General features: G+C 73.3%; 45 protein-coding genes and 12 pseudogenes (1 of these 57 running past the window's edge). 30 read left to right on the top strand and 27 right to left on the bottom strand.

Annotated features, from left to right (window positions below; all coding sequences use genetic code 11):
- Positions 1-931: 931 nt before the first annotated feature.
- The gene (locus ABD946_RS30155) at positions 932-1,144 is read left to right on the top strand and encodes a hypothetical protein (RefSeq protein ID WP_345288724.1); all 213 of its coding nucleotides are present in this window, start codon (positions 932-934) and stop codon (positions 1,142-1,144) included.
- Positions 1,145-2,624: 1,480 nt separating this feature from the next.
- Here ABD946_RS30155 and ABD946_RS30160 read toward each other — a convergent pair.
- Entirely contained in the window at positions 2,625-3,095 is a 471-nt protein-coding gene (locus ABD946_RS30160) for a hypothetical protein (protein WP_345288725.1), read from the bottom strand.
- Between the two features lie 2,883 nt (positions 3,096-5,978).
- Here ABD946_RS30160 and ABD946_RS30165 point away from each other — a divergent pair.
- The 10 genes and pseudogenes from ABD946_RS30165 (at position 5,979) to ABD946_RS30200 (ending at position 11,456) form a co-directional block, all read left to right on the top strand.
- Positions 5,979-6,125, top strand: a complete 147-nt coding sequence (locus tag ABD946_RS30165; protein WP_345288726.1) for a hypothetical protein — start codon at positions 5,979-5,981, stop codon at positions 6,123-6,125.
- A 119-nt stretch (positions 6,126-6,244) separates the two neighbouring features.
- Entirely contained in the window at positions 6,245-6,589 is a 345-nt protein-coding gene (locus ABD946_RS30170) for a PAS domain-containing protein (protein ID WP_345288727.1), read from the top strand.
- A 44-nt stretch (positions 6,590-6,633) separates the two neighbouring features.
- A pseudogene (locus ABD946_RS43045) lies at positions 6,634-6,804 on the top strand (diguanylate cyclase domain-containing protein); the annotation flags it as partial.
- Between the two features lie 509 nt (positions 6,805-7,313).
- Positions 7,314-7,469: a hypothetical protein gene (locus ABD946_RS30175; RefSeq protein WP_345288728.1), complete on the top strand. Its 156-nt coding sequence runs from the start codon at positions 7,314-7,316 to the stop codon at positions 7,467-7,469.
- Between the two features lie 99 nt (positions 7,470-7,568).
- Positions 7,569-7,841 (top strand): annotated as a pseudogene (locus ABD946_RS43050) (EAL domain-containing protein); the annotation flags it as partial.
- Between the two features lie 1,248 nt (positions 7,842-9,089).
- The gene (locus ABD946_RS30180) at positions 9,090-9,344 is read left to right on the top strand and encodes a hypothetical protein (protein ID WP_345288729.1); all 255 of its coding nucleotides are present in this window, start codon (positions 9,090-9,092) and stop codon (positions 9,342-9,344) included.
- A 71-nt stretch (positions 9,345-9,415) separates the two neighbouring features.
- Positions 9,416-9,894: pseudogene (locus ABD946_RS30185) on the top strand (DUF4396 domain-containing protein); the annotation flags it as partial.
- A gap of 142 nt (positions 9,895-10,036) precedes the next feature.
- Positions 10,037-10,402, top strand: coding sequence for a DUF6153 family protein (locus ABD946_RS30190; protein WP_345288730.1), 366 nt, complete (start codon positions 10,037-10,039; stop codon positions 10,400-10,402).
- A gap of 56 nt (positions 10,403-10,458) precedes the next feature.
- On the top strand, positions 10,459-11,091 hold the full coding sequence (locus ABD946_RS30195) for a DUF305 domain-containing protein (RefSeq protein WP_345288731.1): 633 nt from the start codon (positions 10,459-10,461) through the stop codon (positions 11,089-11,091).
- Between the two features lie 156 nt (positions 11,092-11,247).
- A pseudogene (locus ABD946_RS30200) lies at positions 11,248-11,456 on the top strand (DUF4287 domain-containing protein).
- Positions 11,457-11,464: 8 nt separating this feature from the next.
- On the opposite strand, the gene ABD946_RS30205 reads toward ABD946_RS30200, so the two are convergent.
- Positions 11,465-12,061, bottom strand: coding sequence for a histidine phosphatase family protein (locus ABD946_RS30205; RefSeq protein WP_345288732.1), 597 nt, complete (start codon positions 12,059-12,061; stop codon positions 11,465-11,467).
- Between the two features lie 353 nt (positions 12,062-12,414).
- Between ABD946_RS30205 and ABD946_RS30210 the strand changes: the two are divergent.
- Positions 12,415-12,571, top strand: a pseudogene (locus tag ABD946_RS30210) (CbtB domain-containing protein); the annotation flags it as partial.
- Between the two features lie 77 nt (positions 12,572-12,648).
- The gene (locus tag ABD946_RS30215; RefSeq protein WP_345288733.1) at positions 12,649-13,389 is read left to right on the top strand and encodes a CbtA family protein; all 741 of its coding nucleotides are present in this window, start codon (positions 12,649-12,651) and stop codon (positions 13,387-13,389) included.
- A gap of 360 nt (positions 13,390-13,749) precedes the next feature.
- Here the strand turns inward: ABD946_RS30215 and cutA (ABD946_RS30220) are convergent, their stop codons facing one another.
- Positions 13,750-14,091 carry a divalent cation tolerance protein CutA gene (gene cutA, locus ABD946_RS30220; RefSeq protein ID WP_345288734.1) on the bottom strand — a complete coding sequence of 114 codons (342 nt, stop codon included), beginning with the start codon at positions 14,089-14,091 and terminating at the stop codon, positions 13,750-13,752.
- Between the two features lie 1,578 nt (positions 14,092-15,669).
- The gene (locus tag ABD946_RS30225; RefSeq protein ID WP_425558731.1) at positions 15,670-16,527 is read right to left on the bottom strand and encodes a PepSY-associated TM helix domain-containing protein; all 858 of its coding nucleotides are present in this window, start codon (positions 16,525-16,527) and stop codon (positions 15,670-15,672) included.
- A gap of 986 nt (positions 16,528-17,513) precedes the next feature.
- Here ABD946_RS30225 and efeO (ABD946_RS43325) point away from each other — a divergent pair.
- The 8 genes and pseudogenes from efeO (ABD946_RS43325) (at position 17,514) to ABD946_RS30255 (ending at position 23,392) form a co-directional block, all read left to right on the top strand.
- Positions 17,514-18,767 (top strand): annotated as a pseudogene (gene efeO, locus ABD946_RS43325) (iron uptake system protein EfeO).
- Between the two features lie 49 nt (positions 18,768-18,816).
- Positions 18,817-19,119 (top strand): Dyp-type peroxidase domain-containing protein, encoded by a 303-nt coding sequence (locus tag ABD946_RS43060; RefSeq protein WP_425558734.1) that lies wholly within the window; start codon positions 18,817-18,819, stop codon positions 19,117-19,119.
- On the top strand, positions 19,116-19,415 hold the full coding sequence (locus tag ABD946_RS43065; RefSeq protein WP_425558737.1) for a Dyp-type peroxidase domain-containing protein: 300 nt from the start codon (positions 19,116-19,118) through the stop codon (positions 19,413-19,415). The genes ABD946_RS43060 and ABD946_RS43065 overlap by 4 nt, the downstream gene beginning before the upstream one ends.
- Positions 19,415-19,966, top strand: coding sequence for a Dyp-type peroxidase (locus ABD946_RS43070; protein ID WP_425558735.1), 552 nt, complete (start codon positions 19,415-19,417; stop codon positions 19,964-19,966). Before ABD946_RS43065 ends, ABD946_RS43070 begins: the two co-directional genes overlap by 1 nt.
- A gap of 43 nt (positions 19,967-20,009) precedes the next feature.
- Positions 20,010-20,838, top strand: a pseudogene (efeU, locus tag ABD946_RS30240) (iron uptake transporter permease EfeU).
- Positions 20,839-21,533: 695 nt separating this feature from the next.
- Positions 21,534-21,986 (top strand): annotated as a pseudogene (locus ABD946_RS30245) (CorA family divalent cation transporter); the annotation flags it as partial.
- A 125-nt stretch (positions 21,987-22,111) separates the two neighbouring features.
- A pseudogene (locus ABD946_RS30250) lies at positions 22,112-22,891 on the top strand (GntR family transcriptional regulator).
- A gap of 261 nt (positions 22,892-23,152) precedes the next feature.
- On the top strand, positions 23,153-23,392 hold the full coding sequence (locus tag ABD946_RS30255; RefSeq protein ID WP_345288735.1) for an alkaline phosphatase family protein: 240 nt from the start codon (positions 23,153-23,155) through the stop codon (positions 23,390-23,392).
- Positions 23,393-24,508: 1,116 nt separating this feature from the next.
- Here ABD946_RS30255 and ABD946_RS30265 read toward each other — a convergent pair.
- Positions 24,509-25,035: pseudogene (locus tag ABD946_RS30265) on the bottom strand (GNAT family N-acetyltransferase).
- Positions 25,036-25,131: 96 nt separating this feature from the next.
- On the bottom strand, positions 25,132-25,542 hold the full coding sequence (locus ABD946_RS30270; RefSeq protein ID WP_345288737.1) for a scabin-related ADP-ribosyltransferase: 411 nt from the start codon (positions 25,540-25,542) through the stop codon (positions 25,132-25,134).
- A 462-nt stretch (positions 25,543-26,004) separates the two neighbouring features.
- Between ABD946_RS30270 and ABD946_RS30275 the strand changes: the two genes are divergently transcribed.
- Positions 26,005-27,036: an aminoglycoside phosphotransferase family protein gene (locus ABD946_RS30275; RefSeq protein ID WP_345288738.1), complete on the top strand. Its 1,032-nt coding sequence runs from the start codon at positions 26,005-26,007 to the stop codon at positions 27,034-27,036.
- On the opposite strand, the gene ABD946_RS30280 is transcribed toward ABD946_RS30275, so the two are convergent.
- Positions 26,990-28,207, bottom strand: coding sequence for an aminoglycoside phosphotransferase family protein (locus tag ABD946_RS30280; protein WP_345288739.1), 1,218 nt, complete (start codon positions 28,205-28,207; stop codon positions 26,990-26,992). The genes ABD946_RS30275 and ABD946_RS30280 overlap by 47 nt on opposite strands.
- A gap of 199 nt (positions 28,208-28,406) precedes the next feature.
- Here ABD946_RS30280 and ABD946_RS30285 point away from each other — a divergent pair, with 199 nt between their 5' ends.
- Complete coding sequence (locus ABD946_RS30285; RefSeq protein ID WP_345288740.1) at positions 28,407-29,081, top strand: scabin-related ADP-ribosyltransferase; 675 nt, start codon at positions 28,407-28,409, stop codon at positions 29,079-29,081.
- Between the two features lie 99 nt (positions 29,082-29,180).
- On the top strand, positions 29,181-29,690 hold the full coding sequence (locus tag ABD946_RS30290) for a GNAT family N-acetyltransferase (RefSeq protein WP_345288741.1): 510 nt from the start codon (positions 29,181-29,183) through the stop codon (positions 29,688-29,690).
- A 4-nt stretch (positions 29,691-29,694) separates the two neighbouring features.
- Here ABD946_RS30290 and ABD946_RS30295 read toward each other — a convergent pair whose 3' ends face one another.
- The 6 genes from ABD946_RS30295 to efeO (ABD946_RS30320) all read right to left on the bottom strand — a co-directional run bounded on the left by ABD946_RS30295 (position 29,695) and on the right by efeO (ABD946_RS30320) (position 36,745).
- On the bottom strand, positions 29,695-31,197 hold the full coding sequence (locus ABD946_RS30295) for an alkaline phosphatase family protein (RefSeq protein WP_345288742.1): 1,503 nt from the start codon (positions 31,195-31,197) through the stop codon (positions 29,695-29,697).
- A 174-nt stretch (positions 31,198-31,371) separates the two neighbouring features.
- Positions 31,372-32,124 (bottom strand): GntR family transcriptional regulator, encoded by a 753-nt coding sequence (locus ABD946_RS30300; protein ID WP_345288743.1) that lies wholly within the window; start codon positions 32,122-32,124, stop codon positions 31,372-31,374.
- Positions 32,125-32,155: 31 nt separating this feature from the next.
- Positions 32,156-33,319, bottom strand: coding sequence for a magnesium and cobalt transport protein CorA (locus ABD946_RS30305; protein ID WP_345288744.1), 1,164 nt, complete (start codon positions 33,317-33,319; stop codon positions 32,156-32,158).
- A gap of 86 nt (positions 33,320-33,405) precedes the next feature.
- Positions 33,406-34,236 carry an iron uptake transporter permease EfeU gene (gene efeU, locus ABD946_RS30310; protein ID WP_345288746.1) on the bottom strand — a complete coding sequence of 277 codons (831 nt, stop codon included), beginning with the start codon at positions 34,234-34,236 and terminating at the stop codon, positions 33,406-33,408.
- Between the two features lie 44 nt (positions 34,237-34,280).
- Positions 34,281-35,576 carry an iron uptake transporter deferrochelatase/peroxidase subunit gene (efeB, locus tag ABD946_RS30315; protein WP_345288747.1) on the bottom strand — a complete coding sequence of 432 codons (1,296 nt, stop codon included), beginning with the start codon at positions 35,574-35,576 and terminating at the stop codon, positions 34,281-34,283.
- A gap of 32 nt (positions 35,577-35,608) precedes the next feature.
- Complete coding sequence (gene efeO, locus ABD946_RS30320; RefSeq protein WP_345288748.1) at positions 35,609-36,745, bottom strand: iron uptake system protein EfeO; 1,137 nt, start codon at positions 36,743-36,745, stop codon at positions 35,609-35,611.
- Positions 36,746-37,206: 461 nt separating this feature from the next.
- On the opposite strand from efeO (ABD946_RS30320), the gene ABD946_RS30325 reads away from it, so the two are divergent.
- The 3 genes from ABD946_RS30325 (at position 37,207) to cutA (ABD946_RS30335) (ending at position 40,407) form a co-directional block, all read left to right on the top strand.
- Complete coding sequence (locus ABD946_RS30325) at positions 37,207-38,574, top strand: PepSY-associated TM helix domain-containing protein (protein WP_345288750.1); 1,368 nt, start codon at positions 37,207-37,209, stop codon at positions 38,572-38,574.
- Between the two features lie 148 nt (positions 38,575-38,722).
- The gene (locus ABD946_RS30330) at positions 38,723-40,072 is read left to right on the top strand and encodes a carboxypeptidase regulatory-like domain-containing protein (protein ID WP_345288751.1); all 1,350 of its coding nucleotides are present in this window, start codon (positions 38,723-38,725) and stop codon (positions 40,070-40,072) included.
- A 20-nt stretch (positions 40,073-40,092) separates the two neighbouring features.
- Positions 40,093-40,407 carry a divalent-cation tolerance protein CutA gene (gene cutA, locus ABD946_RS30335; protein WP_345288752.1) on the top strand — a complete coding sequence of 105 codons (315 nt, stop codon included), beginning with the start codon at positions 40,093-40,095 and terminating at the stop codon, positions 40,405-40,407.
- A gap of 19 nt (positions 40,408-40,426) precedes the next feature.
- Here the strand turns inward: cutA (ABD946_RS30335) and ABD946_RS30340 are convergent, their stop codons facing one another.
- The 3 genes from ABD946_RS30340 to ABD946_RS30350 form a co-directional block, all read right to left on the bottom strand.
- Positions 40,427-40,717 carry a DUF2695 domain-containing protein gene (locus tag ABD946_RS30340; RefSeq protein ID WP_345288753.1) on the bottom strand — a complete coding sequence of 97 codons (291 nt, stop codon included), beginning with the start codon at positions 40,715-40,717 and terminating at the stop codon, positions 40,427-40,429.
- A 114-nt stretch (positions 40,718-40,831) separates the two neighbouring features.
- Positions 40,832-41,638 carry a CbtA family protein gene (locus ABD946_RS30345; RefSeq protein WP_345288754.1) on the bottom strand — a complete coding sequence of 269 codons (807 nt, stop codon included), beginning with the start codon at positions 41,636-41,638 and terminating at the stop codon, positions 40,832-40,834.
- A gap of 16 nt (positions 41,639-41,654) precedes the next feature.
- Positions 41,655-41,867, bottom strand: coding sequence for a CbtB domain-containing protein (locus tag ABD946_RS30350; RefSeq protein ID WP_345288756.1), 213 nt, complete (start codon positions 41,865-41,867; stop codon positions 41,655-41,657).
- A 295-nt stretch (positions 41,868-42,162) separates the two neighbouring features.
- On the opposite strand from ABD946_RS30350, the pseudogene ABD946_RS30355 reads away from it, so the two are divergent.
- Positions 42,163-42,760 (top strand): annotated as a pseudogene (locus ABD946_RS30355) (histidine phosphatase family protein).
- Positions 42,761-42,768: 8 nt separating this feature from the next.
- Here ABD946_RS30355 and ABD946_RS30360 read toward each other — a convergent pair.
- From ABD946_RS30360 to ABD946_RS30390, 7 genes and pseudogenes are all read right to left on the bottom strand, one after another.
- Positions 42,769-42,978 (bottom strand): DUF4287 domain-containing protein, encoded by a 210-nt coding sequence (locus ABD946_RS30360; protein WP_345288757.1) that lies wholly within the window; start codon positions 42,976-42,978, stop codon positions 42,769-42,771.
- Between the two features lie 156 nt (positions 42,979-43,134).
- Positions 43,135-43,767, bottom strand: coding sequence for a DUF305 domain-containing protein (locus tag ABD946_RS30365; RefSeq protein ID WP_345288731.1), 633 nt, complete (start codon positions 43,765-43,767; stop codon positions 43,135-43,137).
- Positions 43,768-43,823: 56 nt separating this feature from the next.
- The gene (locus tag ABD946_RS30370) at positions 43,824-44,189 is read right to left on the bottom strand and encodes a DUF6153 family protein (protein ID WP_345288730.1); all 366 of its coding nucleotides are present in this window, start codon (positions 44,187-44,189) and stop codon (positions 43,824-43,826) included.
- A 141-nt stretch (positions 44,190-44,330) separates the two neighbouring features.
- Positions 44,331-44,807, bottom strand: a pseudogene (locus ABD946_RS30375) (DUF4396 domain-containing protein); the annotation flags it as partial.
- A gap of 71 nt (positions 44,808-44,878) precedes the next feature.
- Complete coding sequence (locus ABD946_RS30380; RefSeq protein WP_345288758.1) at positions 44,879-45,670, bottom strand: hypothetical protein; 792 nt, start codon at positions 45,668-45,670, stop codon at positions 44,879-44,881.
- A 122-nt stretch (positions 45,671-45,792) separates the two neighbouring features.
- Positions 45,793-46,248, bottom strand: coding sequence for a hypothetical protein (locus ABD946_RS30385; RefSeq protein WP_345288759.1), 456 nt, complete (start codon positions 46,246-46,248; stop codon positions 45,793-45,795).
- A 33-nt stretch (positions 46,249-46,281) separates the two neighbouring features.
- Complete coding sequence (locus ABD946_RS30390) at positions 46,282-49,395, bottom strand: putative bifunctional diguanylate cyclase/phosphodiesterase (protein WP_345288761.1); 3,114 nt, start codon at positions 49,393-49,395, stop codon at positions 46,282-46,284.
- 194 nt (positions 49,396-49,589) lie between these two features.
- Between ABD946_RS30390 and ABD946_RS30395 the strand changes: the two genes are divergently transcribed.
- Positions 49,590-52,802: an amino acid adenylation domain-containing protein gene (locus ABD946_RS30395; RefSeq protein ID WP_425558738.1), complete on the top strand. Its 3,213-nt coding sequence runs from the start codon at positions 49,590-49,592 to the stop codon at positions 52,800-52,802.
- 17 nt (positions 52,803-52,819) lie between these two features.
- On the top strand, positions 52,820-53,521 hold the full coding sequence (locus ABD946_RS30400; protein WP_345288762.1) for a leucyl/phenylalanyl-tRNA--protein transferase: 702 nt from the start codon (positions 52,820-52,822) through the stop codon (positions 53,519-53,521).
- On the opposite strand, the gene ABD946_RS30405 is transcribed toward ABD946_RS30400, so the two are convergent.
- The 4 genes in view from ABD946_RS30405 to ABD946_RS30420 are tightly spaced (each overlapping or abutting the next) and all read right to left on the bottom strand, a layout consistent with a single transcriptional unit that may run on beyond the window.
- Positions 53,498-54,982: an ABC transporter ATP-binding protein gene (locus ABD946_RS30405; protein WP_345288763.1), complete on the bottom strand. Its 1,485-nt coding sequence runs from the start codon at positions 54,980-54,982 to the stop codon at positions 53,498-53,500. The two genes, ABD946_RS30400 and ABD946_RS30405, sit on opposite strands and share 24 nt — an antisense overlap.
- Positions 54,979-55,842: an ABC transporter permease gene (locus ABD946_RS30410; RefSeq protein ID WP_345288765.1), complete on the bottom strand. Its 864-nt coding sequence runs from the start codon at positions 55,840-55,842 to the stop codon at positions 54,979-54,981. The genes ABD946_RS30405 and ABD946_RS30410 overlap by 4 nt, the downstream gene beginning before the upstream one ends.
- Positions 55,839-56,789 (bottom strand): ABC transporter permease, encoded by a 951-nt coding sequence (locus ABD946_RS30415; RefSeq protein WP_345288766.1) that lies wholly within the window; start codon positions 56,787-56,789, stop codon positions 55,839-55,841. The genes ABD946_RS30410 and ABD946_RS30415 overlap by 4 nt, the downstream gene beginning before the upstream one ends.
- Positions 56,786-57,131 carry the end of an ABC transporter substrate-binding protein gene (locus ABD946_RS30420; protein WP_345288767.1) on the bottom strand. It continues 1,202 nt past the right edge of the window, so only the last 346 of its 1,548 coding nucleotides appear in the window; the start codon falls outside the window, past its right edge; the stop codon is at positions 56,786-56,788. The genes ABD946_RS30415 and ABD946_RS30420 overlap by 4 nt, the downstream gene beginning before the upstream one ends.

A 57,131-nucleotide genomic window follows, 5' to 3' on the forward strand; every position in this document is an offset into this window, starting at 1 on the left:
AGGGAGCGCGACGCGACGGGCCAGGGGGCTGATCGCCGGGTCGGCCGGGCATCACCGCGAGGTCGCGCTCGCCGCTGGACCGCTGTCCCGGTCGCGCCGCTACTACCTTCGCCAACACGCTGATCAGAGCGTCACTGCCACCACCGCGCGCACATGACCGTCCGCGTCCACTTCTGGAACCCGCCCGACCTGGCGGCTGGCCTTCGAACCGATGCTGCACGGCTGCTGCACGAGGACCCGTGGCGACCGTCCGGCTGCAACGGCACGGCCACGCCTGGCTGGTCACGGCCGCGTGTACGAGGAGTCAAGTTCGTCTCCTGCGATCCGCGGTTCAGCCGCCAGGCGGTCGGTCTGGGGGCGGACGTCACCAGCGGTGGCATCCGCACTTCATCCTCGTGGAGCGGGCGCTCGCTTCGTGCCGACCGCCGACCACAAGTGACACCCGGTATGCCGCGCGGGTGCCGCCAAGGCCACTTACACCGCCCGTGCGAGTGCGCCCGGCTGCTGCGAGCGCGCGCAGGAGGGATTGATGGACGGCCTGCTCGACACGATGGCACCGGAACGGGCCCGGCACGCGACGGCCGGGCCCTGGACCTGATGCGACCCACCTCAACGCCCCTTCCTCGCTGGCCATGATGGGCGAGCTGATGTGGCGTGCCGCGCCGACACACCAGCTGATCGCCGACTGGACCGACAATCCCGGTGATCTCCAGCCGTGCTCGCCGGGCCGAGGCCAGCGAGCGGGCCAAGAGGAGGAGTTCGCCGTACTTCACCGAACTCCTGGGCGGCGCCGCCTGGAGCCGAGGGACGACTGTGCCGGCGGGCTGCCGAGGCGGTCGAGGAGTCCGTCCTGACGCCTGCGCGAGGCGTGTCGGCCTGGCGGTGCTGATCCGCTCGGCGCGGCCACGCCGTCGCAACAACAGCGGACAACATGTCGTTCGCCCATGCTCACGCCACCCGAGCGCTGCCCGGGCGTGCCGGGGCCGAACCCGACCTGCTGCCACGGGCGGTGGAGGAACTGCTGCGCTACATCCGCGACCGCAACGCGGTCGGCCTGTCCTCCCGGATCGCGCTGGAGACGTCGAGAGGTCGGCGGCGTCCCGATCCCGGCCGGGGATCCGGTGATTTGTACGTCTCTACCTGACGCCACCGCGACCCTCTGGTCTTCGCCGACCGGACGTCCTCGACCTCGGCCGACTCCGAGAAGCCCGCACGTCTCCTTCGGCCCGAGCGCGCCACTACTGCCCGGGCGGCGCCTTCGATGCGCCCGGCTGGAGTCCGAGCTGCATCCTCACTCCCTCTGGGACCGCTTCCACGACACGCTGCGGCTGGCCGTCCGCGTCGATCAACGTGAGTCGCTCCCGCCGAAGCGCAGGTGCGCCGGAAGTACATCTCGCTGAATCGTCAGTTCGGGCCGCCCGGCGCTAGGGGTCCACGAACAGCGGCAGGTACACGCGTCCGGGCCGGGTGGGTCGGGTCGGTGTGCCGGCGGCGTGTGGACGTCCGGCGTAGGCGGCTGACGCCAGTCCCGGTAGGGGAGTTCCTCCCCGGCGGTACCCGAAGGTCCGCAGCCGGGCGGCCAGTTCGCCGATCAGCGTGGTGCCCGGGGTCGTGGTCGTGTACGCCTGCGCCGGCTCGCCTCCTGCGTGGTGGCCGAGTGGACCAGGGCGCGGCGCGACAGCAGTCCGCGCGGTGCAGGAAGTCCAGCGGCGGGTCGACGTCGGGGCGCACCCGGCGTCGCGAACAGCCGGATGCAGCGCGCACAATCTCGGCTGCCGGGGTTCGCATCACGCGCGCGTGTCCTAGGGCCCCGGTGACGTCGTTCACCGGGTGCACCGTCGACCCCGGAGTCCGGCCTCGGTGGGCCTGCGAGCCGCACACGCTCCTCGTGCCACCCACTGTCTCCGTGCGTAACCCACCGAGACGGGTTGCTCGGGCGACAGCCCAGCGGGCACTGTCCTGGCGACCTGCGGACACGAGCCGCGCCCTGGCCGCGCAGCACCGCACATGCTAGAGAGACGTGTGCTCAGCGGGGATCCCGCGCGACCACGCCGGCCACCGGAATCATTTTCGTCGCACCCCGGCCACGTTCGCGGCGCTCAACTTCGCCCGTACGGATAGACGAAGTTGACCCGGCCCGTGCAGTTGACGACCAGGTCCAGGGTGTCGCCGAGCTCGGGACGAACTCCGTCGTGAGCCCGAGCATTGGCTGCCCGAGGTCCCGCGTCAGCACCTGCACCAACCCCCGGTCGGCCGCGGCCGACCGCGGATCGCGCAGTCAGGTGCCGCAGCCCGGCCGCGCGCAGCCGGCCAGCGCGGCCCCTGGTTCCGTCTCCCGCAGCAGGCATTGCACCCGGCGTACGGTGCCGTCAACAGCTCGTCCAGCAGGGTGGATGCCGCAGAAGCCGGTGGCGCCGGTGGCAGGACCTCGCGCGGGTGGGCGCCCAGTCCGGCGGCGGTTCCGCCGTCCAGGCGGACCGGGACGTCGAGGCACCGACTCGGCGGCGAAGTCGTCGGCCGGTCGCCCGATGTGCGAGGGGCCCCAGGCCCGGGCGCCATGGGTGGTGCCGTGAACGCGGCCATCGTCGCTCCTGGAGCAACGCCCTTGTGACGATCGGAGTTGCTTACGCCGAATGCGAATACATGATCCGCGCCCGGGCACAGCATCGTCGGTGTCCAGCAGCGAGTCGCCGCCGATCACGAAGAAGTCGTCCCTCGGGGGCCCGCGACCGACCTGATCCCAACTGGGGAGGAGCTGTGGCCCAGAGTTTCGGCCACGCGTGCCCAGCGGAGGCCTGGTCCGGCTCGCGACCGGCCAGCGGCGGGGTGGAGAGCAGCAGGCCGCGGCGGTCCAGCTTCCCGTTGTGGTCCAGCGGCAGCTCGGCCAGCTCGGCCAGCCGCGGCGGGACCATGTAGCGGGGGAGCGCTGTCGTACGGGTGGGATGCGGGCTCCTGCTCGGTCCCGGTGCGCGGGTGGTGTAGAAGGCGGCCAGCGCGCCGTCCTCGGGCACCGCCACCGCCTGGTCCACCGCCTGGTGGGCGGCCAGTGCGGCGTCCAGTTCGGCCGGGTCCACCCGGTAGCCGCGGATCTTCACCTGCCGTCCTGCCCCGGCCGAGGTACTCCGCTCGCCGTCGGGCCGCGCCCGCGAGGTCCCCGTGCGGTCTCCGCGCCCCGGGGGCGGTCGTGAGGAACGGGTTCGGGCAGAAGGAGCCCGGCGGTCCGCCCCGGCTGGTGCCCACAAGCCCGATCGCCACCGGCCTGCCCCGCCCACGTACAGCTCCCCGGTTCTCCCCGTCCGGGACGGGCCGCAGACGCACCTCTCGTCCAGCAGTGCAGCGGTGGCGCCGGCCACGGGTGCCCGATCGCACCGGGCGTCCTCCTGGCCGGGTCAGGAGGGGCGGGGGAGAGTGCTTCAGCGAGCGCGTGGAGGTGATGCGTCGTATCGGTCAGCCCGTATCGTTTTCACTCGTCGCACCCCGGGCGCCGGCGGAACCAGCGGCGCAGTCCTCGGCCGCGACCGCCTCGCCGGGTCGAGCGATCATCAGCGCGGCATCCGAACGGGCTCGCGGTCGTCCCGCTCGAGGCGTTCTGGTGAGTGCCAGTACGCGGGCGTCAGCGTTCGGGCGCACCGTGATCCGGTGCGCGGCAGCCGTCCCCATATTCGCTCGGAGCGCACCTCGCGGCGTCCGCCAGCACCACCGTTGGCCCCTGCGGTGAGTGGTGCGAACAGCTTGCTCCCAGCGAGGTGTCGAAGCCGAGCGCGCGCCAGTCTGGAACACCCGTCCCCGGGCCCAGCCCGTAACGCCTCGACCAGGTCCGAGCGAGCACGGTGGCCACGAGCGGTGACTGACCACACCCCCTTCGGGGCGGACCGCGTGGAAGCGGAGGTGTAGATCAGGTAGGCCGGGGTGGTGCCCTCCCGCCCCCCGGCGGCTCCGCTCCGGCGACCGGTCGGGGTCTCCTCCTCGGGCCGTCCACCGCGAGGGAGTGCGGCACCAGCCAGGTGTGCGCCGAGTCGGTGAGCACCAGGCCCGAGCCCGAGTCCTCAGATCAGCGCTGGTCCAGAGAGCGCGCCGGGCAGGCCCGTGATCCATGCGGCACCGGAATGCCGCGGCGCGCGCAGCACGGCGCAGCAGCGCGACCGTCCTGTTCGGGCTCCGGTCATGACAGGACCCGTACGCGCTGCGCTCTCAAAGGTCCGTGCCTCGGGTCCGTGGTGCCCGTGCCCGTGGCCGTGGGCGGGATGGCCCGTGGGCGCGCAAGCCAGCCGGCGGCCAGCATGTCCGCCCTGCCGTCCAACTCGTAATCGAGCGACCGTGTTCTCGAAATCACCGCCGGTGGTCCGGCATTTCCGCGCGCGCGCTGTCCGTGCGACGAGTTCCGGTACCGTACGCGGCTGTCGGCCCGAGCCGGGAATTGCGCCGATATCCGTCCGCAGGCCCCATGGGCTCGCCGTGTCTCGCGCCAGCGCACACTCCTCGGGGCCGACCCGGCGCGGGCGCCACTCTGTCGCCAGCCCTGCGGATTTCCGACGGTGCGGGCAGAGGGCGTACTGCCCTTGGTCGTTGACGCACCGTCTACCCGCGATTTCACGTCTGCCACACAGTCACTGGCCTCCCGAGTGTGTCTCCGGAGCCCCTGGTGCTCTGTTTTACGATATACGCGCTGAATAACGCGACAGGGATCCTGGTCGGAATTCCATTCGCTCCTCCGTGCCCAGAGTGCTCGCGATGACACGATGCGTTGGCCCTGTACCCGGCGCTCGTCCTCAACTCGTCTGGATGGCGTTCCTGACGTGTGTCGATGTACTACGCGCACCCGGATTGCAGCGATCAGTCCTGTGGACTGGCATCAGGCCTGAGCGCGTGACGTGCCATCGTGATCGTACGAACGCTCCGCAACCGCCGCGACCCACCCCGCTCCCGTGTTACCTGCTCAGCGGCGTGCCAACCTCTCCTTCACCGCCGGTGAGGTCGCGCGAGGTGTGGTGCAGACCGAACTGCTCGGGTGCAGGGTCAACCCGTTCCCCTCGCTCTCAGCGGCTTCTACCGTTGCTCACGCTACCCGCTCTACGCGGCGGGGCCTGCTGGTCTTCGTCCGCCGTCCGGAGCGCCGGCCGGGGCACACCGCGCAGGCCTGCTGCTGCGACGCGCTCACGCATCACCGTACGCCGCGCTGGGGCTGCTGCTCTGGATCTCACTGGTGCTGCCTCCGCACAGAACTCCGAACTCACCTGGACCCAGAAGGTCGTTCTCGATCGCCTACCCGCGTGTTCGCGCCATCCTGTGCTGGCCCTGCTGCTGCGGCTGGCTGTGTGCCGCACGGACCGCGCAGCTGGTCGCTGCTGCTGCTCACCGTCGGCACCGTCGGATGCTGACCTCCGACATCGCCTTCGGGCTTGATCCAGCTGCACGGCATGTGGCGGATCGGCACGCCGGTGGACCTCGGCTGGGCGCGCGTTTCTACACCGCCTGGGCGTGGCCGCGCTGCACCCGTCGATGGTCACCATGCCAGGCCCGCGCTCCGCGCCCGCACCCCGGACGTGGCCCGCGGCGTGTCGTGCTGCTCACCGCCGGCCGCCCTGGTCGCCCCGGCGATCCTGATGGTGGACGCCTTCGCCGGGACATCAGCAACGTCGGCGTGGTTGGCCGCCTTCTCCGGCCTGCTCTACCTGCCTGGTGCTGGCCGCTGGCCCTGGTGGTCTCCACCCACCGCGAGGCGGTGGCCCGTGAGCGGGTGCTGCGGGTGGCGGTCACTCGCTGGCCTCCTGCACCCGGTGGTGTGAGTAGGTCGCGGCCGCGCTGCGGGCCGCGGTGGCCGCGCTGCCCCGGCCGACCCGCGCCGCCGGGTGCTGCTCGTGTTGAGCGCCACGGCCGGGCTCCGGTTCCAGCTCGCGCCACCGCCGGGACGGAGACGTGCCCCTGCTCCAAGTGCCGCGCGCCGTCCACCTGTTTGCCGCCACCAAACGCACTCACCAGTGCCGGGCCGCGACCTCGGCGCCCAGCCTCTCCGGCGAGCTGCCGCGCCCCGCCGCGCCCTGGTCTGCCCGCTGGCCCTCCAGGACCGCCCCACCGGTGACCCGCTGATCGGCGTGCTGATCGTCGGCGGTGCGGAACAGAGCTGACCGCCCTCAACACCGACACCCTCGGCGCCCTCACCTCGCAGGCCGCGCTGCCCTGGAGCTGATCACCCTGAGTCAGAGGTCAACCGCCGCAACAGCGAGGCCTACTGTCCTGCAGCCTGGTGCAGAACGCCTCCGACGTGATCCTGATCCTCGACGAGGACGACCGGGTCCGGTACGCCTCCACCTCGGCCGACCGGGTGCTTGCCACCCGCCTGGTGGGCACCCCGATCGTCTCCCTGGTGCCCCCCGAGGAGGCGCCTCGCGGTGGTCGGCGCGCTGGAGCAGATGCGCGGTCCGGGCACCCGGAGCGTCAGGAGCACTGGCGGATGCTGGCGCCCCCACGGCGTGCTGATCGAGGTCGAGGTCCGGCACAGTCGACCTTCGGCGCCGACCCGACCGTGGCCGGCCTGGTGCTGACCCTGGCGCGACGTCACCGAGCAGCGCCAGCTGGAGCGGGGAGCTGAGCCACCGGGCCCTTCCACGACTCGCTCACCGGCCTGGCCAACCGGTGGCTCTTCCACACCGGGTCACCCAGGCGTTCCGGCGCGGCGAGCGCGGCGGGCAGGCCGCCGGCGTGCTGCTGATCGCATCGGACGACTTCAAGGTGGTCAACGACACCATGGGCGCACAGCGTCGCGACGAGCTGCTGTTCGCCGTCTCGCTCCGGCTGGCGAGCATGGCCCGGGCCTCCAACCGCCGCCCGGCTCGGCGGCGACGATTCCCGTCCTGCTGGAGGACGCCCGCGGCCCGGAGGACGCCGAGGCTTCGCCGAGCACGTGATCCGGGCCTTCGACGAGCCGTTTCCGGCTCAGCGGCGGCGCCCGCTGACGTCTCGATCAGCCTGGGCGTGGGCCACGCGACCGAGGACAGCGGCGCTCGACCGAGCTGCTCCCCACGCCGACCTGGCAGTGTACGCGGCCAAGGCGCCGGCAAGCGGCAGTGGCGGCGGTTCCAGCCGTCCTACCAGGAGGCAATGATCGAGCGCCACGAGCTCCAGGAGAGCCTGCACAGCGCCGTCGCCGACGTCCTCGTTCAACCTGCTCTACCACCGTCGTGGCGCTCGACACCGGAGCCTGGTGGGCTTCGAGGCCCTGTGCGCTGGCCGCACGCGAAGCGCGGGCAGGTGCCGCCGGAACAGTTCATCAACCTGGCGGAGGAGAGCGGGCAGATCGTCCCGCTGGGGCCTGGGTGCTCGGCCGGGCCACCGCCGAGGCGGCCCGCTGGCGGCTGGCCGGGCCGGTGGCCGGGCGGGCCCCGGTGCCGCTCCGTGCGATCGGTACGTCAGCGTCCAACGTCTCGGCCCGCCAGTTTCCGCGATCCGGCTTCGTGGACGTGGTCCGGTGAGACCCTCTGACCGGTCGGCATGGAACCTGACTCGCTGGTGGCTCGAGTTGACGGAGAGCGTGCTGATGCGCCGTGACGACCGGGTCCGCTGCGGACCTGATGACGCTCAGCGAGCTCGGCGTCCGCCTGGCCATCGACGACTTCGGCACCGGGTACTCCTCGCTGAGCTACCTGCGGGAGTTCCCGATCACCATCCTGAAGATCGACAAGTCCTTCATCGACGGCCTGGACGACTCGCCGCAGCAGTACGCCCTGGTGGGAGGCATCACCCGGATCGCCGAGACCGCTGGGCGTGCGGGTGATCGCCGAGGGCATCGAGACCGCCCGCAGCGCGAACTGCTGGCCAAGATGGGCTGCCCGCTCGGCCAGGGCTACCTCTTCGACCGCCGATGGAGCCGGAGCAGGTGGAGGCCCTGGTGCGCAGGCGGCACCGACTACCGCTCGCTGACGGATTCGCCACCCCCTGAGCCCCGGGCCCGCTCGGCTAGGATCGCGCCCATGCCAGCCCCCAGCCAGTCACCGAGACCGCGGCCGCCGCCGCGGCAGCGCGTGTGGGTTGGTGGGCGGCGCTGCTCCTGGTCCTCACCGTCCGCGTCTCTCGCACGGGCTGGGCGCCGAGGGCCCCTCGGGCCACCACCTGAGCCGAGGCGGTCGCCCGGGCCGAGACGCGCACTGGCTAGGCCGCAGGCCGCGTCCGCGTCCGACGATCACGTCACGGCCGTGATCACGGCCATGCCCCCGACGGCGACCAGGGCGGTGACTCCTCGGAGACGGGCACGGCATGCACGCCTGCCTGTCGGACAGCCCGACCAGCGATCGACCTGCCGGTGCCGGGCGCGTGCCGTCGCCCTCGCCCTGCCGGAGCCGGCCGGGCACCGCTGCGCCGCCGGACGGCCGGACGGGCCGAGGCCCGGCCACCTCCGGCTGACGGGCCGTCACCGGGCAGGCTGCGGATTTAGCGGGGCCCACCCGCGCGCGTTCCACCGACGGACGCCGTGCGGGTCACGCCCCTGCTCCGCCGTGCCCGCATGCCGTTCCTCGCCGTGGGCAGCGGCTCCGCCACGCGCCCGAAGGCCGGCCCATGTCCTCCTCCGCCCCACCAGTCCGCTCCTCCGTCGGTACGCGTGGCCGTTCGCGTCCCGGCCCGCCCCCACCGTCCGGTCCGTCCGGCTCGCACGCCCCGGCGAGGTCGGGAGGCCGCCGCCGGGCCAGACCCAGGCAGCCCGGGCTGCTCGGCCGCTACCTCGGGTACGTCGGCTACTTCGTCGGCGCCGGGCTGATCAGCGGGGCCGTGGTGCACCACCCGCTCGACCCGGCCCGCTACACCGTGATCGGCCTGGCCGGGGCCGCCGTGTTCCTCTGCGCGGCCGTCCTCGCCGAGGTGCAGGGCCCGGGCCGGACCTCGCCCGGGCGGCTGGTGCTGGTGCTGGGCAGTTCGCTCGCGCTCTCCTTCGGGATCGGGATGCTGAGCGGCGGCCTCCAGCACTTCGAGGACTTCCCGGCGCGCGCCGCCGTGCTGATCCCGCTGGGTTCTGCTGCTCTCCTTCCTCGCCTACACCGCCAAGGAGGCCGAGCGCCCCGCCCGCCGGATCCTCGGCCTGCCTGGCCTCGCGGTGGCTGGTGGTCGCCCTGGTGGCGTACGCCGGGCTGCGCCAGGTCGCGGCCGGACTCGACGTCCCGTCGGGCGGCCACAGCCACGGGAGCGGTGGCGAGGAGCACGAGGAGGCCCCGGCGGCGCCCGCGTCCGCACCGGCCTCGGCACCGGCCCCGGCGCCGTCCGCGGTGGCGCCCACCTCCGTACCACCGGTGTCACCCCCGCCGGCGAGCCCGAAGCCGAGCGGCACCGGGCACTTCGCCGACGGGCACAAGCACTGATTGCCAGATACCCCCAGGGGGTATATCTTCTGAGGCGTCCGAGAGGGCGAACGAGAGCACGGGGAGAGCTCATGAACCAGCACCAGCACCACATGCACCACGGGCACGGGTCGAGCGGCGGAAGCTGGCGCGGCGCGGCGCAGGCGACCCTGCACTGCCTCACCGGCTGCGCCATCGGCGAGGTGCTCGGCATGATCATCGGAACCGCCCTCGGGCTCCACAACGGTGCGACCGTGGTCATCTCGATCGCCCTGGCCTTCGTCTTCGGCTACGCGCTCACCATGAGGGGCGTCCTGAAGGCGGGGCTCGACCTGGGCAGCGCCCTGCAGGTCGCGCTGGCGGCCGACACCGTCTCGATCATCGTGATGGAGATCGTGGACAACTCGGTCATGGTCGGCGTGCCGGGGGCGATGGACGCGGGTCTGGACAGCGTGCTGTTCTGGGTCTCGCTGGCCTTCTCGCTGGTGGTCGCCTTCCTGCCTGACCGTCCCCGGTGAACCGCTGGCTGATCGCCCGGGGCAAGGGCCACGCGGTGGTGCACGCCTACCACGGCGGGGGCCACGAGGGTCACGCCGGACACGAAGGCCACCACGACCACGAGGGTCACCCACGGCCACGAAGGCCACGAGGGTCACCAGCACCACCAGCACCACTGATCCGGCAACGAACCACGATCCGCTGAGGACATCACCGTGCACCCCGAGCACCGCCGACGCCGAGCCCCCGCGAGGGTGCTGCTCGTCCTGGTCGCGCTGCTCGGGGTGCTCGGCATGCACGGGCTCGGCGCGGTTCCGGGCCCACCCGCTCCCGTGGTCGCGACGGCGGCGGGGGAGCACCACCACGAGGCCCCCGGGAGCGGTGGCGGGCACGACCTGCACGCCGGGCCGATGTGCCTGGCGGGGGCGGTGGCCGCGCCGTTCGCCCCGCCGCCGCCCGGGCCGGCGCCGTTGGGGGTGGCGGTCCGGACGGCCTGCCCGGTGGGCGGGTTGACGGGTGGTCGGCCGGAGGGCGGCCGGGCTCCGCCCGACCTGACGGAGTTGCAGGTCCTGCGCAGATAGGGGAGGCCGGTCGACCCAGCCCCCCGAACGATCCAGTCGCAGGAGAACCAACACCCATGAACAGCAAGCTGATCCGTCGTACCTCGCTCGCCACCGCCGCGCTCCTCGCGGGTGGTCTGCTGCTGACCGCCTGCGGCAGCGGCGGCTCCGAGCACGCCGGCGGCCACTCCGGTGCCCCGGCCACCGCCTCGGCGTCCGCCTCGGCGGTCGCCGGCGCCAAGCCGTACAACGCGACCGACCTGGCCTTCGTGCAGGGGATGATCCCGCACCACCGGCAGGCGTTGGAGATGGCCGAGCTGGCCGGCTCGCGGGCCGCCGCGCCGGAGGTGAAGCAGCTCGCCGAGCAGATCCGCAAGGCGCAGGATCCGGAGATCGCCACCATGTCCGGCTGGCTGACCACCTGGGGCGAGCAGGTGCCCCAGGCGGGCGGGGGCCACTCCGGCCACGGCGGCGGGGCGAGCGGCATGATGAGCGAGGCCGAGATGGCCTCGCTCGGGGAGGCCACCGGGGCGGCCTTCGACAAGGCCTTCCTCAAGCTGATGGTGGCTCACCACACCGGTGCGGTCACGATGGCCGAGGAGGAGAAGGCCGAGGGCGCGTTCGGCCCGGCCAAGGAGCTGGCCGGGGCGGTGATCACCGGTCAGAGCGCCGAGATCGCGACCATGAACGGGCTGCTCGCCAAGGGCTGATCCGCGCCGTCGGGGGCGCCGGTGCCGAACGAGGCACCGGCGCCCCCCAGGATGTGACGCGGGTCATAGGCTCGTGCCGATGAGCCGGGGACCGCCGCACGGTCCACCCTCAGGAGAACGCGGATCGCGTACCGCACGAGAGACAGGACGACCGAGATGGCCGAGAACGCCGTGAAGGGCCCCGCCAGCTACTTCCCCTCCATCGAGAAGAAGTACGGCCGCCCGATCGCCGAGTGGCAGGAGCTGATCCGCAGCTCCCCGCTGACCAGCACATGGAGCTGGTCGCCTGGCTGAAGGCCGAGCACGGCCTCGGCCACGGTCACGCCAACGCCTTGGTCGCCGCCACCCTGGCGGAGGGCAAGTAGCGCTCGGGTCAGAGGAGTTCGAGCGGGCGGCCGCAGCGGAGGTTCCAGCGTCCGGTGCGGCCGCTCAGCTCCGTGGCGGTGAGCGGGGCGACGTCGATCCGCCAGAAGGAGGCCGGCGGGGCGCCGAGGGTGTGCAGGGCGGCGGCGCGGACTAGTTCCGGTTCGGCGACGGCCAGCACGCGGCCGTCGGGGTGGGTCCCGGCGAGCGCGTCCAGCCAGTCGGCCACCCGGGCACACAGGGCGGTGAGCGGTTCACCGCCGTGCGGGGCGGCCTCCGGGTCGGCCAGCCACTGGGCGAGGGCGGCCGGTTCGGTGGTGGTCAGCTCCTCGAGGGTGCGGCCGCGCCAGCGGCCCATCGACCAGGCGGCCAGGGCGGGTTCGGGGACGGCGGGGAGACCCAGTGCCTCGGCGGTCTCCCGGCAGCGGGCCGTGGGGGAGTGCACGGTGGTGTGGAAGGTGACGGAGTGACGGCCGCTTCGCAGTCCGGCCCCCGCTTCGGCCGCCCGGGCCCGTCCGGAGGGGTCGAGACCTGCGCCGTCCTCGAAGGCGGCGGCCCGCAGCTCCGCGCCGATGGCCGGTGAGATGAACGTCACCCGCGTGGTCACCTGTCACTCCCGTTCTGTCCAACTGCCGTTCCCCGGGGCGGGATCGCGAGCGGAACGGCGTGTTTCGCCGAGGCCCGCGCCGTCCCGCGCTCCCTTGGCCGCTGCACCCGAATGGCGGTACGGTTCGCAGCGACATGACGACGCAGGACGGAAGCCGTGTGGGGAAACCGGCACGGTCGAGCCACTGTATGCCGACAGCGCCCCACCTCGGTGCGGGAGTTGGCGGTGAGTCAGACCCGATGGCCGTCGTTCGAGCTCCAACGACTGGGGACGCGCGTTCCCCAAGGAGGTCCTGCCATGGCACAGGCCATCGTCTCCCCCGCCGCCGAAGCGGCGGGAGCCTTCGTCCCCTGGCGATCCTGCCCTGGGCGCTGTTCGTCGGCACCCTGATGCTCGTCGCCCTCTACTTCGTGGGCGCCGGACAGGGCGCCACCTCCGTCTTCTCCGGTGCGGGGTGTGCACGAGTGGGTGCACGACGCCCGCCACTGCTCTGTTTCCCCTAGCCACTGACGGAGCGCCGCACAACATGCCTGCCTCACTGTCAGAAACCTCCTGGTCCGCGGCATGCTCGCGGGCCTGGTCGCGGTGTGATCGCCTTCGCCTTCGCCTTCTTCGTGGGGGAGGGCCGGTCGACCAGTCATCGCGCAGGGAGCGCCGCCTCGGCACCGCGCGACGTCCACGGCGGCGATGCCGCCGCCCCGGCGGCTCCGGCCGCCGAGGAGAAGAGTGAGCTGGTCAGCCGGTCGCTGCAGTCGACCGCCGGACTGGCCACCGTGTCCTGGTCTACGGGGTCGCGCTCGGCGGCATCGCCGCGCTGTCTACAGCTTCGCGCTCGGCCGATCGGCCGCTTCTCGCCCAGGGCCGTCCGTCCGCCTGTGTCCCGGCGGCCGGCCTTCACCACCGTCCTACCTGGTGCCGTTCTCAAGTACCCGGCGACGCCGCCGCGCGTCGGCAATCCGGACACCATCGGGAAGCGCACCACGCTCTTCTTCCTGATGATCTGCTGGAGCGTGCTGCTCGGGGTGGCGGCCCTGATCCTGGGCCGCCGTCTGGCACCGAGGCTGGGCAACTGGAACGCCTCGTGGTGGCCGGCCTCGCCTTCGCGGTGGCCGTCACCGTGGCGTTCGTCCCTGCTGCCGGGCAACGGTGACGCGATCAAGACACCTTCCGGCCGCCGTCTCTGGAAGTTCCGGGTGCACGCTGGCATCCAGGTCGTCCCTCTGGGCCGCCTTCGGGCTGGTCTTCGGCCAGCTGGCGGAGCGCCTCCTGGCACAAACCGTCAGGCCCCGGCCGCCCCGCAGGCGGCGCAGCCGGTCCCGGCCGACTGACGGCCCAGCCACCCCGCTCCACTCCTCGGGCCCGCCGCACGCGCGACCGTCGGCGGGCCCCGAGGCATGTCCGGCCCGGGCCCTACCATCGGGGATCGGCACGGGAGGACCGGATGACCTCGGAGGCAGGAGCCGCAGGCGGGCGCTGCGCGACGCCTACAAGGCGTGAGCGGCGCAGCGAGGACTGGGACGGTCCTCGGCCTCGACCGCGACGGTCTCGACGAGACTGTTGGACGACCCTCTGACGAGCGTGTCTGTAGGAGTCCGGTTGGTGACCACGCCCTCCGCACTCCCGTGCCTGGGCCGAGGCCGGGCACGGGGAGTGGTCCGCTCTGGAGGCGGGCCTGAGGCGCTGGGTGGTCACTGCGACTGCGAGGTCCTCGCCAACGTCGATCCGGACGAGCGGAACTGAGTCCGCGCGAGCGGTGCACTCAGCGGGTCCTCCGGCGGCGAGCCAGTCCAGGTAGGCGGGGCTCTGCGTCGGTGATCGGGACGGCGATCAGTTTCGGGGGTGTCGTAGGGGTGCCGGGCGGTGATGAACTCGCGTAGGTCGGCGGCCAGTCCGGCGCGGGTCTTGAGGTCGATCCGCCACTCCTCGGCGTCCTGGACCTCGCCGTCCCACCAGTAGAGCCGACCGGACGGGGTAGACCTGGGGCGCAGGCGCCAGTCCGCTCCCGTACCGGCGGCCCGCGGCCAGGTCACGGCGCCTGCTGCTCGCTCTCGTGGGTGGTGGTGACCACCAGGAAGTCCGTCATGGCGGGCAGCTACGGGCCGTCAGGCGGGCCGCCGGCGCAGGCGTCGCGAGGCGTGCCAGGGGCCGCCGCACCGAGGGCCCAGGCAGGCCGCGAGGCGGCGAGCAGCGGTCCGGTCGGGCGGCCGGAGTCGGCCAACTGCGGGCGTGCGTAGACGGTGAGGTGCTCCTCGCCGGTGACCAGACGTGGCGTGCCGGTCGCGGTGGTGGCCGGTGTCAGGCGAAGCCGTCCGGGCCGGTGTAGTCGGTCTCGGGGGTGTAGCGCGATCCGGCCAGTTGTCCAGGACCTGGACGGTGCCGTGCTTCGGCGGGGCGGACGAACGCTCAGGTGCTCGCCGCCGCAGAGGGCCTTCGGGAGCCGGATCACCACGGGCTGGTCGTCGCCGGTGCGCACCGGCGGCGGGGCCGTGGAGCTTGACGGGGCGACAGGCGAGCGAGAGGTCGGCGCCGGTACACGGCCGGGCCGGCGGTCACGCTCCGTGTCGGCCCGCAGGGCGCGGTAGCCCTCGGGCGGAACCACGGCCGGACCTGGTAGCTCCCGGGCGCCAGGCCGTCGTAAGCCGTAGGCACCGTCGGCGTCCGTGGTGGTGGTGACGGGCCGTCCGTCCGGACCGGTCACCGGCGCCCCGGCGGGGTCCACAGCAGTTTCGACGGGTGGCGCCGTCTCGGGCGCGGTGCAGCCCTCGGCCGTGACCCGGCCGGAGACGGCCGTGGTGTCGGAGGCGACCCAGGACCTGGTACACCGGGGACGCCGGTCTGCAACCGCGAAGGTGAGGGTCAGGGAGCGGGACCCGCCTTGACGGGCCGAACCAGCCCGCGGCGCCCGAGGTGTCGGTCCCGCTGCCGGTCAGCTTGGCGGACGCCGGGTCCCAGGTCGGCCGGTCGGTCTGGGGCCCACCGCAGCCGGAGGGCATGCGGGGAGCCGGTGCAGTAGTTGAAGGACCCCCTGGAAGCCGAGGTCGGCGGAGGTGAGCGCGCTGCCGTCGGCGGCGGTGCCGGAGACGTGACGGTGTCCGCGTCGACGTCGCCCAGGGCGAAGGCCCAACGTGCCCGCCGCGGGGGCGAGGCGAAGGCGAGTGTGGTGGTGGACGGCGATCCTCCCGAGGCGGGTTGCGCAGGCTCAGGTAGGTGTGGCCCGTGGGAGCTGCCGTACGCCGCGCCGAACGGGGTGCTGCCGTTGAGGAACGCCGATGTTCCCGCTGGGCACACCGATCGGGTTGGTGCTGTCGGTGGTGACCCGCGCGGCGGGGAGGCCGATCGCCGGGTCGGTGAGAGGTGCCGCCGGCCCCGGCGACGTTACCACTCCCCGTAGCCCGAGTCGGTGGCCGCGGCGGGCCCGGCGGCGCAGATCAGCGCGGTGGCGGCGGGGAGGCGCGGCGGCGCGGAGGAGCCGGTTGGCGGGCCGGGGATGGTGGAGGGGTCCTGTCCGGTCGTCGTCGGTACCCGACCCTGCCCGCCCGCCGGTCCCGAAGGCCGGGACACGCCGGGCCGGGTCACCCGGACGGCAGGGCCGGGCGGCTGACCGCGGGTCATGCGCCCCGGCCCGGACGGTCCGTCAGGCAGTGGTCCGGTGCCGCAGCCGAGGAGCAGGTGCGATGACCAGGAAGGCCAGCAGGGAGAAGCCCGAACAGCGGGATGAACCAGCCGATCGGGACGGACCAGCAGGGCAGGACGACCGTGGCGACGGGTTCTGCCGCCAGGCGCCCCGGGTGTAGGGGCGGCCCCATGACGCCGCCGGTGGGGCGGCGCTGCCACCACATCGGTAGCCCAGCAGGATCAGGGTGATCACCGCGAGGCCGATGCGCGACCAGCACGATCTGGTTCACCAGGCCGAAGGCGAGGCCCATGTGGAGGTCGATGCCGTAGCGGGTGAGCTTGGCGGCCAGCGGGTAGTCGGCGAAGTCCAGCCGGGGTGTGATGTTGCTTCCCGGAGGCGGGGTCGACCGCGATCTGGTCCAGCCGTTCCGCACCTGACGGTCGATCTCCTTGACCGCGTAGGCCTTGCCGGGCTTGGGCGGGGTGATCTCCAACGGGCCGTCCAGGCCGCCTTCCGCGCCGTGGCCAGCACCTGGTCGAGGCCCACCGAACCGGCGCCGCCTCCCCGGAGCCGCCGTCGGCGGCTGGTGGCCGCGTGCTCGCGCCGACGGTGGGTGGAGAGCGAGGGGGTGGACCAGCTGAGCGAGGTGCGCAGGTTCTCGACGTTCTCGCCCGCGTAGGTGGACGCTCAGGGTCAGGCCGGTGACGGAGAGGCCGAGCAGGCCGATCGCCGCCCAGAGGCCGACCGCGCCGTAGCCAGGAGAGGGTGCGACGGCGTCCCGTCGCCTCCCTCCGGGCGCAGGTAGCGCTTGCGGCGGCGGCCGATCCAGAGCCAGGCCGCCGAGCACCACGACCCAGAGCCAGCTGGCGGCCAGTTCGCTGTAGAGCCGGCCGGTCTACGCCAGCAGCAGGCTGGTGTGCAGCTTGTCGAGCGTGGCGCGCAGCGGCAGGGCGCCGGTGGAGCCGTAACTCTCGACCGCCCCCCGCACCTTGGCGTGTAGGGTCGACGAAGACGGCGAGCCGGTTGCCCTCGCCACGTTCGCGAGTTGAGCAGCCACCTGGGTGTGTGGCCTCGCGGTCGTCGTAGGTGCGGACCAGCGCGAAGCTGCTCTCGGTGGGCGGCGGTGGCGGCGGCACCTGCTCGGAGAGCGGGCGGGGCGCGGTGCCGACCTGGGAGACCGTCAGTGGTCGGAGTAGAGGACCTTCTCGATCTGGTACGAGGCACCGTAGAGGGCGCCGGTGCAGGCGGCGACCAGCAGGAAGGTGCGATCAGGATGCCGGCGTAGAAGTGCAGGCGCAGCAGGAGGGGGCGCAGGCGACCCAGAAGGGCGGTCTCGGGGTCGCGGCGGCGACGGGCGGGGCTCTATCTCGGACAGCATGGAGGCAGCTCTCTCCGGCTCGGAGGCGATGTGGCGCGGGCAGTGCGCAGCAGCGGACACGGGGCGGCCTGAGGGCACGTCACGGCGGAGTGCGGGTCCGCCCGTTGTGCACGCCGGAAGGATCGCACCGGGGCCGGAGACCTGCCCATGAATCGGATGGGTGGTGCGTCAGAACGGGGCACCCGGTCGGTTTTCCGGTGCGGCCGTGCGTACCGGAAGCGCGTGTGCTGCGGTGAACGTCACAGCTCAGCGTGCGTGTCGGTGGTCCGACAAGGCGCCGGGCGGATCGTTCGGGTACCTCGCCGGACCTGACGGAGTGTCCGGACGGAGGGTTTGCCCTTCCGTTATCACCCCGAGGTGGGCATGAGCTGAGGCATGCCTTACTTTACTTGTGGGTGAGGGTGGCCTAAGTGCCCCTCACCCTCCTCATGTCCTTCCCCCGCCCGTGGAGTCTCTTGATGTCCGTCCGCCGTTCGCACCTCGCCGCGCTGCTCACCGTCGCCGTGGCCGGAGTCGCGCTGACCGCGTGCACCGAGCAGAAGAAGGACGTCTCCTCGGACGGCGCGGTGCAGGTGAACGCCACCGACTCCGCCTGCGAGCTGTCGAAGACCACCTTCCCGGCCGGTCCGGTCAACTTCTCGGTCACCAACAAGGGTTCGAAGACCACCGAGGTCTACGTCTACGCGGCGGGCGACAAGATCGTCACCGAGCGGGAGAACATCGGCCCGGGCACCAAGGCCACCATCACCGCCGAGATCAAGGCCGGCGAGTACGAGGTGGCCTGCAAGCCGGGCATGGTCGGTGACGGCATCCGCCAGAAGATCACCGTCACCGGCGACGCGGCCCAGGCCAAGAGCGACCCGCGCCTGACCGCGGCGGTCACCGCCTACCGCACGTACGTGCAGGAGCAGGCCGACGCCACCATGCCGCTGGTGCGGAAGTTCGCCGACGCCGTGAAGGCCGGCGACCTGGAGGCCGCCAAGGCCGCCTACGCCCCCTCCGGGTGGGCTGGGAGCGCACCGAGCCGGTGGCCGAGAGCTTCGGCGACATCGACCCGAAGACGGACGTCCGCGAGGACGGCCTGGAGCCGGGCCAGGAGGTGGACGGGCTGGCACAAGCTGGAGAAGTCGCTCTGGGCCGACGGCAGGATCACGACGAGGACAAGAAGCTGGCCGACCAGCTGGTGGCGGACCTGACGGAGTGGCAGAGGTGGTCGGCACCGCCGAGATCACGCCACCTCGATGGCCAACGGCGCCAAGGAGCTGCTGGACGAGGTCGCCACCGGCAAGGTCACCGGTGAGGAGGAGGGCGTTCAGCCACACCGACCTGGTGGACTCAACGCCAACGTCGAGGGTGCGCTGAAGGCGTACGAGCTGCTCAAGCCGGTCGTCGCGGAGAAGGACGCGGAGCTGGCCAAGACCCTGGACCAGGAGTTCGCCGCGCTGAAACACCCTGCTCGCCAAGTACAACCAGGGCGGGTACCTGGACCTCCTACGACAAGGTCGGCGACACCGAGCGCAAGGCCTTCTCGGACGCCGTCAACGCCTGGCCGAGCCGCTCTCCAAGCTCGCCGCCGCGACCGTCGTCAACTGAAGTCCGAGAGTCCGAGAGCCCGAGGGGCAGTCATGACCGAGCAGCAGGAGACGGCCGCGGCCGTCGCGACGACCACCGAGGCGGACGCCCCCGCCGGCGCGTCAGCCGCCGAGCCGTGATCGGCTGGGCCGGTGCCGGGGTGGCGCTCGCGCCGCCGCGGTCGGCACCGTGGCCGCGGCCACCCGGGACTCGTCGGAGCAGGCCGCAGGCGCGCTCAAGGCCGTCCCCGAGGTCCCGTTCTACGGGGAGCACCAGGCCGGCATCGCCACCCCGGTCCAGGACCGGCTGCACTTCGCGGCCTTCGACGTCTCCACCACCAGCCGCGACGCGCTGGTGCGGGTGCTGAAGGAGTGGACCAAGGCGGCCGCCGTGATGACGGCGGCCGCGAGGTCGGCACCGGCGCCACCGGTCTGGCGGAGGCTCCGCCGGACGACACCGGCGAGGCGCTCGGCCTGCCGCCGTCCCGGCTGACCCTCACCATCGGCTTCGGCCCGACCCTGTTCGAGAAGGACGGGGTGGACCGCTTCGGCCTCAAGGCAAGCGGCCGAGGGCCTGATCGACCTGCCCAAGTTCCCGGCGACGCGCTGGACCCGGCCCGCAGCGGCGGCGACATCTGCGTGCAGGCCTGCGCCGACGACCCGCAGGTCGCGGTGCACGCGATCCGCAACTGGCCGGATCGGCATGGGCGTGGTCAACGTCCGCTGGTCCAGCTCGGCTTCGGCAAGACCTCCTCCACCACCCGGACGCGCAGACCCCGCGCAACCTGATGGGCTTCAAGGACGGCACCGCAACATCGCGGGCACCGACGACAAGACCCTCGCGAGCACGTCTGGTCCGCGCCCGGCGACGGCCGGAGTGGATGACCGGCGGCTCCTATCTGGTGGCCCGTCGGATCCGGATGCACATCGAGACCTGGGACCGCACCCCGCTCAAGGAGCAGGAGGACATCTTCGGGCGGACCAAGCGCGAGGGCGCCCCGTTCGGGAAGTCCAAGGAGCACGACGCGCCCGACCTCGCGGCCATGCCCAAGGACTCGCACGTGCGCCTGGCCCACCCGGAGAGCAACGGCGGGGCCCAGCTGCTGCGCCGCGGCTTCTCCTTCACCGACGGCACCGACGGCCTCGGCCGCCTGGAGGCGGGCCTGTTCTTCCTGGCCTACCAGCGCGACACCCGCAAGGGCTTCGTCACCGTCCAGCGCCGGCTGGCCGCCAACGACGCGCTCAACGAGTACATCCAGCACGTCGGTTCGGCGCACTTCGCCTGCCGCCCGGCGTCCGCACAGCCCGGCGAGTGGTGGGGCCAGTCGCTCCTCGGCTGACCCCCTGACCACCGTCACCAGCATTGAAACGGAGCACACGCGCGTGTTCGGCAACTACCTGATCGGCCTGCGCGAGGGTCTGGAAGCCAGCCTGGTGGGTCTGCATCCTGATCGCCTACCTGGTCAAGACCGAGCGCCGCCAGGCGCTCACTCCGGTCTGGGACCGGGGTGGGCGTCGCGGTGGGCCTGAGCATGGCCTTCGGCGCCCTGCTCACCTACGGCTCCTCGCAGCTGACCTTCGAGGCCGCCGAGGCGCTCGGCGGCACGCTGTCGATCATCGCCGTCGGCACTGGTCACCTGGATGGTGTTCTGGATGCGCCGGACGCCCGTCACCTCAAGACGGAGCTGACCACGGCAAGCTGGACGCCGCCGTCGCGATGGGCACCGGCGCGCTGGTGCTCACCGCCTTCCTGGCGGTCGGCGGGAGGGCCTGGAGACGGCCTGTTCATCTGCGGGCCGCCGTCGAGGCGACCAGCGACGGCATCCGTCCGTTGCGTCGGCGCCGCGCTCGGCCTGCTCACCGCCGTGGGGCTCGGCTGGCTGTTCTACCGGGGCGCCCTGAAGATCAACCTGGCCAGGTTCTTCACCTGGACCGGCGGGATGCTGATCGTCGTCGCGCCGGCGTGCTCGCCTACGGCGTGCACGACTCCAGGAGGCGGCTGGCTGCCGGTCTGCACACCTCGCCTCGACATCTCCTCGGTCATCCCAAGGACAGCTGGTACGGGACCCTGCTCAAGGGCGTGTTCAACTTCCAGCCCGACCCGACGGGGCTCCAGGTCGCCGTCTGGCTGCTCTACCTGGCGCCGACGGTCGTGCTGTTCACCCGTCAGCAGAACACGCCGGTCAAGCCGGCCCCGGCGCCCGCCGCCTGATTCACCCCCTCCGCGTCACCCGACCGCCGCGCCACCGTGCGCGGCGGGTCGTCGCGTCCCAGACTGGTCGGCGGAGGTCCTTTCCCATGTCCGACTGGCGTTCCCGCGCGGCCCGAGCGGTCTGCGGCCCTTCTCCCGCACTGACGGCCGGTCGGCCGAGCGGGCACGGAGCATTCGATGGACCCCGCTCCGAACGCGGCCGGGAGGAGCCCCGGGTCTCCCTGGAGCGCTCCGTGGTGGACGCCGCCGTCTACCGGGACGGCCGCCGGATCGCCGGCGCCGACACCCTGCCCGAGGTCTACCGCCAGGTGCACCGGGGAGCCGGGCACCATGGCTGGATCGGCCTCTACCGCCCGGCCGAGGCCCAGGTCCTGGAGGGCCGCCGAACGCTTCGGCCTGCACGACCTGGCGGTCGAGGACGCCATCGTCGCCCACCAGCGCCCAAGTGGAGCGGTACGGCGACACCTCTTCGTGTGTGCTGCGGGCCGCCCGCTACCTGGACGAGACCGAGCAGGTCGACTTCGGCGAGATCCACCTCTTCGTCGGCCCGCAGTTCGTACTGACGGTGCGCCACTCGCAGGCGCCGGACCTCTCGGTGGTGCGCCGCGCCTGGAGGCCGACCGGAGCTGCTGGCGCTCGGCCCCGAGGCGGTGCTCTACGCCGTGCTCGACGCGGTGGTGGACGGCTACGCCCCGGTGATCGCCGGCCTCCAGCACGACATCGACGAGATCGAGACCGAGGTGTTCGGCGGCGACCCGGGCGTCTCCCGCCGGATCTACGAACTCTCCCGCGAGGTGATCGAGTCCAGCGCTCGACCCGGCCGCTGCTGGACATCATGGGCAGCCTGGAGGCCGGCTTCGGCAAGTACGGCACCGACGAGGAGCTCCAGCGCTACCTGCGCGACGTGGGCCGACCACGCCACCACCGCCGCCGAACGGGTCGACAACTTCCGCCAGTTGCTCCAGAACGTCCTGGTCCTGAACGCCACCCTGGTCTCCCAGGCCCAGAACGAGGAGATGAAGCAGCTCGCCGAGGCCGGCCACGCCCAGAACAACGAGATCAAGAAGATCTCCTCCTGGGCCGCCATCCTGTTCGCCCCGACCCTGATCGGCACCGTCTACGGGATGAACTTCTCCCACATGCCCGAACTGGAGTGGGTCTACGGCTACCCCTTCGCCATCGCCCTGATGCCCTGGTCTGCACCGGCCTCTACCTGGTCTTCAAGCGCCGGGACTGGCTCTGAGCCGGTCCGCCGGGCTGAGAGGATGGCGGGGTGGAGAACGCCGCCGACCTGCCGAACCGTTCCGGAGTGCCCGAGCACGGACGGGTGCCCAAGTACTACGCCGTCAAGGCCGAGTTGGAGGCCCTGCTCGACCGGCTGGGGGGAGGGCGGGGCGCTGCCACCGAGCGGGAGCTGGCGGCGCGGTACGAGGTGTCCCGGGAGACGCTGCGGCAGGCGCTGCGGGACCTGCTGATCCAGGGGCGGGTGCGGCGCCGGGGGCGGCAGACGGTGGCGGCCGGGCCGAAGCTGGAGCAGCCGCTGTCGCTCGCCAGCTACACCGAGGGCGTGCGGCGCCAGGGGAGGGTGCCGGGCCGCACCCTGATCGGACTCGAACGACTCGGCGCCGAGCGGCAGTTGGCGCAGCAGCTGGGGCTGGCGGAAGGGGCGCCGGTCTGGCACCTGGAGCGCGTGCTGCTGGCCGACGGGGAGCGGGTCGGCCTGGAGAGCACCTATCTCTCGGTGGCCCGGCTGCCCTCGCTGGAGGAGGAGTTCGACCCGTCTTCCTCGCTCTACGCCTTCCTCACCGAGAAGCTCGGCATCGGCTTCGGCGGCGCCCAGGAGCGGATCGAGACCGTCCTGGCCACCCGCGCGAGGCCCTGCTGATCGGCACCCGCCCGCGCTGCCATGCTCCTGCTGCACCGCCTCACCCAGGACACGAGGGCGTCCGCTGGAGCGCGTCGCTCCCTCTACCGCGGCGACCGCTTCAGCTTCACCACCCAGCTGGGGCCCGTCACTGACGGTCCGAAGGGCAGCGCGTGCGGGCCCGTATGATCACGAGAAGGTAACGGGTCTGGACCGAAGTTCGGGCGGTGTTCATGCGTGGTACGGCGATTGGGGGAGACCGCGCCACCGGCCGGCCGGACATTGGTCGGCGCCCCGCCCCGCTCCCGACGCTTCCCCAGGAGAACGCCGTGACCGCAGGACTCCCCCGCCGCAGCGTGCTGTTCGGCGCCGCCGGCACCGCTGCCGCCGCCCTCACCGCCGGCCGCTCGCCCGGACCGCGCTCGCCGCCACCGCCCTCACCCCCCCAAGGTGCTGGTCATCGGCCTGGACGGCACCATGCTCAACCGGATCAAGGACGCCGACGCCCCGAACCTGGACGCCCTGATGGCGGGCGGCATGACCTCCGCGAGCAGCCTCTACGCCAACCCGATGGCGAGACCTCCTCGGCCCGGCTGGTCGACCATCGCCACCGGCGTCTGGCCGGACAAGCACAACGTGGTCAACAACAACTTCACCGCGCCCAACTTCGCGGCCTACCGGACTGGCTGACCCGCGCCGAGAACGCCCGCCCGGGCCTCTCCACCTACGTGGTGGCCTCCTGGGCCTCGATCCCCAACACCATCTACTCCTCCAAGGTCGACACCGGATCGCCACCCCGAGCGCCGAGTACGACACCGGCACCACTCCCGCGCGGTCGCCCAGCTGAGGGACGCCAACCCGGACGCGGTCTTCGTCCAGCTCGACAACGTGGACCACGCGGCCACGCCAGCGGCTCCGCCAGCCAGGCCTACCTGGACGCCATCAAGGGCGTGGACGCCCAGGTCGGCCAGATCGTCGCCGCCGTCCGGGCCCGCGCCACCTACGCCCAGGAGAACTGGCTGATCATGGTCACCGCCGACCACGGCCACACCCCGACCGGCGGCCACGGCGGCTCCACCTGGGAGGAGCGGCAGACCTTCGTCATCGCCAACGGCGGTGGCCTGGCAGCCGGTTCGGTCCGCTACGACGTGCGGATGGTGGACATCGCCCCCACGCCCTGGCCACCTCGGCATCGCCATCGACCGGCCTGGGGCCTGGACGGCGCCCGATCGCCAGCTCACCCCCGACGCCTTCGACTCGCTGCGCCCCAGCTCACCGGCCGGGTGGACGAGACCGGCATCGCGGCCGGCGTGCTCGGCTTCACCCACACCCCGACGAGCGGCTGGGCGGTGGACAACTCGGCGATGGGCACCGGCGGCGTCACCGAGTGGCGCGGCTGGTCCTTCACCACCGACGAGTTCTGGACCAAGACCCAGCGCGACCAGTACCGCGAGCTCAACGTCCGCTCCCGCAACGTCTTCGCGGTCGCCGACTCCGACGAGTGGGCCGACAAGTCCTTCTCCGGCAACTACGACACCACCCTGGTCAGCCCGGCCTACCCGGTCTCCGGCCTGACCACCGTCAAGGTCGAGTACACCTGCTACTACCAGCAGGAGGGCTCCCAGACCGCCAAGGTGCTGGCCTCCTGGAGCGGCGGCACCCCCGTCCAGATCGCCTCCTACAGCGCCCTGGTGAACGGCCGTCAGACCCTGACCCTGACCGTCCCGCCGGCGCCACCGACCTGCGCCTGCGCTTCCGCTACACCGGAAGCAACAACTGGTACTGGGTCCTGGACAACGTCCGGGTCTACGGCGCCTGATCCGTCAGGCGGTGGGCCTCCCGGCCCAGGCTCCGACGGAACGTCAGGGCCGGGAGGCCACCGCTGAGCGTCGTCTCCCGGTGACGCTGAACCCCGTGCGGGCCAGCACGGCCCGGGAGGCGGCGTTGCCGACCGTGGTGCCGGCCCGCAGGGCGGTCAGGCCGTAGTCCGGGCGGCGAGTTCGCAGAGCGCGCGCACGCCGGCGGTGGCCAGCCGCGGCCGGCCGCCCCCTCCGCGACGCGGTACCCGAGCTCCGCCTCGCCGTCGGCCACGTCCACCAGGTTGAACCGGCCCAGCACCGCGCCGGTGGCCTCGTCCAGCAGCACGTGGAAGTAGCAGACCCCGGCCGCCTGTTCGGCCAGCAGTGCGCGGTTGGCGTTCGCCGAAGGCGGCGAAGTACTCGTCCCGCGCGGTCGGGGACGGAGGCGGCGAAGTACGCCCGGTTCGCCCGCTCGAAGGCGAGGACCGCGGACGCGTGGTCGGGACGGAGCAGCTGGAGCCGGATCTCGGACATACGAGGACGCTACGCCGGCACTCCGCCCGTCGCCTCCCCGTTTCCTGGGTGAACGTCCTAGTCGGTCGGGAGTTCACCCAGGCCTCGGTAGGAGCGTCAGTGGGAGACGGCGGCTGCCGGGTCGAAGTGGTCGTTGGTCTTGCAGCCGAGGTGTCGTAGGTGTTGACCGGGTCTCGGGGTCGGTCCAGAGGAGGCGGAACTTGCAGGCGCCCTTGATGTGCTCCCCGGTGATGCCGCCGGGAAGTCGATCTCCTTGTTCCAGAGGTAGGGCGACTGGTAGCCGTTGACGGCGGCGGTGGCGTTCACGTCGATGCCGCCCGGGGCCTCGATCTCGTAGACCCAGCCGGTCTTGGCGGCGCCGTAGGTGGCGAACCGCTGGGCCACCCACTTCTCGCAACTGGTGCTCAGGTGCGCGGTGTTCTGGCCGCCGCCCTTGACGATGTACTCGTCCAGCGGGGCGAGGTAGTCGCCGCGCGGGGTGAAGCCGTCCTCGAAGATCTGCTCCACGGTCTCCCGGGTGTCGCCGCGCCAGAGGGTGTTGGTGTCCTCGCGCCACTGCCAGTTCTCCGCGACGGAGGCGTGCAGGACGTCCGGGACGAGGGGTGGAGGAGGTGGAGGTGGTGGTGCGCCACCAGTCGGAGAGGTGGACGGGCCCGACGGGGCCGCACGGGCCGGTGTCGGGGCCGGCGGCCTCCGCCGGGGTGGTGACGGCCAGCGAGGCGAGGGCGAGGGAGGTGGCGGCGGCGAGGCGCAGAGCGGCCTTGAGCATGGTGAGAGCCCATCAGGTGATCAACGGGGGGACGGGCCCTTTCTACAGCGCCGGATGATCACCGGGGCTGCCGAAACGGTCCGCCCTCACCCCTGTGGGCTACCCGGCGACGGAAGGCCGATCAGTGTGACAAGTCCGTTGTCCCACAAGGCGATCGGATATTCACGGACGTTCGTTCGGCCACGTGCGAGGATGGCCGGATGTGGTCACGAGTGCCGTTCGGGGATGAGCTGCGCGCCGAACTCGGCTCGCCGAAGCGCGCCCGCCGCCTGGTCAGCAGCCCGCGTTCGCGCGTCTGGAGGGTCGAGCTGGACGGGCGCCCGGCGGTGGTGAAGCAGGCGGTGGAGGGGGCCGACGCCGAGGAGCGGTACACCCGCGAGCTGGCAGGGCTGCGGATCGCCGCCCGTGCCTCCGCCCCGGTGGTGCCCGCCGTCCTGGGCGCCGACCCCGCCGCCCGGGTCCTCGTCCTGGAGCACCTGGACCACCAACGACCGTCCCGCGACTGGATCGTGGCCTACGCCGAGGCGCTCGCCCGGATGCACGCGACCGCCGGCCCGCAGGACGCCGACGCACTGCCCCGCTGGCAGGGCCCCTCCCGGGCCGACGTCGACTCCTTCCTCGCCCTGGCCGCCACCCTCGGCGTCCCCGCCCCGGCCGGCCTGGCCACCACCCTCGGCGAGCTCGTCGACCGGCTGGGCCACGCCCCCGGCCACGCCCTGCTCCACGGCGATCCCTGCCCCGGCAACGACCTGCACGCCCCCGACGGGGTCCGCTTCATCGACTTCGAACAGGCCTCCCTCGGCAGCGGACTGGTCGAACTCGCCTACCTGCGCATCGGGTTCCCCACCTGCTGGTGCGTCACCTCCGCCCCCGACCCGCTGCTCTCCCGCGCGGAGAGCGCCTACCGCACCGCCTGGCACACCGCGACCGGCGTCCCCCTCGCCGACACCGACCTCGCCGACGCCTGCACCGGCTGGCTCCTCCGCGGCGACGCCCTCGTCCCCCGCGCCGAACGCGGCACCACGGACCACCTCGCCCGCCTCCCCGCCCACGACTGGACCTGGGGCACCACCACCGCCCGCCGCCGCCTCACCCACCGCCTCGGCGTGGTCCACCAGTTGGCCTCGACCCGCCCCGACCTGACCGCCCTGGCCACTCTCTGCGCCGACCTCCGCAACGCCGCCCTCACCCGCTGGCCCACCCTCCCCCCGGTCCCGGCCGAGCGTCCGTAGCCCGAAGCACGGGCGGGGCCCGCCGAACCCGAAGGACGGCCCGAGACGGCCGCGTCCACCGCATGGGAGGCTCACCCATGAGCGCTGGTGGCTGACTACGGGTGCCCGCCGAGGAGGTCGGCGGGCCCCGCCCGTGCTTCGGGCTACGGACGCTCGGCCGGGACCGGGGCGAGGGTGGGCCAGCGGGTGAGGCGGCGTTGCGGAGGTCGGCGCAGAGAGTGCCAGGGCGGTCAGGTCGGGGCGGGTCGAGGCCAACTGGTGGACCACGCCGAGGCGGTGGGTGAGGCGGCGGCGGGCGGTGGTGGTGCCCAGGTCCAGTCGTGGGCGGGGAGGCGGGCGAGGTGGTCCGTGGTGCCGCGTTCGGCGCGGGGACGAGGGCGTCGCCGCGGAGGAGCCAGCCGGTGCAGGCGTCGGCGAGGTCGGTGTCGGCGAGGGGGACGCCGGTCGCGGTGTGCCAGGCGGTGCGGTAGGCGCTCTCCGCGCGGGAGAGCAGCGGGTCGGGGGCGGAGGTGACGCACCAGCAGGTGGGGAACCCGATGCGCAGGTAGGCGAGTTCGACCAGTCCGCTGCCGAGGGAGGCCTGTTCGAAGTCGATGAAGCGGACCCCGTCGGGGGCGTGCAGGTCGTTGCCGGGGCAGGGATCGCCGTGGAGCAGGGCGTGGCCGGGGGCGTGGCCCAGCCGGTCGACGAGCTCGCCGAGGGTGGTGGCCAGGCCGGCCGGGGCGGGGACGCCGAGGGTGGCGGCCAGGGCGAGGAAGGAGTCGACGTCGGCCCGGGAGGGGCCCTGCCAGCGGGGCAGTGCGTCGGCGTCCTGCGGGCCGGCGGTCGCGTGCATCCGGGCGAGCGCCTCGGCGTAGGCCACGATCCAGTCGCGGGACGGTCGTTGGTGGTCCAGGTGCTCCAGGACGAGGACCCGGGCGGCGGGGTCGGCGCCCAGGACGGCGGGCACCACCGGGGCGGAGGCACGGGCGGCGATCCGCAGCCCTGCCAGCTCGCGGGTGTACCGCTCCTCGGCGTCGGCCCCCTCCACCGCCTGCTTCACCACCGCCGGGCGCCCGTCCAGCTCGACCCTCCAGACGCGCGAACGCGGGCTGCTGACCAGGCGGCGGGCGCGCTTCGGCGAGCCGAGTTCGGCGCGCAGCTCATCCCCGAACGGCACTCGTGACCACATCCGGCCATCCTCGCACGTGGCCGAACGAACGTCCGTGAATATCCGATCGCCTTGTGGGACAACGGACTTGTCACACTGATCGGCCTTCCGTCGCCGGGTAGCCCACAGGGGTGAGGGCGGACCGTTTCGGCAGCCCCGGTGATCATCCGGCGCTGTAGAAAGGGCCCGTCCCCCGTTGATCACCTGATGGGCTCTCACCATGCTCAAGGCCGCTCTGCGCCTCGCCGCCGCCACCTCCCTCGCCCTCGCCTCGCTGGCCGTCACCACCCCGGCGGAGGCCGCCGGCCCCGACACCGGCCCGTGCGGCCCCGTCGGGCCCGTCCACCTCTCCGACTGGTGGCGCACCACCACCTCCACCTCCTCCACCCTCGTCCCGGACGTCCTGCACGCCTCCGTCGCGGAGAACTGGCAGTGGCGCGAGGACACCAACACCCTCTGGCGCGGCGACACCCGGGAGACCGTGGAGCAGATCTTCGAGGACGGCTTCACCCCGCGCGGCGACTACCTCGCCCCGCTGGACGAGTACATCGTCAAGGGCGGCGGCCAGAACACCGCGCACCTGAGCACCAGTTGCGAGAAGTGGGTGGCCCAGCGGTTCGCCACCTACGGCGCCGCCAAGACCGGCTGGGTCTACGAGATCGAGGCCCCGGGCGGCATCGACGTGAACGCCACCGCCGCCGTCAACGGCTACCAGTCGCCCTACCTCTGGAACAAGGAGATCGACTTCCCCGGCGGCATCACCGGGGAGCACATCAAGGGCGCCTGCAAGTTCCGCCTCCTCTGGACCGACCCCGAGACCCGGGTCAACACCTACGACAACCTCGGCTGCAAGACCAACGACCACTTCGACCCGGCAGCCGCCGTCTCCCACTGACGCTCCTACCGAGGCCTGGGTGAACTCCCGACCGGACTAGGGACGTTCACCCAGGAAACGGGGAGGCGACGGGCGGAGTGCCGGCGTAGCGTCCTCGGTATGTCCGAGATCCGGCTCCAGCTGCTCCGTCCCGACCACGCGTCCGCGGTCCTCGCCTTCGAGCGGGCGAACCGGGCGTACTTCGCCGCCTCCGTCCCCGACCGCGGGGACGAGTACTTCGCCGCCTTCGGCGAACGCCACCGCGCACTGCTGGCCGAACAGGCGGCCGGGGTCTGCTACTTCCACGTGCTGCTGGACGAGGCCACCGGCGCGGTGCTGGGCCGGTTCAACCTGGTGGACGTGGCCGACGGCGAGGCGGAGCTCGGGTACCGCGTCGCGGAGGGGGCGGCCGGCCGCGGGCTGGCCACCGCCGGCGTGCGCGCGCTCTGCGAACTCGCCGCCCGGGACTACGGCCTGACCGCCCTGCGGGCCGGCACCACGGTCGGCAACGCCGCCTCCCGGGCCGTGCTGGCCCGCACGGGGTTCAGCGTCACCGGGGAGACGACGCTCAGCGGTGGCCTCCCGGCCCTGACGTTCCGTCGGAGCCTGGGCCGGGAGGCCACCGCCTGACGGATCAGGCGCCGTAGACCCGGACGTTGTCCAGGACCCAGTACCAGTTGTTGCTTCCGGTGTAGCGGAAGCGCAGGCGCAGGTCGGTGGCGCCGGCGGGGACGGTCAGGGTCAGGGTCTGACGGCCGTTCACCAGGGCGCTGTAGGAGGCGATCTGGACGGGGGTGCCGCCGCTCCAGGAGGCCAGCACCTTGGCGGTCTGGGAGCCCTCCTGCTGGTAGTAGCAGGTGTACTCGACCTTGACGGTGGTCAGGCCGGAGACCGGGTAGGCCGGGCTGACCAGGGTGGTGTCGTAGTTGCCGGAGAAGGACTTGTCGGCCCACTCGTCGGAGTCGGCGACCGCGAAGACGTTGCGGGAGCGGACGTTGAGCTCGCGGTACTGGTCGCGCTGGGTCTTGGTCCAGAACTCGTCGGTGGTGAAGGACCAGCCGCGCCACTCGGTGACGCCGCCGGTGCCCATCGCCGAGTTGTCCACCGCCCAGCCGCTCGGCGGGGTGTGGGTGAAGCCGAGCACGCCGGCCGCGATGCCGGTCTCGTCCACCCGGCCGGTGAGCTGGGGGCGCAGCGAGTCGAAGGCGTCGGGGGTGAGGCTGGCGATCGGGGCGCCGTCCAGGCCCCAGGCCGGGTCGATGGCGATGCCGAGGTGGGCCAGGGCGGTGGGGGCGATGTCCACCATCCGCACGTCGTAGCGGACCGAACCGGCTGCCAGGCCACCGCCGTTGGCGATGACGAAGGTCTGCCGCTCCTCCCAGGTGGAGCCGCCGTGGCCGCCGGTCGGGGTGTGGCCGTGGTCGGCGGTGACCATGATCAGCCAGTTCTCCTGGGCGTAGGTGGCGCGGGCCCGGACGGCGGCGACGATCTGGCCGACCTGGGCGTCCACGCCCTTGATGGCGTCCAGGTAGGCCTGGCTGGCGGAGCCGCTGGCGTGGCCGGCGTGGTCCACGTTGTCGAGCTGGACGAAGACCGCGTCCGGGTTGGCGTCCCTCAGCTGGGCGACCGCGCGGGAGGTGGTGCCGGTGTCGTACTCGGCGCTCGGGGTGGCGATCCGGGTGTCGACCTTGGAGGAGTAGATGGTGTTGGGGATCGAGGCCCAGGAGGCCACCACGTAGGTGGAGAGGCCCGGGCGGGCGTTCTCGGCGCGGGTCAGCCAGTCCGGGTAGGCCGCGAAGTTGGGCGCGGTGAAGTTGTTGTTGACCACGTTGTGCTTGTCCGGCCAGACGCCGGTGGCGATGGTCGACCAGCCGGGGCCGGAGGAGGTCTCGGCCATCGGGTTGGCGTAGAGGCTGCTCGCGGAGGTCATGCCGCCCGCCATCAGGGCGTCCAGGTTCGGGGCGTCGGCGTCCTTGATCCGGTTGAGCATGGTGCCGTCCAGGCCGATGACCAGCACCTTGGGGGTGAGGGCGGTGGCGGCGAGCGCGGTCCGGGCGAGCGGGCCGGCGGTGAGGGCGGCGGCAGCGGTGCCGGCGGCGCCGAACAGCACGCTGCGGCGGGGGAGTCCTGCGGTCACGGCGTTCTCCTGGGGAAGCGTCGGGAGCGGGGCGGGGCGCCGACCAATGTCCGGCCGGCCGGTGGCGCGGTCTCCCCCAATCGCCGTACCACGCATGAACACCGCCCGAACTTCGGTCCAGACCCGTTACCTTCTCGTGATCATACGGGCCCGCACGCGCTGCCCTTCGGACCGTCAGGTGACGGGCCCCAGCTGGGTGGTGAAGCTGAAGCGGTCGCCGCGGTAGAGGGAGCGGACGCGCTCCAGCGGGACGCCCTCGGTGTCCTGGGTGAGGCGGTGCAGCAGGAGCATGGGCAGCGCGGGCGGGGTGCCGATCAGCAGGGCCTCGCGCGGGGTGGCCAGGACGGTCTCGATCCGCTCCTGGGCGCCGCCGAAGCCGATGCCGAGCTTCTCGGTGAGGAAGGCGTAGAGCGAGGAAGACGGGTCGAACTCCTCCTCCAGCGAGGGCAGCCGGGCCACCGAGAGATAGGTGCTCTCCAGGCCGACCCGCTCCCCGTCGGCCAGCAGCACGCGCTCCAGGTGCCAGACCGGCGCCCCTTCCGCCAGCCCCAGCTGCTGCGCCAACTGCCGCTCGGCGCCGAGTCGTTCGAGTCCGATCAGGGTGCGGCCCGGCACCCTCCCCTGGCGCCGCACGCCCTCGGTGTAGCTGGCGAGCGACAGCGGCTGCTCCAGCTTCGGCCCGGCCGCCACCGTCTGCCGCCCCCGGCGCCGCACCCGCCCCTGGATCAGCAGGTCCCGCAGCGCCTGCCGCAGCGTCTCCCGGGACACCTCGTACCGCGCCGCCAGCTCCCGCTCGGTGGGCAGCGCCCCGCCCTCCCCCAGCCGGTCGAGCAGGGCCTCCAACTCGGCCTTGACGGCGTAGTACTTGGGCACCCGTCCGTGCTCGGGCACTCCGGAACGGTTCGGCAGGTCGGCGGCGTTCTCCACCCCGCCATCCTCTCAGCCCGGGCGGACCGGCTCAGAGCCAGTCCCGGCGCTTGAAGACCAGGTAGAGGCCGGTGCAGACCAGGGCCATCAGGGCGATGGCGAAGGGGTAGCCGTAGACCCACTCCAGTTCGGGCATGTGGGAGAAGTTCATCCCGTAGACGGTGCCGATCAGGGTCGGGGCGAACAGGATGGCGGCCCAGGAGGAGATCTTCTTGATCTCGTTGTTCTGGGCGTGGCCGGCCTCGGCGAGCTGCTTCATCTCCTCGTTCTGGGCCTGGGAGACCAGGGTGGCGTTCAGGACCAGGACGTTCTGGAGCAACTGGCGGAAGTTGTCGACCCGTTCGGCGGCGGTGGTGGCGTGGTCGGCCACGTCGCGCAGGTAGCGCTGGAGCTCCTCGTCGGTGCCGTACTTGCCGAAGCCGGCCTCCAGGCTGCCCATGATGTCCAGCAGCGGCCGGGTCGAGCGCTGGAACTCGATCACCTCGCGGGAGAGTTCGTAGATCCGGCGGGAGACGCCCGGGTCGCCGCCGAACACCTCGGTCTCGATCTCGTCGATGTCGTGCTGGAGGCCGGCGATCACCGGGGCGTAGCCGTCCACCACCGCGTCGAGCACGGCGTAGAGCACCGCCTCGGGGCCGAGCGCCAGCAGCTCCGGGTCGGCCTCCAGGCGGCGGCGCACCACCGAGAGGTCCGGCGCCTGCGAGTGGCGCACCGTCAGGACGAACTGCGGGCCGACGAAGAGGTGGATCTCGCCGAAGTCGACCTGCTCGGTCTCGTCCAGGTAGCGGGCGGCCCGCAGCACCACGAAGAGGGTGTCGCCGTACCGCTCCAGCTTGGGGCGCTGGTGGGCGACGATGGCGTCCTCGACCGCCAGGTCGTGCAGGCCGAAGCGTTCGGCGGCCTCCAGGACCTGGGCCTCGGCCGGGCGGTAGAGGCCGATCCAGGCCATGGTGCCCGGCTCCCCGGGCACCTGGCGGTAGACCTCGGGCAGGGTGTCGGCGCCGGCGATCCGGCGGCCGTCCCGGTAGACGGCGGCGTCCACCACGGAGCGCTCCAGGGAGACCCGGGGCTCCTCCCGGCCGCGTTCGGAGCGGGGGTCCATCGAATGCTCCGGTGCCCGCTCGGCCGACCGGCCGTCAGTGCGGGAGAAGGGCCGCAGACCGGCTCGGGCCGCGCGGGAACGCCAGTCGGACATGGGAAGGACCTCCGCCGACCAGTCTGGGACGCGACGACCCGCCGCGCACGGTGGCGCGGCGGGTCGGGGTGACGCGGAGGGGTGAATCAGGCGGCGGGCGCCGGGGCCGGCTTGACCGGCGTGTTCTGCTGACGGGTGAACAGCACGACCGTCGGCGCCAGGTAGAGCAGCCAGACGGCGACCTGGAGCACCGTCGGGTCGGGCTGGAAGTTGAACACGCCCTTGAGCAGGGTCCCGTACCAGCTGTCCTTGGGGATGACCGAGGAGATGTCGAAGGCGAGGGTGTGCAGACCGGGCAGCCAGCCGGCCTCCTGGAGGTCGTGCACGCCGTAGGCGAGCACGCCGGCCGCGACGACGATCAGCATCCCGCCGGTCCAGGTGAAGAACCTGGCCAGGTTGATCTTCAGGGCGCCCCGGTAGAACAGCCAGCCGAGCACCACGGCGGTGAGCAGGCCGAGCGCGGCGCCGACCAACGGACGGATGCCGTCGCTGGTCGCCTCGACGGCGGCCCAGATGAACAGGGCCGTCTCCAGGCCCTCCCGGCCGACCGCCAGGAAGGCGGTGAGCACCAGCGCGCCGGTGCCCATCGCGACGGCGGCGTCCAGCTTGCCGTGCAGCTCCGTCTTGAGGTGACGGGCCGTCCGGCGCATCCAGAACACCATCCAGGTGACCAGGCCGACGGCGATGATCGACAGCGTGCCGCCGAGCGCCTCGGCGGCCTCGAAGGTCAGCTGCGAGGAGCCGTAGGTGAGCAGGGCGCCGAAGGCCATGCTCAGGCCCACCGCGACGCCCACCCCGGTCCAGACCGGAGTGAGCGCCTGGCGGCGCTCGGTCTTGACCAGGTAGGCGATCAGGATGCAGACCACCAGGCTGGCTTCCAGACCCTCGCGCAGGCCGATCAGGTAGTTGCCGAACACGCGCGTGTCCTCCGTTTCAATGCTGGTGACGGGTGGTCAGGGGGTCAGCCGAGGAGCGACTGGCCCCACCACTCGCCGGGCTTGCGGACGCCGGGCGGGCAGGCGAAGTGCGCCGAACCGACGTGCTGGATGTACTCGTTGAGCGCGTCGTTGGCGGCCAGCCGGCGCTGGACGGTGACGAAGCCCTTGCGGGTGTCGCGCTGGTAGGCCAGGAAGAACAGGCCCGCCTCCAGGCGGCCGAGGCCGTCGGTGCCGTCGGTGAAGGAGAAGCCGCGGCGCAGCAGCTGGGCCCCGCCGTTGCTCTCCGGGTGGGCCAGGCGCACGTGCGAGTCCTTGGGCATGGCCGCGAGGTCGGGCGCGTCGTGCTCCTTGGACTTCCCGAACGGGGCGCCCTCGCGCTTGGTCCGCCCGAAGATGTCCTCCTGCTCCTTGAGCGGGGTGCGGTCCCAGGTCTCGATGTGCATCCGGATCCGACGGGCCACCAGATAGGAGCCGCCGGTCATCCACTCCGGGCCGTCGCCGGGCGCGGACCAGACGTGCTCGGCGAGGGTCTTGTCGTCGGTGCCCGCGATGTTGCGGGTGCCGTCCTTGAAGCCCATCAGGTTGCGCGGGGTCTGCGCGTCCGGGGTGGTGGAGGAGGTCTTGCCGAAGCCGAGCTGGGACCAGCGGACGTTGACCACGCCCATGCCGATCCGGGCCAGGTTGCGGATCGCGTGCACCGCGACCTGCGGGTCGTCGGCGCAGGCCTGCACGCAGATGTCGCCGCCGCTGCGGGCCGGGTCCAGCGCGTCGCCGGGGAACTTGGGCAGGTCGATCAGGCCCTCGGGCCGCTTGGCCTTGAGGCCGAAGCGGTCCACCCCGTCCTTCTCGAACAGGGTCGGGCCGAAGCCGATGGTGAGGGTCAGCCGGGACGGCGGCAGGCCGAGCGCCTCGCCGGTGTCGTCCGGCGGAGCCTCCGCCAGACCGGTGGCGCCGGTGCCGACCTCGCGGCCGCCGGTCATCACGGCGGCCGCCTTGGTCCACTCCTTCAGCACCCGCACCAGCGCGTCGCGGCTGGTGGTGGAGACGTCGAAGGCCGCGAAGTGCAGCCGGTCCTGGACCGGGGTGGCGATGCCGGCCTGGTGCTCCCCGTAGAACGGGACCTCGGGGACGGCCTTGAGCGCGGCCTCGGCCTGCTCCGACGAGTCCCGGGTGGCCGCGGCCACGGTGCCGACCGCGGCGGCGCCGAGCGCCACCCCGGCACCGGCCCAGCCGATCACGGCTCGGCGGCTGACGCCGGCGGGGGCGTCCGCCTCGGTGGTCGTCGCGACGGCCGCGGCCGTCTCCTGCTGCTCGGTCATGACTGCCCCTCGGGCTCTCGGACTCTCGGACTTCAGTTGACGACGGTCGCGGCGGCGAGCTTGGAGAGCGGCTCGGCCAGGGCGTTGACGGCGTCCGAGAAGGCCTTGCGCTCGGTGTCGCCGACCTTGTCGTAGGAGGTCCAGGTACCGCCCTGGTTGTACTTGGCGAGCAGGGTGTTCAGCGCGGCGAACTCCTGGTCCAGGGTCTTGGCCAGCTCCGCGTCCTTCTCCGCGACGACCGGCTTGAGCAGCTCGTACGCCTTCAGCGCACCCTCGACGTTGGCGTTGAAGTCCACCAGGTCGGTGTGGCTGAACGCCTCCTCCTCACCGGTGACCTTGCCGGTGGCGACCTCGTCCAGCAGCTCCTTGGCGCCGTTGGCCATCGAGGTGGCGGTGATCTCGGCGGTGCCGACCACCTTCTGCCACTCCGTCAGGTCCGCCACCAGCTGGTCGGCCAGCTTCTTGTCCTCGTCGGTGATCCTGCCGTCGGCCCAGAGCGACTTCTCCAGCTTGTGCCAGCCCGTCCACTCCTGGCCCGGCTCCAGGCCGTCCTCGCGGACGTCCGTCTTCGGGTCGATGTCGCCGAAGCTCTCGGCCACCGGCTCGGTGCGCTCCCAGCCCACCCGGGAGGGGGCGTAGGCGGCCTTGGCGGCCTCCAGGTCGCCGGCCTTCACGGCGTCGGCGAACTTCCGCACCAGCGGCATGGTGGCGTCGGCCTGCTCCTGCACGTACGTGCGGTAGGCGGTGACCGCCGCGGTCAGGCGCGGGTCGCTCTTGGCCTGGGCCGCGTCGCCGGTGACGGTGATCTTCTGGCGGATGCCGTCACCGACCATGCCCGGCTTGCAGGCCACCTCGTACTCGCCGGCCTTGATCTCGGCGGTGATGGTGGCCTTGGTGCCCGGGCCGATGTTCTCCCGCTCGGTGACGATCTTGTCGCCCGCCGCGTAGACGTAGACCTCGGTGGTCTTCGAACCCTTGTTGGTGACCGAGAAGTTGACCGGACCGGCCGGGAAGGTGGTCTTCGACAGCTCGCAGGCGGAGTCGGTGGCGTTCACCTGCACCGCGCCGTCCGAGGAGACGTCCTTCTTCTGCTCGGTGCACGCGGTCAGCGCGACTCCGGCCACGGCGACGGTGAGCAGCGCGGCGAGGTGCGAACGGCGGACGGACATCAAGAGACTCCACGGGCGGGGGAAGGACATGAGGAGGGTGAGGGGCACTTAGGCCACCCTCACCCACAAGTAAAGTAAGGCATGCCTCAGCTCATGCCCACCTCGGGGTGATAACGGAAGGGCAAAACCCTCCGTCCGGACACTCCGTCAGGTCCGGCGAGGTACCCGAACGATCCGCCCGGCGCCTTGTCGGACCACCGACACGCACGCTGAGCTGTGACGTTCACCGCAGCCACACGCGCTTCCGGTACGCACGGCCGCACCGGAAAACCGACCGGGTGCCCCGTTCTGACGCACCACCCATCCGATTCATGGGCAGGTCTCCGGCCCCGGTGCGATCCTTCCGGCGTGCACAACGGGCGGACCCGCACTCCGCCGTGACGTGCCCTCAGGCCGCCCCGGTGTCCGCTGCTGCGCACTGCCCGCGCCACATCGCCTCCGAGCCGGAGAGAGCTGCCTCCATGCTGTCCGAGATAGAAGCCCCGCCCGTCGCCGCCGCGACCCCGAGACCGCCCTTCTGGGTCGGCCTGCGCCCCCTCCTGCTGCGCCTGCACTTCTACGCCGGCATCCTGATCGCACCCTTCCTGCTGGTCGCCGCCTGCACCGGCGCCCTCTACGGTGCCTCGTACCAGATCGAGAAGGTCCTCTACTCCGACCAACTGACGGTCTCCCAGGTCGGCACCGCGCCCCGCCCGCTCTCCGAGCAGGTGGCCGCCGCCACCGCCGCCCACCCCGAGAGCAGCTTCGCGCTGGTCCGCACCTACGACGACCGCGAGGCCACCACCCAGGTGCTGCTCAACTCGCCGAACGTGGCCGAGGGCAACCGGCTCGCCGTCTTCGTCGACCCCTACACCGCCAAGGTGCAGGGGGCGGTCGAGAGTTACGGCTCCACCGGCGCCCTGCCGCTGCGCGCCACGCTCGACAAGCTGCACACCAGCCTGCTGCTGGGCGAGACCGGCCGGCTCTACAGCGAACTGGCCGCCAGCTGGCTCTGGGTCGTGGTGCTCGGCGGCCTGGGGCTCTGGATCGGCCGCCGCCGCAAGCGCTACCTGCGCCCGGACGGGAAGGCGACGGGACGCCGTCGCACCCTCTCCTGGCACGGCGCGGTCGGCCTCTGGGCGGCGATCGGCCTGCTCGGCCTCTCCGCCACCGGCCTGACCTGGTCCACCTACGCGGGCGAGAACGTCGAGAACCTGCGCACCTCGCTCAGCTGGTCCACCCCCTCGCTCTCCACCACCGTCGGCGCCGAGCACGCCGGCCACCAGGCCGCCGACGGCGGCTCCGGGGAGGCGGCGCCCGGTTCGGTGGGCCTCGACCAGGTGCTGGCCACGGCGCGGAAGGCCGGCCTGGACGGCCCGTTGGAGATCACCCCGCCCAAGCCCGGCAAGGCCTACGCGGTCAAGGAGATCGACCGTCAGGTGCCGGACCGGCTGGACCAGATCGCGGTCGACCCCGCCTCCGGGCACATCACCTCCCGGCTGGACTTCGCCGACTACCCGCTGGCCGCCAAGCTCACCCGCTACGGCATCGACCTCCACATGGGCCTCGCCTTCGGCCTGGTGAACCAGATCGTGCTGGTCGCGCTCGGCCTCGCGGTGATCACCCTGATCCTGCTGGGCTACCGGATGTGGTGGCAGCGCCGCCCCACCGGCGGCGTCATGGGCCGCCCCTACACCCGGGGCGCCTGGCGGCAGAACCCGGTCGCCACGGTCGTCCTGCTCCTGCTGGCCGTCCCGATCGGCTGGTTCATCCCGCTGTTCGGGCTCTCCCTGCTGGCCTTCCTGGTCATCGACCTGCTCCTCGGCCTGCGGCACCGGACCACTGCCTGACGGACCGTCCGGGCCGGGGCGGCTGACCCGCGGTCAGCCGCCCCGGCCTGCCGTCCGGGTGACCCGGCCCGGCGTGTCCCGGCCTTCGGGACCGGCGGGCGGGCAGGGTCGGGTACCGACGCCCCCGACCGGACAGGACCCCTCCACCATGCCCCGGCCCGCCAACCGGCTCCTCCGCGCCGCCGCCCTCCCCGCCGCCACCGCGCTGATCCTGCTCGCCGCCGGGCCCGCCGCGGCCACCGACTCGGCCTACGGGGAGTGGAACGTCGCCGGGGCCGGCGGCACCCTCACCGACCCGGCGATCGGCTTCCCCGCCGCGCGGGTCACCACCGACAGCACCAACCCGACGGTGCCCAGCGGGAACTCGGCGTTCCTCAACGGCAGCACCCCGTTCGGCGCGGCGTACGGCAGCTCCCAGGGCCACACCTACCTGAGCCTGCGCACCGCCTCGGGAGGATCGCCGTCCACCACCACCCTCGCCTTCGCCTCGCCCCCGGCGGCGGGCAGTTGGGCCTTCGCCCTGGGCGACGTCGACGCGGACACCGTCACCGTCTCCGGCACCGCCGCCGACGGCAGCGCGCTCACCTCCGCCGACCTCGGCTTCCAGGGGTCCTTCAACTACTGCACCGGCTCCCCCATGCCCTCCGGCTGCGGTGGGCCCCAGACCGACCGGCCGACCTGGGACCCGGCGTCCGCCAAGCTGACCGGCAGCGGGACCGACACCTCGGGCGCCGCGGGCTGGTTCCGGCCCGTCAAGGCGGTCCGCTCCCTGACCCTCACCTTCGCGGTGCAGACCGGCGTCCCGGTGTACCAGGTCTGGGTCGCCTCCGACACCACGGCCGTCTCCGGCCGGGTCACGGCCGAGGGCTGCACCGCGCCCGACGGCGCCACCGTCGAACTGCTGGACCCCGCCGGGGCGCCGGTGACCGGTCCGGACGGACGGCCCGTCACCACCACCACGGACGCCGACGGTGCCTACGGCTTCGACGGCCTGGCGCCCGGGAGCTACCAGGTCCGGGTGGTTCCGCCCGAGGGCTACCGCGCCCTGCGGGCCGACCGGAGCGTGACCGCCGGCCCGGCCGTGACCGGCGCCGACCTCTCGCTCGCCTGTCGCCCCGTCAAGCTCCCGGCCCCGCCGCCGGTGCGCACCGGCGACGACCAGCCCGTGGTGATCCGGCTCCCGAAGGCCCTCTGCGGCGGCGAGCACCTGACCGTCGTCCGCCCGCCGAAGCACGGCACCGTCCAGGTCCTGGACAACTGCCGGGTCCGCTACACCCCCGAACCGGACTACACCGGCCCGGACGGCTTCGCCTACACCGGCCACACCGCGACCGGCGCCCTGGTCACCGGCGAGGAGCACCTCACCGTCTACGCACGCCCGCAGTTGGCCGACTCCGGCCGCCCGACCGGACCGCTGCTCGCCGCCTCGGCGGCCTGCCTGGCCCTCGGTGCGGCGGCCCTGTCCGCCTCGCGACGCCTGCGCCGGCGGCCCGCCTGACGGCCCGTAGGCTGCCCGCCATGACGGACTTCCTGGTGGTCACCACCACCCACGAGAGCGAGCAGCAGGCCCGGGACCTGGCCGGGGCCGCGGTACGGGAGCGGCTGGCCGCCTGCGCCCAGGTCTACCCCGTCCGGTCGGTCTACTGGTGGGACGGCGAGGTCCAGGACGCCGAGGAGTGGCGGATCGACCTCAAGACCCGCGCCGGACTGGCCGCCGACCTACGCGAGTTCATCACCGCCCGGCACCCCTACGACACCCCCGAACTGATCGCCGTCCCGATCACCGACGGCAGCCCCGCCTACCTGGACTGGCTCGCCGCCGAGACCCGCTGAGTGCACCGCTCGCGCGGACTCAGTTCCGCTCGTCCGGATCGACGTTGGCGAGGACCTCGCAGTCGCAGTGACCACCCAGCGCCCTCAGGCCCGCCTCCAGAGCGGACCACTCCCGTGCCCCGGCCTCGGCCCAGGCACGGGAGTGCCGGAGGGTGTGGTCACAACCGGACTCCTCCAGACGCTCGTCGAGGTCGTCCAACAGCTCGTCGAGACCGTCGCGGTCGAGGCCGAGGACGTCCCAGTCCTCGCTGCGCCGCTCCGCCTTGTAGGCGTCGCGCAGCGCCCGCCTGCGCTCCTGCTCCGAGGTCATCCGGTCCTCCCGTGCCGATCCCCCGATGGTAGGGCCCGGGCCCGGACATGCCTCGGGGCCCGCCGACGGTCGCGCGTGCGGCGGGCCCCGAGGAGTGGAGCGGGGTGGAGCGGGTCAGGCGGCCGGGACGGCGGCCGCCTGCGGGGCGGCCGGGGCCTGACGGGGTGCCAGGAGGCGCTCCGCCAGCTGGCCGAAGACCAGCCCGAAGGCGGCCCAGAGGACGACCTGGATGCCCAGCGTGGCCACCCGGAACTTCCAGAGCACGGCGGCCGGGAAGGTGTCCTTGATCGCGTCACCGTTGCCCGGCAGCAGGACGAACGCCACGGTGACGGCCACCGCGAAGGCGAGGCCGGCCACCACCGAGGCGTTCCAGTTGCCCAGCCTCGGTGCCAGACGGCGGCCCAGGATCAGGGCCGCCACCCCGAGCAGCACGCTCAGCAGGATCATCAGGAAGAAGAGCGTGGTGCGCTTCCCGATGGTGTCCGGATTGCCGACCGCGGGCGGCGTCGCCGGGTACTTGAGGAACGGCACCAGGTAGACGGTGGTGAAGGCCGCCGCCGACACCAGGGCGGCGGACGCCCTGGGCGAGAAGCGGCCGATCCGGCCGAGCGCGAAGCTGTAGACCAGCGCGGCGATGCCGCCGAGCGCGACCCCGTAGACCAGGACACCGGTGGCCAGTCCGGCGGTCGACTGCAGCGACCGGCTGACCAGCTCCTCTTCCTCCTCGGCGGCCGGAGCCGCCGGGGCGGCGGCATCGCCGCCGTGGACGTGCTGCGGTGCCGAGGCGGCGCTCTCCTGCGCGATCGACTGGTCGACCGGCCCCTCCCCCACGAAGAAGGCGAAGGCGAAGGCGATCACACCGGCGACCAGGCCCGCGAGCATGCCGCGGACCAGGAGGTTTCTGACAGTTGAGGCAGGCATGTTGTGCGGCGCTCCGTCAGTGGCAGGGGAAACCGAGCAGGTGGCGGGCGTCGTGCACCCACTCGTGCACACCCGCACCGGAGAAGACGGAGGTGGCGCCCTGTTCGGCGCCCACGAAGTAGAGGGCGACGAGCATCAGGGTGCCGACGAACAGCGCCCAGGGCAGGATCGCCCGGACGGGAAGGCTCCCGGCCGCTTCGGCGGCGGGGGAGACGATGGCCTGTGCCATGGCAGGACCTCCTTGGGGAACGCGCGTCCCAGTCGTTGGAGCTCGAACGACGGCCATCGGGTCTGACTCACCGCCAACTCCCGCACCGAGGTGGGGCGCTGTCGGCATACAGTGGCGCGACCGTGCCGGTTTCCAACCGGCTTCCGTCCTGCCGTCGTCATGTCGCTGCGAACCGTACCGCCATTCGGGTGCAGCGGCCAAGGGAGCGCGGGACGGCGCGGGCCTCGGCGAAACACGCCGTTCCGCTCGCGATCCCGCCCCGGGGAACGGCAGTTGGACAGAACGGGAGTGACAGGTGACCACGCGGGTGACGTTCATCTCACCGGCCATCGGCGCGGAGCTGCGGGCCGCCGCCTTCGAGGACGGCGCAGGTCTCGACCCCTCCGGACGGGCCCGGGCGGCCGAAGCGGGGGCCGGACTGCGAAGCGGCCGTCACTCCGTCACCTTCCACACCACCGTGCACTCCCCCACGGCCCGCTGCCGGGAGACCGCCGAGGCACTGGGGTCTCCCCGCCGTCCCCGAACCCGCCCTGGCCGCCTGGTCGATGGGCCGCTGGCGCGGCCGCACCCTCGAGGAGCTGACCACCACCGAACCGGCCGCCCTCGCCCAGTGGCTGGCCGACCCGGAGGCCGCCCCGCACGGCGGTGAACCGCTCACCGCCCTGTGTGCCCGGGTGGCCGACTGGCTGGACGCGCTCGCCGGGACCCACCCCGACGGCCGCGTGCTGGCCGTCGCCGAACCGGAACTAGTCCGCGCCGCCGCCCTGCACACCCTCGGCGCCCCGCCGGCCTCCTTCTGGCGGATCGACGTCGCCCCGCTCACCGCCACGGAGCTGAGCGGCCGCACCGGACGCTGGAACCTCCGCTGCGGCCGCCCGCTCGAACTCCTCTGACCCGAGCGCTACTTGCCCTCCGCCAGGGTGGCGGCGACCAAGGCGTTGGCGTGACCGTGGCCGAGGCCGTGCTCGGCCTTCAGCCAGGCGACCAGCTCCATGTGCTTGGTCAGCGGGGAGCTGCGGATCAGCTCCTGCCACTCGGCGATCGGGCGGCCGTACTTCTTCTCGATGGAGGGGAAGTAGCTGGCGGGGCCCTTCACGGCGTTCTCGGCCATCTCGGTCGTCCTGTCTCTCGTGCGGTACGCGATCCGCGTTCTCCTGAGGGTGGACCGTGCGGCGGTCCCCGGCTCATCGGCACGAGCCTATGACCCGCGTCACATCCTGGGGGGCGCCGGTGCCTCGTTCGGCACCGGCGCCCCCGACGGCGCGGATCAGCCCTTGGCGAGCAGCCCGTTCATGGTCGCGATCTCGGCGCTCTGACCGGTGATCACCGCCCCGGCCAGCTCCTTGGCCGGGCCGAACGCGCCCTCGGCCTTCTCCTCCTCGGCCATCGTGACCGCACCGGTGTGGTGAGCCACCATCAGCTTGAGGAAGGCCTTGTCGAAGGCCGCCCCGGTGGCCTCCCCGAGCGAGGCCATCTCGGCCTCGCTCATCATGCCGCTCGCCCCGCCGCCGTGGCCGGAGTGGCCCCCGCCCGCCTGGGGCACCTGCTCGCCCCAGGTGGTCAGCCAGCCGGACATGGTGGCGATCTCCGGATCCTGCGCCTTGCGGATCTGCTCGGCGAGCTGCTTCACCTCCGGCGCGGCGGCCCGCGAGCCGGCCAGCTCGGCCATCTCCAACGCCTGCCGGTGGTGCGGGATCATCCCCTGCACGAAGGCCAGGTCGGTCGCGTTGTACGGCTTGGCGCCGGCGACCGCCGAGGCGGACGCCGAGGCGGTGGCCGGGGCACCGGAGTGGCCGCCGGCGTGCTCGGAGCCGCCGCTGCCGCAGGCGGTCAGCAGCAGACCACCCGCGAGGAGCGCGGCGGTGGCGAGCGAGGTACGACGGATCAGCTTGCTGTTCATGGGTGTTGGTTCTCCTGCGACTGGATCGTTCGGGGGGCTGGGTCGACCGGCCTCCCCTATCTGCGCAGGACCTGCAACTCCGTCAGGTCGGGCGGAGCCCGGCCGCCCTCCGGCCGACCACCCGTCAACCCGCCCACCGGGCAGGCCGTCCGGACCGCCACCCCCAACGGCGCCGGCCCGGGCGGCGGCGGGGCGAACGGCGCGGCCACCGCCCCCGCCAGGCACATCGGCCCGGCGTGCAGGTCGTGCCCGCCACCGCTCCCGGGGGCCTCGTGGTGGTGCTCCCCCGCCGCCGTCGCGACCACGGGAGCGGGTGGGCCCGGAACCGCGCCGAGCCCGTGCATGCCGAGCACCCCGAGCAGCGCGACCAGGACGAGCAGCACCCTCGCGGGGGCTCGGCGTCGGCGGTGCTCGGGGTGCACGGTGATGTCCTCAGCGGATCGTGGTTCGTTGCCGGATCAGTGGTGCTGGTGGTGCTGGTGACCCTCGTGGCCTTCGTGGCCGTGGTGACCCTCGTGGTCGTGGTGGCCTTCGTGTCCGGCGTGACCCTCGTGGCCCCCGCCGTGGTAGGCGTGCACCACCGCGTGGCCCTTGCCCCGGGCGATCAGCCAGCGGTTCACCGGGACGGTCAGCAGGAAGGCGACCACCAGCGAGAAGGCCAGCGAGACCCAGAACAGCACGCTGTCCAGACCCGCGTCCATCGCCCCCGGCACGCCGACCATGACCGAGTTGTCCACGATCTCCATCACGATGATCGAGACGGTGTCGGCCGCCAGCGCGACCTGCAGGGCGCTGCCCAGGTCGAGCCCCGCCTTCAGGACGCCCCTCATGGTGAGCGCGTAGCCGAAGACGAAGGCCAGGGCGATCGAGATGACCACGGTCGCACCGTTGTGGAGCCCGAGGGCGGTTCCGATGATCATGCCGAGCACCTCGCCGATGGCGCAGCCGGTGAGGCAGTGCAGGGTCGCCTGCGCCGCGCCGCGCCAGCTTCCGCCGCTCGACCCGTGCCCGTGGTGCATGTGGTGCTGGTGCTGGTTCATGAGCTCTCCCCGTGCTCTCGTTCGCCCTCTCGGACGCCTCAGAAGATATACCCCCTGGGGGTATCTGGCAATCAGTGCTTGTGCCCGTCGGCGAAGTGCCCGGTGCCGCTCGGCTTCGGGCTCGCCGGCGGGGGTGACACCGGTGGTACGGAGGTGGGCGCCACCGCGGACGGCGCCGGGGCCGGTGCCGAGGCCGGTGCGGACGCGGGCGCCGCCGGGGCCTCCTCGTGCTCCTCGCCACCGCTCCCGTGGCTGTGGCCGCCCGACGGGACGTCGAGTCCGGCCGCGACCTGGCGCAGCCCGGCGTACGCCACCAGGGCGACCACCAGCACCGCGAGGCCAGGCAGGCCGAGGATCCGGCGGGCGGGGCGCTCGGCCTCCTTGGCGGTGTAGGCGAGGAAGGAGAGCAGCAGACCCAGCGGGATCAGCACGGCGGCGCGCGCCGGGAAGTCCTCGAAGTGCTGGAGGCCGCCGCTCAGCATCCCGATCCCGAAGGAGAGCGCGAGCGAACTGCCCAGCACCAGCACCAGCCGCCCGGGCGAGGTCCGGCCCGGGCCCTGCACCTCGGCGAGGACGGCCGCGCAGAGGAACACGGCGGCCCCGGCCAGGCCGATCACGGTGTAGCGGGCCGGGTCGAGCGGGTGGTGCACCACGGCCCCGCTGATCAGCCCGGCGCCGACGAAGTAGCCGACGTACCCGAGGTAGCGGCCGAGCAGCCCGGGCTGCCTGGGTCTGGCCCGGCGGCGGCCTCCCGACCTCGCCGGGGCGTGCGAGCCGGACGGACCGGACGGTGGGGGCGGGCCGGGACGCGAACGGCCACGCGTACCGACGGAGGAGCGGACTGGTGGGGCGGAGGAGGACATGGGCCGGCCTTCGGGCGCGTGGCGGAGCCGCTGCCCACGGCGAGGAACGGCATGCGGGCACGGCGGAGCAGGGGCGTGACCCGCACGGCGTCCGTCGGTGGAACGCGCGCGGGTGGGCCCCGCTAAATCCGCAGCCTGCCCGGTGACGGCCCGTCAGCCGGAGGTGGCCGGGCCTCGGCCCGTCCGGCCGTCCCGGCGGCGCAGCGGTGCCCGGCCGGCTCCGGCAGGGCGAGGGCGACGGCCGCGCCCGGCACCGGCAGGTCGATCCCCTGGTCGGGCTGTCCGGACAGGCAGGCGTGCATGCCGTGCCCGTCCTCCGAGGAGTCACCGCCCTGGTCGCCGTCGGGGGCATGGCCGTGATCACGGCCGTGACCGTGATCGTCGGACGCGGACGCGGCCTGCGGCTCGCCGTGCGCGTCGGCCCGGGCGACCGCTCCGGCCAGGTGGTGGCCCGAGGGGCCCTCGGCGCCCAGCCCGTGCGAGAGCGCGACGGTGAGGACCAGGAGCAGCGCCGCCCACCAACCCACCGCGCTGCCGCGGCGGCGGCCGCGGCTCGGTGACTGGCTGGGGGCTGGCATGGGCGCGATCCTAGCCGAGCCGGGCCCCGGGGCTCAGGGGGTGGCGAATCCCGTCAGCGAGCGGTAGTCGGTGCCGCTGCGCACCAGGGCCTCCACCTGCTCCGGCTCCATCGGGCGGTCGAAGAGGTAGCCCTGGCCGAGCGGGCAGCCCATCTTGGCCAGCAGTTCGCGCTGCCGGGCGGTCTCGATGCCCTCGGCGATCACCCGCACGCCCAGGGTCTCGGCGATCCGGGTGATGCCCTCCACCAGGGCGTACTGCTGCGGCGAGTCGTCCAGGCCGTCGATGAAGGACTTGTCGATCTTCAGGATGGTGATCGGGAACTCCCGCAGGTAGCTCAGCGAGGAGTACCCGGTGCCGAAGTCGTCGATGGCCAGGCGGACGCCGAGCTCGCTGAGCGTCATCAGGTCCGCGCGGACCCGGTCGTCACGGCGCATCAGCACGCTCTCCGTCAACTCGAGCACCAGCGAGTCAGGTTCCATGCCGACCCGGTCGAGGGTCTCCCGGACCACGTCCACGAAGCCCGGATCGCGGAACTGGCGGGCCGAGACGTTGACGCTGACGTACCGATCGCACGGAGCGGCACCGGGGCCCGCCCCGGCCACCGGCCCGGCCAGCCGCCAGCGGGCCGCCTCGGCGGTGGCCCGGCCGAGCACCCAGGCCCCCAGCGGGACGATCTGCCCGCTCTCCTCCGCCAGGTTGATGAACTGTTCCGGCGGCACCTGCCCGCGCTTCGCGTGCGGCCAGCGCACCAGGGCCTCGAAGCCCACCAGGCTCCCGGTGTCGAGCGCCACGATCGGCTGGTAGAGCAGGTTGAACGAGGAGTCGGCGACGGCGCTGTGCAGGCTCTCCTGGAGCTCGTGGCGCTCGATCATGCCCTCCTGGAGGACCGGCTGGAACCGCCGCCACTGCCGCTTGCCGGCCGCCTTGGCCGCGTACATCGCCAGGTCGGCGTGGGTGAGCAGCTCGGTCGAGTCGCCGCTGTCCTCGGTGGTGGCCACGCCCAGGCTGATCGAGACGTTCAGCGGGCCGCCGCTGAGCCGGAACGGCTCGTCGAAGGCCCGGATCACGTGCTCGGCGAAGCCCTCGGCGTCCTCCGGGCCGCGGGCGTCCTCCAGCAGGACGGCGAACTCGTCGCCGCCGAGCCGGGCGGCGGTGTCGGAGGCCCGGGCCATGCTCGCCAGCCGGAGCGAGACGGCGACCAGCAGCTCGTCGCCGACGCTGTGGCCCATGGTGTCGTTGACCACCTTGAAGTCGTCGATGTCGATCAGCAGCACGCCGGCGGCCTGCCCGCCGCGCTCGCCGCGCCGGAACGCCTGGGTGACCCGGTCGTGGAAGAGCACCCGGTTGGCCAGGCCGGTGAGCGAGTCGTGGAAGGCCCGGTGGCTCAGCTCCCGCTCCAGCTGGCGCTGCTCGGTGACGTCGCGCAGGGTCAGCACCAGGCCGGCCACGGTCGGGTCGGCCCGAAGGTCGCTGTGCCGGACCTCGACCTCGATCAGCACGCCGTCGGGGCGCAGCATCCGCCAGTGCTCCTGACGCTCCCGGGTGCCCGGACCGCGCATCTGCTCCAGCGCGCCGACCACCGCGAGCGCCTCCTCGGGGGGCACCAGGGAGACGATCGGGGTGCCCACCAGGCCGGGGTGGCCAAGCACCCGGTCGGCCGAGGTGGAGGCGTACCGGACCCGGTCGTCCTCGTCGAGGATCAGGATCACGTCGGAGGCGTTCTGCACCAGGCTGCGGAAGTAGGCCTCGCTGTTGCGGCGGTTGACCTCCTGACTCAGGGTGATCCGCTCCAGGGCCAGCGCGGCCTGCGAGGTGAGGGCGCCGAGGGTGTCGGTGAGGGCGGTCAGCTCCTGTTCCGCACCGCCGACGATCAGCACGCCGATCAGCGGGTCACCGGTGGGGCGGTCCTGGAGGGCCAGCGGGCAGACCAGGGCGTGCGGGGCGCCGGCCAGCTCGCCGGAGAGCTGGGCGCCGAGGTCCGCGGCCCGGCACTGGTGAGTGCGTTTGGTGGCGGCCAACAGGTGGACGGCGCGCGGCACTTGGAGCAGGGGCACGTCTCCGTCCCGGCGGTGGGCGAGCTGGAACCGGACCCGGCCGTGGTCGCTCAACCCGAGCAGCACCCGGCGGCGCGGGTCGGCCGGGGGCAGCGCGGCCACCGCGGCCCGCAGCGCGGCCGCGACCTCCTCCACCCGGGTGGAGGAGGCCAGCGAGCTGACCGCCACCCGCAGCACCCGCTCACGGGCCACCGCCTCGCGGTGGGTGGAGACCACCAGGGCCAGCCGGGCCAGCACCAGCAGGTAGAGCAGGCCGGAGAAGGCGGCCACCACGCCGACGTTGCTGATGTCCCCGGCGAAGGCGTCCACCATCAGGATCGCCGGGGCGACCAGGGCGGCGGCGGTGAGCAGCACGATCCGGCCGCGGGCCACGTCCGGGGTGCGGGCGCGGAGCGCGGGCCTGGTCATGGTGACCATCGACGGGTGCAGCGCGGCCACGCCCCAGGCGGTGTAGAACGCCGCCCAGCCGAGGTCCACCGGCGTGCCGATCCGCCACATGCCGTGCAGCTGGATCAGCCCGAAGGCGATGTCGGAGGTCAGCATCCCGACGGTGCCGACGGTGAGCAGCCGCAGCGACCAGCTGCGCGGTCCGTGCGGCACCAGCAGCCGCAGCAGCAGGGCCAGCACCAGGATGTCGCCGAGCGGGTAGGCGATCGAGAACGCCTTCTGGGTCCAGGTGAGTTCGGAGTTCTGTGCGGAGGGCAGCACCAGGTAGATCCAGAGCAGCAGCCCCAGGCCGGCGGTGATGGTGAGCGCGTCGAGCAGGCTGCCGCGGTCCCGGCCGGCGCTCCGGCGGCGGACGAAGACCAGCAGACCCGCCGCGTAGAGCGGGTAGGTGAGCAGGTAGAAGCCGTCCGAGATCGAGGGGAACGGGTTGACCCTGCCGAGCAGTTCGGTCTGCACCACCTCGGCGACCTCACCGGCGGTGAAGGAGAGGTTGGCCGCCGCGAGCAGGAACCACGGGAGCGGGTGGGTCGGGCGGTTGCGGAGCGTACCGATCACGATGGCCGTCACGCCGCTCAGGCCGATGCCGGTCCACCAGATGATCCGCTGATCCGGGTGCGCGTAGTACATCGACGTCAGGAACGCCATCCAGACGAGGAGGACGAGCGCCGGGTACGGCCAACGCCATCGTGTCATCGCGGCCTCTGGGCACGGAGAGCGAATGGAATTCCCGACCAGGATACCTGTCGGTTATTCAGCGCGTATATTCGGAAACAGATCACCAGGGGGCTCCGGAGCACACCGGGAGGGCCGAGGTGGCAGACCGTGAATCGCGGGTGACGGTGGTCAACGACCAAGGGCAGTACGCCCTCTGGCCCGCACCGTCGGAAATCCCGCAGGGCTGGCGACAGGTGGGCCCGGCAGGGTCGGCCGAGGAGTGCGCGGCGCGGGTGGACGCGAGCTGGACGGATATCCGGCCGAATTCCCCGGCCGGGCCCGACGTGCGTACGGTACCGGAACTCGTCGCGGACCGCGCGCGGGAAATGCCGGACCACCCGGCGGTGATTTCGGAACACGGGTCGCTCGATTACGGGGAGTTGGACCGCAGGGCGGACCTGCTGGCCGCCCGGCTGCGCGCCCACGGCCTCGCCCACGGCCACGGGCACGGGCACGGACCCGGGCACGGACCCGGAGCGCAGCCGCTGGTGACGGTCTGTCATGACCGGAGCCCGAACCTGGTGGTCGCGCTGCTGGCCGTGCTGCGCGCCGGGGCGGCCTTCCTGCCGCTGGATCCGGGGCTGCCCCGGCAGCGCCTGACCAGGCTGATCGAGGACTCGGGCTCGGGCCTGGTGCTCACCGACTCGGCGCACACCTGGCTGGTGCCGCACTCCCTCGCGGTGGACGGCCCCGAGGAGGAGACCCCGACGGTCCCGCCGGAGCTGGAGCCGCCGGGGGCGGACACCCCGGCCTACCTGATCTACACCTCCGGCTCCAGCGGCGCCCCGAAGGGGGTGATGGTCAGTCACCGCTCGCTGGCCACCGTGCTCGCCGGACTGGTCGAGGCGTACGGGCTGGGGCCCGGGGACCGGGTGTTCCAGCTGGCGGCGCTCGGCTTCGACACCTCGCTGGAGCAGCTGTTCGCACCACTCACCGCCGGGGCCACGGTGGTGCTGGCGGACCGCCGCGGGTGCGCTCCGAGCGAACTCTGGGGACGGCTGGCCGCGCACCGGATCACGGTGGCCGACCTGACGCCCGCGTACTGGCACCAGTACCAGAACGCCATCGAGCGGGACGACCGGAGCCCGTTCGGACTGCGGCTGATGATCGTCGGCGGCGAGGCGGTCGCGGCCGAGGACTGCCGCCGCTGGTTCCGCCTGCGGCCCGGGGTGCGACTGGTGAACGCCTACGGGCTGACCGAGACGACGATCACCTCCACGCTCTGCGAGCTCTCCCCGGCCCTGCTGACCGGGCCGGAGGACGCCCCGGTGCCGATCGGGCACCCGGTGGCCGGCGCCACCGTGCACCTGCTGGACGAGCGTCTGCGGCCCGTCCCGGACGGGGAGACCGGGGAGCTGTACGTGGGCGGGGCCGGGGTGGCGATCGGGCTGTGGCACCAGCCGGGGCGGACCGCCGGGCTCTTCCTGCCCGACCCGTTCTCCGACGCCCCCGGGGCGCGGATGTACCGCACCGGGGACCTCGCGCGGCGCAGGCCCGACGGCGAGCTGGAGTACCTCGGCCGGCGGGACCGGCAGGTGAAGATCCGCGGCTACCGGGTGGACCCGGCCGAACTGGAGGCCGCACTGGCCGCCCACCCGGCGGTGGACCAGGCGGTGGCGGTGCCCGAGGACGGCGCGCTGGCCGCCTTCTACACCACCCGCGCACCGGTGACCGAGCAGGAGCTGCGCTCCCACCTGTCCGAGCGGCTCCCCCGCTACATGGTCCCGCCGCGGCTGGCCGAGCTGGCCGAGCTGCCGCTGGACCACAACGGGAAGCTGGACCGCCGCGGCCTGCTGCTCTCCACCCCGCCGCTGGCCGGCCGCGAGCCGGACCAGGCCTCCCCGCTGGGCACCGGCGTGGCCGAACTCTGGGCCCGCATCCTCCAGTTGGAGCAGGTCGGCCCCGAGGACGACTTCTTCGTGATCGGCGGCGACTCGCTGCTGGCCACCGAGATGCTGGCCCGGGCGCGGATCATGTTCGGCATCGGCGTCAGCCAACTCCGATCGCTCACAAGGGCGTTGCTCCAGGAGCCGACGCTGGCCGCGTTCACCCGGCACACCCAGGCCGCCCGGGCCGGGACCCTCGCCTCGGGCGACCGGCCGACCGACTTCGCCGCCGAGTCGGTGCTCGACGTCCCGGTCCGCCTGGACGGCGGACCGCCGCCGGACTGGCGCCACCCGCGCGAGGTCCTGCTCACCGGCGCCACCGGCTTCTGCGGCATCCACCTGCTGGACGAGCTGCTGACCGGCACCGACGCCCGGGTGCACTGCCTGCTGCGGGGAGACGACCCGCGGGCCGCGCTGGCCCGGCTGCGCGCGGCCGGGCTGCGGCACCTGCTGCGCGATCCGCTGGTCGGCCCGCGGGCCGACCGGGTGGTGCCGGTGCTCGGGGACCTCGGGCAGCCAATGCTCGGGCTCACGGACCGGGAGTTCGGCGAGCTCGGCGACACCCTGGACCTGGTCGTCAACTGCGGGGCCCGGGTCAACTTCGTCTATCCGTACGGCGAGTTGAGCGCCGCGAACGTGGCCGGGGTGCGCGAAATGATCCGGCTGGCCGGGTGGTCGCGCGGGATCCCGCTGCACCACGTCTCCAGCATGTCGGTGCTGGCCGGCCAGGGCGCGGCCGGGGTCCGCCAGGTCACCGAGGACACCCCGCTGGGCTTCCCCGAGCACCTCTCGGTGGGTTACGCGGAGACCAAGTGGGTGGCCGAGGAGCTGCTCCGGCAGGCCACCGAGGCCGGACTCCCGGTCGCGGTGCACCGGTTGAACGACGTCACCGGGGCCCAGGACACCGGGGTGATGAACCCCGGCACCGAGATGTGCGCGCTGATCCGGCTGTTCGCCGACGCCGGGTGCGCCCCCGACGTCGACCTGCCGCTGGACTTCCTGCCCGCGGACTGCTTCGCCCGCGCCCTGGTCCACCTGGCCACCCACCAGGAGGCGACCGGGCAGGCGTACCACCTGACCACCGACCCCGGGCACCCGCTGATCGGCGAACTGGCCGCCCGGCTGCGGACCTTCGGGTACCCCGTGGAGGAACTCCCCTACCGGGACTGGGTCAGCCGCTACGCCGAGTACGCCGCCGGGCACCCGACCCACCCGGCCACGCCGTTCCTGCCGCTGTTCGTGGACCCCTGCGCCGGGCGGCCCGAACTGACCGTCAGCGAGATGTACTTCCGGCGCACCTTCCCCCGCTTCGGGCGGGAGCGGCTGGTGGCCGGGCTGGCCGGCAGCGGGATCACCTTCCCGCCGGTGGACGCGGCCCTGCTGGACCGCTACCTCAAGCACCTGATCGGCACCGGCTTCCTGCCACCGGCCACGGCCGGGGCGGTGGAGTGACCTGGCGGTGGGGTGACGTGGCCGCCTGGTGGGAGGAGTTGGACCTGGCGGGCGCACCGGCGGACGGGCCGGTGGCCTTCGGCGGGGAGCTGGATCAGGAGACGCTGCTCGGGGCGTACCGGGCCGGGCTGTTCCCCTTCCCGGCGGGCGATCCGGCGGTGGCGGCCTTCAACGAGGTGCGGTGGGAGGAGGGCCCGGCGGTGGTGGTGGGCGGGGCGGACCCGTACGCGCTGGCCTGGTGGTCGCCGGACCCCCGGCCGGTGCTGGCGGCCGGGGGCCCGCGGGTGAGGCTGCCGGCCGGTCGGGAGCTGACGGTGGGACGGGCCTTCGGGAGGGTGGTGGAGGAGTGCCGCCGGGAGCGTGAACCGCGCTGGCTGACGGACGAGTTGGTGGATGCACTGGTGGAGCTGCACCGGAGCGGGTGGGCGGAGAGCGCGGAGGTGTGGGAGGACGGGGAGCTGGTGGGCGGGGTGTACGGGGTGCGGGTGGGGGTGGTGCTGAGCCTGGACTCGATGTTCCACCGCGCTCCGGGGGCGGGGCGGGCCGCGGTGGCGGGGCTCGGGGCCCGGTTCGCGGAGGTGGGAGGGCGGGTGCTGGACGTGCAGTGGGACGGCCCGCACGTACGGCGGCTGGGGGCGGAGGCGATGGCCCGGAGCGCGTACCTCGCGCTGCTGCGGGAGCCGGACGTGGGGCCGCTACGGGCCGTCGGAGAGGGCTAGCCCGGCGTCGGGGAGGGCTTGTTCGAGGTCGGGGAGGGCTTGTTCGGGGTCGGGGAGGGCTTGTTCGGGGTCGGGGAGGGCCAGTTCGCGGTCGGTGGTGACGAGGGACCGGTCGTGGGTGACCAGGAGGACCGCCAGGCCGGTGCGGTGCCGGAGTTCGGCGAGGTGGTCGAGGACGCGGGCCCGGCTCGGGGTGTCGAGGCCGGAGGTGATCTCGTCGCAGACCAGGACCCGGGGCCGGGCGAGCAGGGCTCGGGCGAGGGCGGCGCGCTGGAGCTCGCCGCCGGAGAGGGTGGCGGCGCGGCCGTCGGGCGGGACGCCGAGGGCGGCGAGGACGGCGGCGGCCTCGGCCCGGGCGGCGCGGGTGCCGAGGCCGTGCAGGCGGACGGCGGCACGGGCCACCTGGTGGAGGACGGGGCGGTGGTCGTCGAAGGCGGCGCGGGCGTCCTGCGGGACGTACTGGACGGCGGCGGTCTGGGCGGTGGAACGGGAGCGGAGCGACGGCGGGAGGGGGTGGGCCTCCAGGCGGACGGTGCCGCGCTGGTGGACGTGCAGACCGGCCAGGCAGCGGCCGAGGGTGGTCTTGCCGCTGCCGGAGCGGCCGGTGAGGGCGAGGCACTCGCCGGGGGCGAGGGTGAAGGAGAGGTCGGTCAGGGCCCGGGTGCCGTCGGGGTGACGGGCGGTCAGGCGGTCGACCGTGAGGACGGGGTGCGGGGGCCCGCTCGCGGGTGGCCGGCCGTCGACGGCAGCCGGGAGCGGGGCCTCGCTCCCGGGGCGGCCTTTCGGACCGCTGAGGAGGTGGCGGGTCCACGGGTGCTCCGGGCGGGCGAGGACCTCGGCGGCCGGGCCGGACTCGACCGGTCGGCCGTCCTTGAGGACCACCACCTCATCGGCCAACTGCCGTACCGCGTCCAGGTCGTGACTGAGGAGAAGCAGCCCGAGACCGTCCCGGACCAGGGCCGCCAGCTCGGCCACCAGGCGGGCCCGGGTGGCCGGGTCCTGGCCGGTGGTGGGTTCGTCGGCGACCAGGAGGCGGGCGCCGGAGAGCAGGGCCTGGGCGAGCACCACGCGCTGCTGCTGGCCGCCGGAGAGCTGGTGCGGGAAGCGTCGCAGCAGCTCCTGCGGCCGCTCGACCCGAGCCCGCGCCAGGGCGCGGTCGACCGCCTCCGGGCCGCCCAGCTCCCGGAGTTGGGGGCCGATCCGGCGGGCCGGGTTGAGGACCGCCGCCGGGTGCTGGGGGACGTGGCCGACCGGGCCGGGAGGGGTGCGGATGGTCCCCGAGACCCGGGCGCCGGGCGGGAGTTCGCCGAGGACGGCCAGGCCGGTGGTGGTCTTGCCGCTGCCGGAGGCACCGAGCAGTGCCGTCACCCGGCCCGGACGGACCGTCAGGCCGACGCCGTCCAGCAGCACCCGGCCGGCCACCTCGATCCGCAGGTCGTCCACCACCAGGAGTTCGCTCACCGTCGTCCGTCCTCTCCGTGCAGGGCCGCGTCGAGCAGCAGGTTGGTGCCCATGGCGAGGGCGGCGATCAGCGCGGCGGGCAGGGCCACCGCCCAGGGCTGGAGGTCGATGCCGGGGCGGTTGCGGTCCACCATCACCGCCCAGTCGGCGGCGTCGGGGGCCACCCCGACGCCGAGGAAGGCGGCGGTGCTCACCAGGTAGAGCGAGCCGACCAGGCGGGTGCCGGCGTCGGCGGCCAGGGTGCGGCGCAGTTCGCGCACGGTGTGGCCGAGGGCGATCCGCACCCAGGACTCGCGGTGCATCCGCATCGCCTCGACCACCGGACGGGCGGCCACCTCCAGGGCGGCGGCGTGCACCACCCGGGCGGCGTCGGGCACCGCGACCAGGGCCACCAGCAGGGCCAGCCCGGCCGGGCCCGGCTCCAGTGCGGCGGCCACCAGCAGCACCAGGATCAGCGAGGGCACCGCGAGCAGCACGTCCAGCGGCCGCATCAGCAGCTCCTCCACCCAGCGCCGCCCGGTGAGGGCGGCGGCCAGGCCGACGGGGAGGGCGAGGGCGTAGACCAGGGCGGTGGCGGCGAGTGCGACCAGGACCACCGAGCGTCCGCCGAGCAGGAGTTGGCGCCAGAGGTCGCGGCCGGTGAAATCGGTGCCCAGCCAGTGCCCGGGGCCGGCCGGGGCGTACGAGACCCCGCGCGGCCCCGCCTCCCCGGCCAGCCAGGGACCGGCCACGGCGAGCGCCAGCGGCAGCAGGACCAGCGCGGCACCCAGCAGGTACCGGCCCGGGCGGCGAGGCGTCCGCCGGGCGGGCTGCGGGGGCGCGCCGGTGTCCGGACCGGCCGCCGTGGGGGGAACCGTCATGCCGTCACCTCCGTGCGGGGTGCGAAGCGGCGGGCCACCAGGTCGGCGGCCAGGTTGAGGACGACCGCGAGCAGGGCGAAGACCACGGCCAGGCCCTGGACCACCGGTACGTCGCGGGCCGCGACGGCGTCCAGCAGGACGCTGCCGAGGCCGGGAAGTACGAAGAGGGACTCGACCACCACCACGCCGCAGAGCAGCCAGTCGCAGGTGCGGGCCAGCTGCTGGGCGGCCGGGGCCAGGGAGTTGGGGAGGGCGTGCAGCCAGTGGATCCGCCACTCGGGCACGCCGTAGCGGCGGGCCTGGCGGACGTACGGGCGGGCCAGGGACTCGATCATCCCGGCCCGGACCAGGCGGCTGATCGAGCAGACCGGCCGGGCGAGCAGCACCAGGACCGGGAGGACCAGGACCGCCGGGTCCGCGCCGATGCCGCCGACGGCGGTGGGCGGGAGCCAGCCGAGGTGGAGGGAGACGACGGTGACCAGGAGCACGCCGAGGGCGAACTCCGGTGCGGCGTAGACCGCGAGGGTGGTGGAGCTGATCAGGCGGTCCAGCGGGCCGCCCTCCCGGCGGGCGGCCCGCATGCCGAGCCAGACGGCGAGCGGCACCAGGGGCAGCAGCACCAGGGCGGCGAGCAGCAGGGTGGTGCCGAGGCCGTCGGCGAGGTAGTCGGCGACGGGGCGTCCGGTGACCAGGGAGCGGCCGAGGTCGCCGCGGAGCAGCCCGCCGAGGCGCTCGAGGAAGCGCTCGACGGGTGGGTGGTCGAGCCCCATCGCCTCGCGCAGCCGGGCGATCCGCTCCGGGTCGGGGCTGTCCCCGGCCAGCGCCACGGCGGCGTCGCCCGGGAGAGCCTCGGTGAGCAGGAAGACCAGGACCAGGACCGCCGCCGACTGGGCCACCCCGAGCAGCAGCCGCCGGAGCAGCCAACTGCCGTGGCGGGTCCGGCTCATGCCAGCCAGACCCGGTCGAACCTCGCCCAGTCCAGGGTGTTGGCCGGCGCCTCGCGGGACACGCCCCGGACCTTGGGCGCGGTGGCCACGATCCAGTCGGCGAAGCCCCAGATCAGGAAGCCGCCCTCCTCGTGCAGGCGCCGCTGCATCCGCCCGTAGAGCGCGGTGCGGGCCGCCTCGTCGCGGGTGGACTGGGCCTGGCGGTAGAGCTCGTCGAAGTCCGGGTGGCGCCAGTGGGTGGCGTTGGTGGTGGAGTCGGAGAGCAGGCGCTGGGAGAGGTGGGACTCGATCGGCATCGCGCCGGAGCGGTAGGAGGCGAGGACGCCGCCGTCCAGCACGTCC

The organism is Kitasatospora albolonga, from assembly GCF_039535905.1.
Lineage (GTDB): Bacteria > Actinomycetota > Actinomycetes > Streptomycetales > Streptomycetaceae > Kitasatospora > Kitasatospora albolonga.

Excerpts from the sequence above, each read along its gene's own strand:
- ABD946_RS30155 (WP_345288724.1), top strand. The coding sequence starts at position 932 with ATGTCGTTCGCCCATGCTCACGCCACCCGAGCGCTGCCCGGGCGTGCC.
- ABD946_RS30195 (WP_345288731.1), top strand. The coding sequence starts at position 10,459 with ATGAACAGCAAGCTGATCCGTCGTACCTCGCTCGCCACCGCCGCGCTC.
- ABD946_RS43070 (WP_425558735.1), top strand. The coding sequence starts at position 19,415 with ATGGGCTTCAAGGACGGCACCGCAACATCGCGGGCACCGACGACAAGA.
- ABD946_RS30275 (WP_345288738.1), top strand. The coding sequence starts at position 26,005 with ATGTGGTCACGAGTGCCGTTCGGGGATGAGCTGCGCGCCGAACTCGGC.
- ABD946_RS30280 (WP_345288739.1), bottom strand. The coding sequence starts at position 28,207 with ATGTGGTCACGAGTGCCGTTCGGGGATGAGCTGCGCGCCGAACTCGGC.
- ABD946_RS30285 (WP_345288740.1), top strand. The coding sequence starts at position 28,407 with ATGCTCAAGGCCGCTCTGCGCCTCGCCGCCGCCACCTCCCTCGCCCTC.
- ABD946_RS30290 (WP_345288741.1), top strand. The coding sequence starts at position 29,181 with ATGTCCGAGATCCGGCTCCAGCTGCTCCGTCCCGACCACGCGTCCGCG.
- ABD946_RS30305 (WP_345288744.1), bottom strand. The coding sequence starts at position 33,319 with ATGTCCGACTGGCGTTCCCGCGCGGCCCGAGCCGGTCTGCGGCCCTTC.
- efeB (WP_345288747.1), bottom strand. The coding sequence starts at position 35,576 with ATGACCGAGCAGCAGGAGACGGCCGCGGCCGTCGCGACGACCACCGAG.
- efeO (WP_345288748.1), bottom strand. The coding sequence starts at position 36,745 with ATGTCCGTCCGCCGTTCGCACCTCGCCGCGCTGCTCACCGTCGCCGTG.
- ABD946_RS30325 (WP_345288750.1), top strand. The coding sequence starts at position 37,207 with ATGCTGTCCGAGATAGAAGCCCCGCCCGTCGCCGCCGCGACCCCGAGA.
- ABD946_RS30330 (WP_345288751.1), top strand. The coding sequence starts at position 38,723 with ATGCCCCGGCCCGCCAACCGGCTCCTCCGCGCCGCCGCCCTCCCCGCC.
- cutA (WP_345288752.1), top strand. The coding sequence starts at position 40,093 with ATGACGGACTTCCTGGTGGTCACCACCACCCACGAGAGCGAGCAGCAG.
- ABD946_RS30340 (WP_345288753.1), bottom strand. The coding sequence starts at position 40,717 with ATGACCTCGGAGCAGGAGCGCAGGCGGGCGCTGCGCGACGCCTACAAG.
- ABD946_RS30345 (WP_345288754.1), bottom strand. The coding sequence starts at position 41,638 with ATGCCTGCCTCAACTGTCAGAAACCTCCTGGTCCGCGGCATGCTCGCG.
- ABD946_RS30350 (WP_345288756.1), bottom strand. The coding sequence starts at position 41,867 with ATGGCACAGGCCATCGTCTCCCCCGCCGCCGAAGCGGCCGGGAGCCTT.
- ABD946_RS30360 (WP_345288757.1), bottom strand. The coding sequence starts at position 42,978 with ATGGCCGAGAACGCCGTGAAGGGCCCCGCCAGCTACTTCCCCTCCATC.
- ABD946_RS30365 (WP_345288731.1), bottom strand. The coding sequence starts at position 43,767 with ATGAACAGCAAGCTGATCCGTCGTACCTCGCTCGCCACCGCCGCGCTC.
- ABD946_RS30380 (WP_345288758.1), bottom strand. The coding sequence starts at position 45,670 with ATGTCCTCCTCCGCCCCACCAGTCCGCTCCTCCGTCGGTACGCGTGGC.
- ABD946_RS30385 (WP_345288759.1), bottom strand. The coding sequence starts at position 46,248 with ATGCCAGCCCCCAGCCAGTCACCGAGCCGCGGCCGCCGCCGCGGCAGC.
- ABD946_RS30390 (WP_345288761.1), bottom strand. The coding sequence starts at position 49,395 with ATGGCGTTCCTGACGTCGATGTACTACGCGCACCCGGATCAGCGGATC.
- ABD946_RS30410 (WP_345288765.1), bottom strand. The coding sequence starts at position 55,842 with ATGACGGTTCCCCCCACGGCGGCCGGTCCGGACACCGGCGCGCCCCCG.
- ABD946_RS30415 (WP_345288766.1), bottom strand. The coding sequence starts at position 56,789 with ATGAGCCGGACCCGCCACGGCAGTTGGCTGCTCCGGCGGCTGCTGCTC.